Origin of the sequence: Tersicoccus solisilvae, from assembly GCF_014643255.1 — a bacterium.
GTDB lineage: Bacteria > Actinomycetota > Actinomycetes > Actinomycetales > Micrococcaceae > Tersicoccus > Tersicoccus solisilvae.
The window spans coordinates 1-56,264 of the sequence record NZ_BMJI01000008.1 but is presented as its reverse complement, the minus strand read 5'-3'; the positions used below and the strand labels follow the sequence as shown (position 1 = coordinate 56,264).

Annotated in this window: 52 protein-coding genes, 2 tRNA genes and 1 other RNA gene (1 of these 55 running past the window's edge); 19 read left to right on the top strand and 36 right to left on the bottom strand. The window is 73.0% G+C overall.

Annotated elements, in window-relative coordinates:
* Positions 1-1,432: the 3' portion of an alpha-amylase family glycosyl hydrolase gene (locus IEX22_RS08445; RefSeq protein WP_229659878.1), read on the top strand. It extends 1,064 nt beyond the left edge of the window; 1,432 of the gene's 2,496 nt are visible here — the last part of the coding sequence; its start codon lies beyond the left edge, outside the window; it ends in the stop codon at positions 1,430-1,432.
* A 22-nt stretch (positions 1,433-1,454) separates the two neighbouring features.
* On the opposite strand, the gene IEX22_RS08440 is transcribed toward IEX22_RS08445, so the two are convergent.
* From IEX22_RS08440 to purS, 10 genes are all read right to left on the bottom strand, one after another.
* A complete protein-coding gene (locus IEX22_RS08440; protein WP_188667899.1) occupies positions 1,455-2,123 on the bottom strand; it encodes an ABC transporter ATP-binding protein in 669 nt (222 codons plus the stop codon).
* Positions 2,063-3,571 (bottom strand): hypothetical protein, encoded by a 1,509-nt coding sequence (locus tag IEX22_RS08435; protein ID WP_188667898.1) that lies wholly within the window; start codon positions 3,569-3,571, stop codon positions 2,063-2,065. The genes IEX22_RS08440 and IEX22_RS08435 overlap by 61 nt, the downstream gene beginning before the upstream one ends.
* A gap of 44 nt (positions 3,572-3,615) precedes the next feature.
* The gene (locus tag IEX22_RS08430) at positions 3,616-3,999 is read right to left on the bottom strand and encodes a hypothetical protein (protein ID WP_188667897.1); all 384 of its coding nucleotides are present in this window, start codon (positions 3,997-3,999) and stop codon (positions 3,616-3,618) included.
* A 35-nt stretch (positions 4,000-4,034) separates the two neighbouring features.
* Complete coding sequence (locus IEX22_RS08425; RefSeq protein ID WP_188667896.1) at positions 4,035-4,592, bottom strand: hypothetical protein; 558 nt, start codon at positions 4,590-4,592, stop codon at positions 4,035-4,037.
* Positions 4,589-5,152 carry a hypothetical protein gene (locus tag IEX22_RS08420; protein ID WP_188667895.1) on the bottom strand — a complete coding sequence of 188 codons (564 nt, stop codon included), beginning with the start codon at positions 5,150-5,152 and terminating at the stop codon, positions 4,589-4,591. Before IEX22_RS08420 ends, IEX22_RS08425 begins: the two co-directional genes overlap by 4 nt.
* Before the next feature lie 28 nt (positions 5,153-5,180).
* Complete coding sequence (locus IEX22_RS08415) at positions 5,181-5,474, bottom strand: hypothetical protein (protein WP_188667894.1); 294 nt, start codon at positions 5,472-5,474, stop codon at positions 5,181-5,183.
* Positions 5,475-5,629: 155 nt separating this feature from the next.
* A complete protein-coding gene (locus tag IEX22_RS08410; protein ID WP_188667893.1) occupies positions 5,630-6,136 on the bottom strand; it encodes a mycothiol transferase in 507 nt (168 codons plus the stop codon).
* 288 nt (positions 6,137-6,424) lie between these two features.
* Positions 6,425-8,815, bottom strand: coding sequence for a phosphoribosylformylglycinamidine synthase subunit PurL (gene purL, locus IEX22_RS08405; RefSeq protein WP_188667892.1), 2,391 nt, complete (start codon positions 8,813-8,815; stop codon positions 6,425-6,427).
* A gap of 17 nt (positions 8,816-8,832) precedes the next feature.
* Positions 8,833-9,591 (bottom strand): phosphoribosylformylglycinamidine synthase subunit PurQ, encoded by a 759-nt coding sequence (gene purQ, locus IEX22_RS08400; RefSeq protein WP_188667891.1) that lies wholly within the window; start codon positions 9,589-9,591, stop codon positions 8,833-8,835.
* Complete coding sequence (gene purS / locus IEX22_RS08395) at positions 9,588-9,857, bottom strand: phosphoribosylformylglycinamidine synthase subunit PurS (RefSeq protein WP_188667890.1); 270 nt, start codon at positions 9,855-9,857, stop codon at positions 9,588-9,590. Before purS ends, purQ begins: the two co-directional genes overlap by 4 nt.
* 207 nt (positions 9,858-10,064) lie before the next feature.
* On the opposite strand from purS, the gene IEX22_RS08390 reads away from it, so the two are divergent.
* Together IEX22_RS08390 and IEX22_RS08385 are read left to right on the top strand one after the other, a co-directional pair.
* Positions 10,065-10,838 (top strand): CPBP family intramembrane glutamic endopeptidase, encoded by a 774-nt coding sequence (locus IEX22_RS08390; protein WP_188667889.1) that lies wholly within the window; start codon positions 10,065-10,067, stop codon positions 10,836-10,838.
* A 62-nt stretch (positions 10,839-10,900) separates the two neighbouring features.
* A complete protein-coding gene (locus tag IEX22_RS08385) occupies positions 10,901-11,473 on the top strand; it encodes a TetR/AcrR family transcriptional regulator (protein ID WP_188667888.1) in 573 nt (190 codons plus the stop codon).
* Positions 11,474-11,493: 20 nt separating this feature from the next.
* Here IEX22_RS08385 and IEX22_RS08380 read toward each other — a convergent pair whose 3' ends face one another.
* Entirely contained in the window at positions 11,494-13,113 is a 1,620-nt protein-coding gene (locus tag IEX22_RS08380) for an amidohydrolase (RefSeq protein WP_188667887.1), read from the bottom strand.
* An 81-nt stretch (positions 13,114-13,194) separates the two neighbouring features.
* On the opposite strand from IEX22_RS08380, the gene IEX22_RS08375 reads away from it, so the two are divergent.
* Entirely contained in the window at positions 13,195-13,413 is a 219-nt protein-coding gene (locus tag IEX22_RS08375) for a hypothetical protein (RefSeq protein WP_188667886.1), read from the top strand.
* A gap of 116 nt (positions 13,414-13,529) precedes the next feature.
* Here the strand turns inward: IEX22_RS08375 and IEX22_RS08370 are convergent, their stop codons facing one another.
* From IEX22_RS08370 to ffs, 5 genes are all read right to left on the bottom strand, one after another.
* Entirely contained in the window at positions 13,530-14,465 is a 936-nt protein-coding gene (locus tag IEX22_RS08370) for a 3-methyladenine DNA glycosylase (RefSeq protein ID WP_229659877.1), read from the bottom strand.
* A 28-nt stretch (positions 14,466-14,493) separates the two neighbouring features.
* A complete protein-coding gene (locus tag IEX22_RS08365; RefSeq protein ID WP_188667885.1) occupies positions 14,494-15,777 on the bottom strand; it encodes an aspartate kinase in 1,284 nt (427 codons plus the stop codon).
* Between the two features lie 144 nt (positions 15,778-15,921).
* A complete protein-coding gene (gene recR, locus IEX22_RS08360) occupies positions 15,922-16,515 on the bottom strand; it encodes a recombination mediator RecR (RefSeq protein WP_188667884.1) in 594 nt (197 codons plus the stop codon).
* A 96-nt stretch (positions 16,516-16,611) separates the two neighbouring features.
* Positions 16,612-19,761, bottom strand: a complete 3,150-nt coding sequence (locus IEX22_RS08355; protein WP_188667883.1) for a DNA polymerase III subunit gamma and tau — start codon at positions 19,759-19,761, stop codon at positions 16,612-16,614.
* 80 nt (positions 19,762-19,841) lie between these two features.
* An RNA gene (gene ffs / locus IEX22_RS08350) (signal recognition particle sRNA small type) lies at positions 19,842-19,938 on the bottom strand.
* 144 nt (positions 19,939-20,082) lie between these two features.
* Here ffs and IEX22_RS08345 point away from each other — a divergent pair.
* Positions 20,083-20,170 (top strand) — tRNA-Ser (locus IEX22_RS08345).
* A 65-nt stretch (positions 20,171-20,235) separates the two neighbouring features.
* On the opposite strand, the gene IEX22_RS08340 is transcribed toward IEX22_RS08345, so the two are convergent.
* Entirely contained in the window at positions 20,236-21,141 is a 906-nt protein-coding gene (locus IEX22_RS08340; protein WP_188667882.1) for a hypothetical protein, read from the bottom strand.
* A gap of 58 nt (positions 21,142-21,199) precedes the next feature.
* On the opposite strand from IEX22_RS08340, the gene IEX22_RS08335 reads away from it, so the two are divergent.
* Together IEX22_RS08335 and IEX22_RS08330 are read left to right on the top strand one after the other, a co-directional pair.
* Entirely contained in the window at positions 21,200-21,499 is a 300-nt protein-coding gene (locus tag IEX22_RS08335; protein WP_188667881.1) for a type II toxin-antitoxin system VapB family antitoxin, read from the top strand.
* 35 nt (positions 21,500-21,534) lie between these two features.
* Positions 21,535-22,173: a LytR C-terminal domain-containing protein gene (locus tag IEX22_RS08330; protein WP_188667880.1), complete on the top strand. Its 639-nt coding sequence runs from the start codon at positions 21,535-21,537 to the stop codon at positions 22,171-22,173.
* A gap of 105 nt (positions 22,174-22,278) precedes the next feature.
* On the opposite strand, the gene IEX22_RS08325 is transcribed toward IEX22_RS08330, so the two are convergent.
* Complete coding sequence (locus tag IEX22_RS08325; protein ID WP_229659876.1) at positions 22,279-26,268, bottom strand: S8 family peptidase; 3,990 nt, start codon at positions 26,266-26,268, stop codon at positions 22,279-22,281.
* Positions 26,269-26,603: 335 nt separating this feature from the next.
* Positions 26,604-27,428, bottom strand: coding sequence for a hydroxymethylpyrimidine/phosphomethylpyrimidine kinase (locus IEX22_RS08320; RefSeq protein ID WP_188667878.1), 825 nt, complete (start codon positions 27,426-27,428; stop codon positions 26,604-26,606).
* 211 nt (positions 27,429-27,639) lie between these two features.
* Here IEX22_RS08320 and IEX22_RS08315 point away from each other — a divergent pair, with 211 nt between their 5' ends.
* From IEX22_RS08315 to IEX22_RS08300, 4 genes are all read left to right on the top strand, one after another.
* Entirely contained in the window at positions 27,640-28,356 is a 717-nt protein-coding gene (locus IEX22_RS08315) for a queuosine precursor transporter (RefSeq protein ID WP_188667877.1), read from the top strand.
* Between the two features lie 75 nt (positions 28,357-28,431).
* Positions 28,432-29,025, top strand: coding sequence for a DUF4126 domain-containing protein (locus IEX22_RS08310; protein ID WP_188667876.1), 594 nt, complete (start codon positions 28,432-28,434; stop codon positions 29,023-29,025).
* Between the two features lie 46 nt (positions 29,026-29,071).
* A complete protein-coding gene (locus IEX22_RS08305; protein WP_188667875.1) occupies positions 29,072-29,761 on the top strand; it encodes an ABC transporter ATP-binding protein in 690 nt (229 codons plus the stop codon).
* Positions 29,758-31,344, top strand: coding sequence for a DUF6297 family protein (locus tag IEX22_RS08300; RefSeq protein ID WP_188667874.1), 1,587 nt, complete (start codon positions 29,758-29,760; stop codon positions 31,342-31,344). Before IEX22_RS08305 ends, IEX22_RS08300 begins: the two co-directional genes overlap by 4 nt.
* Positions 31,345-31,374: 30 nt before the next feature.
* Here the strand turns inward: IEX22_RS08300 and tgt are convergent, their stop codons facing one another.
* On the bottom strand, positions 31,375-32,721 hold the full coding sequence (tgt, locus tag IEX22_RS08295) for a tRNA guanosine(34) transglycosylase Tgt (RefSeq protein WP_188667873.1): 1,347 nt from the start codon (positions 32,719-32,721) through the stop codon (positions 31,375-31,377).
* Positions 32,722-32,939: 218 nt separating this feature from the next.
* Here tgt and IEX22_RS08290 point away from each other — a divergent pair, with 218 nt between their 5' ends.
* Positions 32,940-33,830, top strand: a complete 891-nt coding sequence (locus tag IEX22_RS08290; protein ID WP_188667872.1) for a putative endonuclease domain-containing protein — start codon at positions 32,940-32,942, stop codon at positions 33,828-33,830.
* A gap of 213 nt (positions 33,831-34,043) precedes the next feature.
* Positions 34,044-35,054, top strand: coding sequence for an FUSC family protein (locus tag IEX22_RS08285; RefSeq protein ID WP_188667871.1), 1,011 nt, complete (start codon positions 34,044-34,046; stop codon positions 35,052-35,054).
* A 12-nt stretch (positions 35,055-35,066) separates the two neighbouring features.
* Here the strand turns inward: IEX22_RS08285 and IEX22_RS08280 are convergent, their stop codons facing one another.
* Complete coding sequence (locus IEX22_RS08280; protein WP_188667870.1) at positions 35,067-35,609, bottom strand: NUDIX hydrolase family protein; 543 nt, start codon at positions 35,607-35,609, stop codon at positions 35,067-35,069.
* A 101-nt stretch (positions 35,610-35,710) separates the two neighbouring features.
* Between IEX22_RS08280 and IEX22_RS08275 the strand changes: the two genes are divergently transcribed.
* A complete protein-coding gene (locus tag IEX22_RS08275; protein WP_188667869.1) occupies positions 35,711-36,520 on the top strand; it encodes a phosphatase PAP2 family protein in 810 nt (269 codons plus the stop codon).
* Here IEX22_RS08275 and IEX22_RS08270 read toward each other — a convergent pair.
* Positions 36,509-37,696: a glycoside hydrolase family 76 protein gene (locus tag IEX22_RS08270; RefSeq protein ID WP_188667868.1), complete on the bottom strand. Its 1,188-nt coding sequence runs from the start codon at positions 37,694-37,696 to the stop codon at positions 36,509-36,511. The genes IEX22_RS08275 and IEX22_RS08270 overlap by 12 nt on opposite strands.
* A gap of 159 nt (positions 37,697-37,855) precedes the next feature.
* Between IEX22_RS08270 and IEX22_RS08265 the strand changes: the two genes are divergently transcribed.
* Both IEX22_RS08265 and IEX22_RS08260 read left to right on the top strand, forming a co-directional pair.
* On the top strand, positions 37,856-38,629 hold the full coding sequence (locus IEX22_RS08265; RefSeq protein WP_188667867.1) for a 3-hydroxyacyl-CoA dehydrogenase: 774 nt from the start codon (positions 37,856-37,858) through the stop codon (positions 38,627-38,629).
* Complete coding sequence (locus IEX22_RS08260) at positions 38,626-39,192, top strand: SRPBCC domain-containing protein (RefSeq protein WP_188667866.1); 567 nt, start codon at positions 38,626-38,628, stop codon at positions 39,190-39,192. The genes IEX22_RS08265 and IEX22_RS08260 overlap by 4 nt, the downstream gene beginning before the upstream one ends.
* A 6-nt stretch (positions 39,193-39,198) precedes the next feature.
* On the opposite strand, the gene IEX22_RS08255 is transcribed toward IEX22_RS08260, so the two are convergent.
* The 6 genes from IEX22_RS08255 to IEX22_RS08230 form a co-directional block, all read right to left on the bottom strand.
* Entirely contained in the window at positions 39,199-40,089 is an 891-nt protein-coding gene (locus IEX22_RS08255) for a TspO-related membrane protein (RefSeq protein ID WP_229659875.1), read from the bottom strand.
* A 46-nt stretch (positions 40,090-40,135) separates the two neighbouring features.
* Positions 40,136-40,729 carry a DedA family protein gene (locus IEX22_RS08250; RefSeq protein WP_188667865.1) on the bottom strand — a complete coding sequence of 198 codons (594 nt, stop codon included), beginning with the start codon at positions 40,727-40,729 and terminating at the stop codon, positions 40,136-40,138.
* 44 nt (positions 40,730-40,773) lie between these two features.
* Positions 40,774-41,691: a pseudouridine synthase gene (locus IEX22_RS08245; RefSeq protein WP_188667947.1), complete on the bottom strand. Its 918-nt coding sequence runs from the start codon at positions 41,689-41,691 to the stop codon at positions 40,774-40,776.
* A 50-nt stretch (positions 41,692-41,741) separates the two neighbouring features.
* Positions 41,742-42,566, bottom strand: a complete 825-nt coding sequence (locus tag IEX22_RS08240; protein WP_188667864.1) for a DNA-formamidopyrimidine glycosylase family protein — start codon at positions 42,564-42,566, stop codon at positions 41,742-41,744.
* The gene (locus IEX22_RS08235; protein WP_229659874.1) at positions 42,559-47,565 is read right to left on the bottom strand and encodes an Lhr family helicase; all 5,007 of its coding nucleotides are present in this window, start codon (positions 47,563-47,565) and stop codon (positions 42,559-42,561) included. The genes IEX22_RS08240 and IEX22_RS08235 overlap by 8 nt, the downstream gene beginning before the upstream one ends.
* A gap of 64 nt (positions 47,566-47,629) precedes the next feature.
* A complete protein-coding gene (locus IEX22_RS08230; protein ID WP_188667862.1) occupies positions 47,630-48,055 on the bottom strand; it encodes a DUF4232 domain-containing protein in 426 nt (141 codons plus the stop codon).
* On the opposite strand from IEX22_RS08230, the gene IEX22_RS08225 reads away from it, so the two are divergent.
* Positions 48,048-48,428 (top strand): hypothetical protein, encoded by a 381-nt coding sequence (locus IEX22_RS08225; protein ID WP_188667861.1) that lies wholly within the window; start codon positions 48,048-48,050, stop codon positions 48,426-48,428. The genes IEX22_RS08230 and IEX22_RS08225 overlap by 8 nt on opposite strands.
* 56 nt (positions 48,429-48,484) lie before the next feature.
* Here the strand turns inward: IEX22_RS08225 and IEX22_RS08220 are convergent, their stop codons facing one another.
* Positions 48,485-48,673: a hypothetical protein gene (locus IEX22_RS08220; RefSeq protein ID WP_188667860.1), complete on the bottom strand. Its 189-nt coding sequence runs from the start codon at positions 48,671-48,673 to the stop codon at positions 48,485-48,487.
* 224 nt (positions 48,674-48,897) lie between these two features.
* Between IEX22_RS08220 and IEX22_RS08215 the strand changes: the two genes are divergently transcribed.
* Positions 48,898-49,269 carry a hypothetical protein gene (locus tag IEX22_RS08215; protein WP_188667859.1) on the top strand — a complete coding sequence of 124 codons (372 nt, stop codon included), beginning with the start codon at positions 48,898-48,900 and terminating at the stop codon, positions 49,267-49,269.
* 617 nt (positions 49,270-49,886) lie between these two features.
* Here IEX22_RS08215 and IEX22_RS08210 read toward each other — a convergent pair.
* From IEX22_RS08210 to tadA, 7 genes are all read right to left on the bottom strand, one after another.
* Positions 49,887-51,056, bottom strand: coding sequence for a M48 family metalloprotease (locus IEX22_RS08210; RefSeq protein WP_188667858.1), 1,170 nt, complete (start codon positions 51,054-51,056; stop codon positions 49,887-49,889).
* Between the two features lie 345 nt (positions 51,057-51,401).
* Positions 51,402-51,896, bottom strand: a complete 495-nt coding sequence (locus IEX22_RS08205; protein WP_188667857.1) for a GNAT family N-acetyltransferase — start codon at positions 51,894-51,896, stop codon at positions 51,402-51,404.
* Between the two features lie 64 nt (positions 51,897-51,960).
* A complete protein-coding gene (locus IEX22_RS08200; RefSeq protein WP_188667856.1) occupies positions 51,961-52,812 on the bottom strand; it encodes an ADP-dependent NAD(P)H-hydrate dehydratase in 852 nt (283 codons plus the stop codon).
* A complete protein-coding gene (locus tag IEX22_RS08195) occupies positions 52,796-53,569 on the bottom strand; it encodes a histidine phosphatase family protein (RefSeq protein WP_229659873.1) in 774 nt (257 codons plus the stop codon). Before IEX22_RS08195 ends, IEX22_RS08200 begins: the two co-directional genes overlap by 17 nt.
* Complete coding sequence (locus IEX22_RS08190) at positions 53,566-54,597, bottom strand: aldo/keto reductase (RefSeq protein WP_188667855.1); 1,032 nt, start codon at positions 54,595-54,597, stop codon at positions 53,566-53,568. The genes IEX22_RS08195 and IEX22_RS08190 overlap by 4 nt, the downstream gene beginning before the upstream one ends.
* Before the next feature lie 220 nt (positions 54,598-54,817).
* Positions 54,818-54,904 (bottom strand) — tRNA-Ser (locus tag IEX22_RS08185).
* A 63-nt stretch (positions 54,905-54,967) separates the two neighbouring features.
* Positions 54,968-55,468: a tRNA adenosine(34) deaminase TadA gene (tadA, locus tag IEX22_RS08180; protein WP_229659872.1), complete on the bottom strand. Its 501-nt coding sequence runs from the start codon at positions 55,466-55,468 to the stop codon at positions 54,968-54,970.
* Positions 55,469-55,501: 33 nt separating this feature from the next.
* Here tadA and upp point away from each other — a divergent pair, with 33 nt between their 5' ends.
* On the top strand, positions 55,502-56,140 hold the full coding sequence (gene upp / locus IEX22_RS08175) for a uracil phosphoribosyltransferase (RefSeq protein WP_188667854.1): 639 nt from the start codon (positions 55,502-55,504) through the stop codon (positions 56,138-56,140).
* The last annotated feature ends 124 nt before the right edge of the window (positions 56,141-56,264 follow it).

Genomic DNA, 56,264 nt, shown 5'->3' with positions numbered 1-56,264 from the left:
CTTCACCAGCCGGTACACGACGACGAACCGGATGCAGTCGGTGCTCGACTTCCCGTTCCAGGACGCGGCCCGCAACTTCGCGTCGAAGGGCACGTCCGCGGCCGACCTGCAGGCGTTCTTCGCGGGCGACGACTGGTACACGGACGCCGACTCGAACGTCTACCAGCTGCCCACGTTCCTCGGGAACCACGACATGGGCCGGATCGGGTCCTTCCTGCAGGCGGACAACCCGAACGCCGGTGACGGCGTCTGGCTGGCGAAGGACCGGCTGGCGCACGAGCTGATGTACTTCTCGCGCGGCAACCCGGTGATCTACTACGGCGACGAGCAGGGCTTCACCGGATCGGGCGGCGACCAGTTCGCCCGGCAGACCATGTTCGCCTCGAAGGTCTCCGACTACCTGGACGACGACCTGATCGGCACCACGGCCACCCACGCGACCGACAACTTCGTGACGTCCCGGCCGCTGTACCGCAGCATCGCGGAACTGTCGGCGCTGACGAAGCGGTACCCGGCGCTGCGCAACGGTGCCCACCAGAACCGGTACGCGGACTCGGGCCCGGGCATCTACGCCTTCTCCCGGATCGACCGGGCGACCCAGCGCGAGTACGTCGTCGTCCTCAACAACAGCACCACGGCCAGGACGGCGCCGATCACCACGTTCGTCCCGCGCGGCATGTTCACCCGCGTCTACGGGACCGGGGCGAAGCACGCGCTCAGCGACCGGGCCGGGACCGTGCGGCTGAGCGCGTCCGCCCTCTCGGCCACCGTGTACGCGTCCAACGGGCGGATCCGGCCCTCGCACGCCGCCCCGACGTCGCGGATCAGCGCCGTCGAGACGGCCGGCGCGGACCACACCCGGGTGAACGTGCGGTCGGACGTCGCCGGCTCATCCTTCTACGAGGTGACGTTCCAGGCGCGCACCCCCGGCGGGGCGTGGCAGAACATCGGCACGGACGACACCGCGCCCTACCAGGTGTTCCACGACACGAGCGCCCTGACGCCGGGCACCACCGTCGAGTACCGGTCCCTCGTCCTGGACAACGCCAGGCACGTGTCGGCCAGCGCCCCGGCGACCGGGACGGTGCCCACGCCGGTGACGCCGACGCCGCCGGGCCCGGTGCCGACCCCGGAGCCGACGAACGTCGCCGTCGCGGGATCGCTGAACTCCGAGATGGGCTGCGCGGGGGACTGGGATCCCACCTGCGACCAAGCGCAGATGACGAAGGACCCGGCCACCGGGCTGTGGAAGCTGACCGTCACCCTGCCCGCCGGGGACTACGAGTACAAGGCGGCGCTGAACAAGAAGTGGGACGAGAACTACGGGGAGGGCGGGGCTCCGAACGGCGGCAACATCGCCCTGCACGTGGCGGCGCCGCGGTCGGTGACGTTCACGTACGACCACGCCACCCACGTCGTCAGCGTCACCTGACGCGCGGCGCCGGGCCGGTCCGTCAGGCCGGCCCGGCGGGCGCCTCGGCAGCGGTGCCGGCAGCGGTGCCGGCCGCGGTGCCGGTCTCGAGCAGATCGACCCGGCGGGCCTGCGGCCACGGCAGGTCCGCACCGTGGTGGGTGAGCAGCACGCACGCGCCGGCGTCGGCCCACGCCTGCACCTGCCCCGCGAGGACGGCCCGGGCCGCCGTGTCGAGGCCGTTGAACGGCTCGTCCAGCAGCCGGACGACGGCGGGCGCGGACGAGGTGAGCACGAGGTTGGCCTTCTGCCGGTTCCCGGTCGACAGATCGCCGACCGGGTAGTCCCACCACGGGTGCAGGCCGTACCGCTCGGCGGCCTCGACCCACGGCGCCGTGGGCCGGCCGGCCAACCCGGCCAGCAGGTCCACGTGTTCGCGCACCGTCAGCTCGGGGAACAGGGGCGGCTCCGCGGGGGTCCAGGTGCGCTCACGGTGCAGCCGGGGGTCCTCGGCCGGGCGACCCAGCACGGTGGCCGAGCCGGCCAGGGGGGCGATCACCCCGGCGATCACGGAGAGCAGCAGGGACTTGCCGCGGCCGTTGGGGGCGGTCAGCGTCGTGATGCCGGGCCCGGTGGTGAACCCGACGTCGGTCAGGACGGGATGCTGGGTGTAGCCGGCCGTGAGCCGGTCCACGGTGATGACGGTGTCCATGTCAGAACTCTCCTCAGATACAGGACGGCGGCCAGGGCCACGACGCCGGTGACGAGCAGGACGGCGGTCGCTGGCACGACGCCGCGGGCCAGCGCGGGCGCGCAGCCCGCCATGGTCAGCAGGGGGCCGCCCAGGACGCCCAGCAGACCCGGCTGCACCGTGCCGTCAGGCTCCCGGACCGGGGCGGGGTCGGCGAGGCCGCACAGCTGGGCGGCGGCGACGCCGAGGACGGGGGCGGCGACGGCGACGACCGCCAGTTCGCCGGACGCGGCCAGCACGGCGGCCGCCAGGGTCGCCGGCGCGGTGACGGCCACGACGACGAGGGCGTAGCCGCCGTGGAAGATCCGGACGACGTCGCCCTGGGCGGCGCCGCTGCGGACCAGCCACTGCATCGTGGGCAGGTGCCGGCGGGCGCCGACGATCGCGGCGATGGTGATGGTGACCGTGACGACGAGCAGGACGATCAGGCTCACCACGACCTGGTGGTCGACCACGGAGGCGACGGCGCCGTTCAGCCCGATCGCGAGCCCCAGGCCGGCCCAACCCGCCACCATCAGGGCGCGGAACAGGCCGCGGATGGCGTCGGCGCCCCCGTTCGCGGACCGGTCCAGGCACTGGGCCAGCAGCATCGTGCGGGTGGGCCGCAGGGGCGTCCGGGCAGCCGCGGGCTGGTGCTCGACCACGAGCCGGTGCCGTCGTCGCCCGCCGCGGTCGCGGACGAGGAGCGCGACGGCGAGCAGGGCGCATGCCGCCAGGGCGGAGCCGAACAGGGGTGCGAGTGCCGCGCCGATGGCGCTGCTGAGCTGGTTCAGCGTCGCGACGAGCGCCTCCGGGGTGCGCAGCCACGGGCGCACGGCGACGCCCAGGGCGACGCCGGCGATCGCGGCGACGGCGAGGACGCCCGGATGCGGCGCCCAGCCCCGCCTCGCCGCGGCCGGCGGGGACGACCGGAGCACGGCCAGGGCGGTGATCTCGGCGGTGAGGATCAGGGCGAGGGCGAGGACCGCGACGGCCGGCCCCGCGAGGACGCCGAGGACGCCGGCCGCGGCCGCGACGACCGGCAGTCGTCCGGGGACCGCGGCGATGCCGACCCGGACGAGCGCCACGGCGCCGACGGGCACGCCGAGTTGCCGGAGCACGCGGCGGTCGGCCGGCAGCCAGACCTCCCGCCGCCGGCCCGGCAGCATCGCGCCGAGGACGCGCCCCACACTGAGGCCGAGCACGCCGGCCACGGCGATCCCGAGCAGGGCGCCGCCCCGGTCGAGGTCCGCCGGGAGCACGGCGTCGAGGACGGTGGTGCCGCGCAGCCAGGGCACCCCCAGCGAGGCCACCGCGACCGCGACGACCGCCCCGCACCCGGCCGCGACGGCGGCGGCGACGAGCAGCGTCGCCCCGCCGATCGGCAGGCTGTGGCGGCGTGCCCAGAGCCGGGCGTCGGCGGTGGCCACGAAGCGCACCGCCCGACACCACGACGCCGGGCCGCCGGGATCGATCACGACGAGGACGGGGTCCGGCGGGCGAAGGCGACGCAGAGCGAGCCGATGGCCGCGATGGCGAGCACGATGCCGACGGCACCGCCGTCGGGCAGGCGGGAGATGATCACGCCGGCCACGAGGGAGGCGATGCCCGCGGTCACGGCGAGCGGCCCCCACACCCGGCGGGTGGCCAGGGCGATGCCGCCGGCCACCACGGTGAGGGCGACGCCGACCAGCGCGATCCAGCGCAGGGCGGGCAGCGCCCCGTCCCCCGAGCCCGGTCCGCCGGCGGTCAGCTCCAGGGCGCCGTGGATCACGGCGGCGAGCACCTGCACGGTGAGCAGGGCCGTGGCGCCGACGCGCAGGGCGGGGTGGGCCGGAGCGGGTGCGGTGGTGGACATGGGGGAGACCTCCTGGTCGGGGATCGGTGGAGCGGTCAGGCGAACAGCCCGACCGCGAGGACGAGGGCGGCGGACGGGATCCGCCAGGCGGTGGTGCCGCGCCCGCCGCGGCGGGTGAGCAGCAGGTAGGCGGCGGCGAGGGCGAGGCCGACGCCGATCTTGGCGGGCAGCGGCGTTCCGGCGCCCGCGCTGATCAGGTTGCCCGCCATCGCGACGACGAGGGCGCCGCTGACGGCGAGCAGGGCCGGTCCGTGACCGACGACGCCGGGCCGGTGCGCCGTCGCGGCGCGCCGGAAACCGCGGTCGAGGTGGACCGCGATCAACTGGCTGATGCCGACGCCGAACCAGACGATCAGCACCGTGGTGACGGTGGCCGCGGTCAGGGCCACCGCGGGCAGGTCGCGGGCCGCGGCGGTGCCGCCGGTCGCGATCGTCCGTTCGAGCAGCGGCAGGGACACCGCCGCGTAGGCGAGCGTCGCGAGCCACGGAACCAGGGCGACGACGGCGCGCACCAAGCGCCCGCGGGCCGGAAGGCGGGAGGAATCGCGGCCCGCGGGAACGGCGTGCAGCGACGGCAGGGCGGATGCACTCATGAGTAGGTCACTCCCCAGAGGATCTCGAGCACGGATGCGAGGACCAGCAGGCCGACGCCGACGGCGAGGGGGACGAGCAGGCGGCCCGTCGTCGTCAGGTAGGTCCGCAGGATGGTGGCGAGCACGCCCCCGCGGGGCGGGCGACGGAGGACGGCGGCGATGCTGCGGACGGCCGGGTACATGCCGCCGCTCGCGATCACGAGGAATCCCAGCAGCTCGACCGAGGCGAACGGCAGGTACTCCCACCACCAGGACGAGCCGCGCAGGTCGAGGGCGATCCGGGCGAGCACCCCGAAGTACAGGCAGATCACCCCAAGCAGCACGCCCGAGAACAGGCCGAACGTGACGATCCCGGCCAGCAGGCCCAGCGCCGCGCTGCCGTTGCGGAGGGCGATCTCCGTCAGGGCGTCCATCGGCCCGGCGTACCCGGTGCGCCCGGGCTCACCGGCCAGCGACGACAGGTCCGCGCCGGCGAGGTACCCGGCGGTGCACAGGGCGAGGCAGACGGCTCCGACGACGGCGATGAACCCGGTGAACGGGGCGCGCAGCGCTCCGCTCACCGGGTTCGTTCCGATCGAGAGCGCCATCTCAGGCAATGGCCGCCTTGCGGCCGGCGGTCTTCAGCGCCCACTTGACGGCGAAGAGGCCGATGCCGGCGAAGCCGCCGGAGAGCAGGATCGCGGCGATGGTGGCCGCGGTCGAGCCGGCGATGATCGCGTCGACGACCTTGGCGGCCAGGACGGCGTTGCCGCCGAGCGCCGCGGCCAGGACGCCGATGGCGGCCGTGCCGACGACGAGGCCGAGGACGGCGAGACCGGTGACGACGGCCGCGGCCTTCCGGTTCTGCGGCGTGGTCTTCCGGGATGCGGTGGTGCTGGTCATGGTTCCTCCTGCGTTGCCTGGTGCGGGTGAGACGACCGGTGCGCCGTGCTCGGTTTCGAGCCTAGGAACGGACCGGCGTCGACCGGCAGCCACGAAAGTGGTGCATCCGATGCGCCAGAAGGAGGAATCTCGTGCTCGGCCCGGGGGCGTGCGGGTCAGAGGTGGGGAGCCAGGCCGCGGACGTAGGCGGCCTGGCCGAGGTGCTGGTGGCAGTCGCCGATGACGCTGGCCAGGCGGACCCCGCGGGTGACGGGCGGGTCCCACCGCTCGTCGACCACCTCGTCGAGCGACTCCGCGGTGACGCTCTCGAGGTCGACGAGCGTCTGCCGGTGCACGTCGGCGTGGTAGCCGAGCAGCTGATCGGCGCTGGTCACCCGGACCTGGGCCACCTGCGCCGAGGAGTGCCCGTAGCCGGTGTCGCCCTCCGGCAGCCCGAGGGCGAACTCGGCGCTCCAGCGCTGCGGCCACACCTGCCGGTGACCGAACGCGTCGGCCAGGTGGTCGTCCTGCACCCGGGTCAGGTGCCAGACGAGCCAGGCGACGGAATTGGCGTCGTCGAACGGCCGGAGGTTCAGCTGTTCGGCGCTCAGTCCGTCGACGGTGCGCTCGACCGACTCGGCGATCGCGTCGAAGATCGTGCGGTAGACATCGCGTGCATCCATCCGTCGATCCTTCGGCACGGCCCGCTGGCTGGTCAAGCCGACTGGTCGATAGATGTCGGTTGTGCTCGAGTTCGGCGCCACAGACGGTCAGCTGGTGACCAGTCGACGGCAGGCTGTGGACGACGACGGCAGCGTGGTCGAGGTTCGGCGCACCATGAGGCATGCTTCCCATTCCTGATGCCATCGGCCGGAGAACCAGCTTCGCCGTGGAGCAGGGGCGCCTCGCGGGTCTGAACGATCGGCAGATGCGGCGGGCGATGTGGAGCTCCGCGGGTCGCGGTCTGCGGATCAGGCGAAGTGCGCCGGCAGGGTGGCCGACCAGGCCTCCCGCAGCCGCGCCAACGGCACCGTGAAGTGGCCCTGCACGTCCAGCGACGGGGCCGGGGCGTCCTCCGTGCCGGTGCCGACGGAGTCGACGACGCCGATCCGTATCGCCGGGTAGCCGCGCGCGGTGCACATGTCGGTGAACCGCACCTCCTCGGACCGCGGGACGGCGACGAGCGCCCGGCCCTGCGACTCCGAGAACAGGAGGGTGAACACGTCGACGCCGTCGCGCTCGGCCGCCTCGTCCAGCCCCACCCGGGCCCCGACGTCGTACCGGAGGCACGCCTCGGCCAGGGCCGCCGCGAGGCCGCCGGTGGACAGGTCGTGCGCCGCGTCGACCATGCCGTCGCGGGAGGCGTTGATGAGGATCTCGCCGAGCGTCTTCTCCGCGGCCAGGTCCACGACCGGGGGCCGCCCGCCCAGGTGCCCCTGCAGATCCGCCCAGGCGGAGCCGTCGAGCTCGTCGCGGGTGGAGCCGAGCAGGTAGATCGCCTGGCCGTCCTCGCGCCAGCCGGACGGGGTGCGCCGGGCGACGTCGTCGAACACGCCGAGCACGCCGACGACGGGAGTCGGGTGGATCGGCACGCCGCCGGTCTGGTTGTAGAGGGAGACGTTGCCGCCGGTCACGGGCACGCCGAGGTCCCGGCAGGCGTCGGAGAGCCCGCTGACGGCCTGGACGAACTGCCACATGACGGCCGGGTCCTCGGGCGAGCCGAAGTTCAGGCAGTCGGTCACGGCGAGCGGTCGCGCGCCGGTGGTGGCGACGTTCCGGTAGGACTCGGCCAGGGCCAGCCGCGCGCCCTCGTACGGGTCGAGGTAGGCGTAGCGGCCGTTGGCGTCGGTCGCGATGGCGACGCCGAGCCCGGTGCCCTCGTCGACGCGGACCACGCCGGCGTCGTCGGGCATCGCCAGGGCGGTGTTGCCCTGCACGTAGCGGTCGTACTGGTCGGTGACCCAGTCCGGGGAGCACAGGTTGGGGGAGGACATCAGCGCGACGACGGCGTCGCCCAGCGCCGCGCCGGCGGGCCGGTCCGTGTCCGCGGCAGAGCCGGTGAACCGGTCCGCCTGCGTCGCGTCCTGCCAGTCCGGCCGGGCCTGCGGCCGGTCGTAGACGGGGCCCTCGTGGGCGACGGTGCGCGGGTCGACGTCGACGATCACCTCGCCGTCCCACTCGATGACGAGGCGGCCGGTGTCGGTGACCTCGCCGAGCCAGGAGTACTCGACGGCCCAGCGGCCCATGATCGCCTCGAACGCGGCGACGTTCTCGGGCGCGACGACCGCCATCATGCGTTCCTGCGACTCGCTCATCAGGATCTCGCCGGGCGTCAAGGACGGGTCGCGCAGCAGCACGTCGGTCAGCTCGACGTGCATGCCGCCGTCGCCGTTGGACGCCAGCTCACTGGTCGCGCAGGAGATGCCGGCCGCCCCGAGGTCCTGGATGCCCTCGACGACGCCACCGGCGAACAGTTCCAGGCAGCACTCGATCAGCACCTTCTCGGCGAACGGGTCGCCGACCTGCACCGCGGGCCGCTTCGCCGGTTTACCGGAACCCTCGAAGGACTCCGACGCGAGCACGGAGGCGCCGCCGATGCCGTCGCCGCCGGTCCGGGCCCCGAAGAGGACGACCTTGTTGCCCTTGCCCGAGGCGTTGGCCAGCCGGATGTCCTCGTGCCGCAGCACGCCGACCGCCAGGGCGTTGACGAGCGGATTGCCCTGGTAGACCGGGTCGAACACGAGCTCGCCGCCGATGTTGGGCAGGCCGAGGGAGTTGCCGTACCCGCCGATGCCGGCGACGATGCCGTGCACCAGCCGGGCCGTGTCGGGGTGGTCGATGGCGCCGAACCGCAGCGGGTCCATCACGGCGACCGGGCGGGCGCCCATCGAGATGATGTCGCGGACGATGCCGCCGACGCCGGTGGCCGCGCCCTGGTAGGGCTCGACGAACGACGGGTGGTTGTGGGACTCGACCTTGAAGGTCACGGCCCAGCCGTCGCCGATGTCGACCACGCCGGCGTTCTCGCCGATGCCGACGAGCAGGTGCTCCTTCATGGCGTCGGTGACCTTGTCGCCGAACTGGCGCAGGTGGATCTTGGAGGACTTGTAGGAGCAGTGCTCGGACCACATCACCGAGTACATGGCCAGCTCGGCGGCGGTGGGCCGCCGGCCGAGGATCTGCCCGATCCGCGCGAACTCGTCCTGCTTCAGACCCAGCTCGGCCCAGGGCAGTTCGGTGTCCGGGGTGGTCGCGGCGTGCTCGACGGTGTCGAGGTTGAAGGCGCGCGACGCGTCCGGGGCTTCGGTCTCCGGCGTCGCGGCGATGTTCTCGGCGGTGTTCTCGGCGGTGTCTTCGGACATGGGGGAGCGGGGTCTCCTCAGGCGTGGACGAGCGTGGTGAGCACGGAGGTGAACAGGCCGAGACCGTCCAGCGACGGGCCGTACCCGTCCTCCACGGCGTGCTCCGGGTGGGGCATGAGGCCGACGACGTTGCCGGCGGCGTTGGTGATGCCGGCGATGTCGCGGCGCGAGCCGTTCGGGTTGACGTCGAGGTAGCGGAAGACGACGCGGCCCTCGCCCTCGAGCTCCTCGACCGTGGCGTCGTCGGCCACGTACTGGCCGTCCTGGTTCTTCAGGGGCACGACGATGCGCTGGCCGCGCTCGAACGCGCCGGTCCAGGCGGTGTCCGTGTTCTCGACGCGCAGGGCCTGGTCGCGGCAGATGAAGTGCAGGTGATCGTTCTTGATCATCGAGCCGGGCAGCAGGTGCGCCTCGGTGAGCATCTGGAAGCCGTTGCAGATGCCGAGCACCGGGAGGGGCCCACCGGCGGAGGAACCGGAGCCACTCGCGGCGTCGACGAGCCGCTCCATCAGCGGCGCGAACCGGGCGATGGCGCCGGCGCGCAGGTAGTCGCCGTAGGAGAAACCGCCGGGCAGGACGACGGCGTCGACGCCCTGCAGGTCCGCGTCCGCGTGGAACAGGGCGACCGGGGTGGCGCCGGCCAGGCGCACCGCGCGGGCGGCATCGCGGTCGTCGAGCGTGCCGGGGAACGTGACGACGCCGATGCGGGCATCGGTCAACTCGGGTCCGCCGGTGCCGTAATCCCCGATCAGGGGCAGGTCCGTCGGGGTGCTCATCGGGTGGCGTCCGCGGCCGCGTCGACCGCGTACACGGAGACGACGTCTTCGATCACCGGATTGGAGAGCAGGGTCTCGGCGGCCTCGCGGGCGGCGGCCAGGTGCGCGTCGGTCACCTCGCCGTCGACCGTCAGCTCGAACCGCTTCCCCTGGCGAACACCGCTGAAGGCCTCGATGCCGATCCGGGGCAGGGCGTTCACGATCGCCTTGCCCTGCGGGTCCAGGATCTCGGGCTTGGGCATGACTTCGACGACGATCCGCTGCATGCGGGCGACTCCTGCGGCTGAGGGAATTCAGGACAGCGCTCGTCGGAGGAATGCCGTCTCACGCCGGATCGGCGCTCCGCGAGCTTGCCGGTCCAGTCTATCGCCCACCCTCGGGCCGCCCGGACCGAGACGCTTGACACCCCCAGGAATACGCTCGTACTCTCGGCACTGACGGAATACGAGTGTATTCCACGCAGAGAGGACATGATGTCCCAGATGATCGAGCGGGCGGACGGCCGCCGCTCACCGGAGCACCGCCGCCCCCGCACCGTCATGGCGGGCCTCCTCGCCGTCGCCCTCGCCCTGGTCCCGGTGCTCTGCACGGCCGTCGCGTCCGCCGCGGCGCAGATCCTGGGCCTGGACGAGGCGTCCGCCGCCCTCGTGATCGGGGCCGGAGCGGCGGTCTCGGCCGCCATCGGCGTCGTGGTCCTGGCCGTCGCGCCGTTCGGTCTCACACCGGTCCGCTTCGGCGTCCCGCGTCGGGTGCGGGCCGTCTGGTGGTTCCTGCCGCTGCTGCTCACGGTGGTGATCGCGGTCGCGACGCAGGGGATCCACGTGCGCGCCGGCGTGCTCGCCGCGTACGCGGTGCTGGTCCTCATGGTCGCGGTGAACGAGGAGGTCTGGTTCCGGGGGATCATCCTCGCCGTCCTGCGTCCCTCCGGCGTGCGCGTGGCCGTGATCGGCAGCTCCCTCGTCTTCGGCGTGCTGCACCTGGCGAATCTCGCCGGCGGTGCGGGCGCGGCCGAATCGGTCCTCCAGGTGGTCTTCGCCGTCCTGTTCGGCGTCGTCGCCGCGGAGCTGACCCTGGTGACGGGGAGCCTGTGGCCCGCCGTCGTCTGGCACGCAGCCTGGGACTTCGCCAACTTCCTCGGGGGGAACGCCACCACCGCGACCGCGCTCACCGGGATCGCGCTCGCCTGCGCGGTGATGCTGGCCTACGCGGTGCTGCTGTGGCGCCGCGCGAGCCGAGCGCGACGGTGAGTCCGAGCGCGACGGTCGGCTCGAGCACAGCGGTCACCGGCCCGCGTGGCATCCTGATCGACGTGGATCTGACCCGACGCCAGAGTGAACTGGCGGACGCAGCACTGCGGATCATCGCCCGCGACGGGATGGCGGCCCTCTCGTTCCGCGCCGTCGCGGCGGAGGCGGCGTGCTCGCTCGGCTCGGTGCAGAAGGCCTTCGCGTCGAAGGACCTCATGCTCGCGGCGGGATTCGCGCGGCTCCGCCAGGAGGCGGCACCGCTGCCGCCGGGCGAACCGGGACGGCCGACGCTGCGCGCGTGGCTGGTGGCGCTGCTGCTCGGGATCCTCCCGCTGGATGCGCGACGGCGGGCCACGCAACGCCAGGGGGATGCCTTCGCCCAGCAGGCCCTGACCGATCCGGCCATCGCCGCGGCGATCGCCGACAGCGACGCCGAGGTGCGCGGCCTCCTCGCCTCGCTCGTCACCCGCGCCCGCGCTGAGGGCGAGGTCCCCGCGCACGTGGATCCCGTGACCACCGCCTGGGCGGTGCTCGCACTCGCGCAGGGGCTCGCTATGCAGCTGCTCTACCGGCCGGAACCCGAGGCCGACGTCCGCGTCCGGCTCGACGCGACCGTCGCCGCACTGCTGCGCTGACCCCCGGCGGCATGCCGGCCTCAGGCCTCGTACCGAATCCGCCCTCCGACCACCGTGGCCAGCACGGTGGCGTCGCGGATCGCCTCGGGGTGGGCGGTCAGCGGGTCGACGTCGAGCACGGTCAGGTCGGCGGTCATGCTGGGCGCCAGGGTGCCCTTGACCGCGCTCTCCCCCGAAGCGGCCGCGGCCCCCGTCGTGTAGGCCGCGAGGGCCTGCCGGGCGGTGAGCCGCTCGTCCGGTTGCCAGGAGCCGGGCGTCCCGTCCGTCCCCCAGCGGGTGACGGCGGCGGCGATGCCGTGCAGGGGGCGCGGCGGTTCGACCGGCGCGTCGGAGCCGAACGCGAGGATCGCGCCCGCGTCGAGCACCGACCGCCAGGCGTACGCGGCGATGTCGGGGTCCGGCACGAGGTGGCGCAGTCCCAGGTCCGCGACGTAGTGCTGCGGCTGCATCGAGGCGATGACGCCGAGCCGGGCCAGCCGGGGCAGGTCCTCCCGGCGGACGAACTGGGCGTGCTCGATGCGGTGCCGCAGCCCGTGGGCCCGGGTGGCGGCCGCGACGCGGTCGAGCGCATCGAGCACGTGGGTGTTGGCGAGGTCGCCGATCGCGTGCACGGCGGCGGCCAGGCCGTGCTCGACCAGCCGGGCCAGCAGGCCGTCCAGGGCCGCCGGGCCCGTGACCTCCACCCCGTGCGCGGCGGCCGCCTCGACGGCGACGCGCGGATCGTCGGTGGGGAACGGGTGGCTCATCAGGCAGGTGTGCGAGCCCAGGGCGCCGTCGGCGAAGATCTTCACGGGGCCGATCCGGATCCACGCGTCACCGTCACCGGTGCGCCGGCCGGTGGCGATGTGCTCGTCCAGCGCGGCCACCGGCAGCAGCTTGACCAGCCGCAGGTCCAGCTCCCCGCGCTCGCGCAGTCGTTGCGCGGAGGTGAGCACCGTCATCCCGTCGACGTCGTGCACGCCGGTCAGCCCCTGCGCCAGCAGGTGCCGCTGCACGCGCGCGAGCCGGGCGACCGGATCCCCGCCCGCCGGACCGTCCTGCAGCGCCCGCACGGGGAACACGGCGGACTCGCGCAGCACGCCGGTGGGTTCGCCGTCCGCGTCCCGGACGATCTCCCCGCCCTCCGGGTCAGGGGTGTGACGAGTGACGCCGAGGGCGGCCAGGGCCGCGCTGTTGGCCCAGATGGTGTGGGCGTCGGAGCTGACGACGGCGACGGGACGGCCACCGGTGACGGCATCGAGGCTGCGCCGGTGGGGCAGGTCGGTGCGCTCCCAGCGGTTGATGTTCCAGAATCCGCCGAACACCCAGTCGCCGGCCGGCAGGGTGGCCACGTGGTCGGCGATCCGGCGCACGCACGCCGCCTCCGAGGTGGCCGAGCGCAGGTCGACGCCGGCGAGCTCGTCCGCCAGGTGGGTCAGGTGCACGTGGGCGTCGGTCAGGCCGGGGACGACGACGGCGTCGCCCAGGTCCACCGTCCGGGTGCCGGCCGGGGCGTGCGCGGCCAGCGCCGTCGGATCCCCGGTGGCGACCACCCGCTCGTCGTCGACCAGGACGCCGCGCACGGGCGGGGCGTCGCCGGTGCCGTCGACCGGGCCGGTCAGGGTGTGGATGGTCGCCGCGGTGTAGAGGAGCGCGCTCATGGTGCCTTTCGCCGGTGGTCGCGTCGGTCTCGCCTCCATCCTGCCGGGAGTGCGGCACTCGTGCGCCATTAGGCTGAACGCATGGGTGAGGAATCGAAGTCAGCGCTGCCGTTCATCATGGCCGGGGCGGTCGTCGTCGGGCTGGGCGGGATCCTGTTCTCGCAGGCTCGCCGTCAGCGTGAGGAGGACCGTCGACGGCGGGTGCAGGACGCCCTGCGGGAGGCGCAGCAGCGGCACGGCGACCACCCGCTGCGCCGCCCGGATCCGGCGACGCCGTCGGCCACCGACCGTCCCGCCTGAGTCCAACCGGCTGAAGCGGCCCGGCTGGGGTCCGGCTCGCCGAGTGGCCGGACGGCGCAGCCATCCGGCCGCGATGACGACATCGTCCGCACACTCGGCGTGCGTCCGCCGTCGCCTCAGGCCGCGGTTACGCGATCGAGCACGGCGAGCAGCCGGCGGCGCAGGACGGCGCCCCGGTCGGCGAAGCCGCGCTGGGCGGCCACGTACTCCGCCTTGCCGGCGGGGGTCTCGATCCGGATCGGTGTCAGGTCGTGCCCGCTGAGGTCGTACGGGGAGGCGCGCATGTCGACCTCCCGCACGTCCGCCGCCAGATCGAGCGCGGCGAGGACCAGGTCGCTCGACACCAGTGGCAGCAGCGTGAACGCCCACTTGTAGAGATCCATCGTCGCGTGCAGGCAGCCGGGTTGCTCCAGGTCGGGCTGCGTCCGGCGCGTGGGCCGCAGTTCATTGCGGCCGGTCGCCTCGGGCGTGAAGAAGCGGAACGCGTCGATGTGCGAGCAACGGATCCGGTGGGCCTCGACGACGGCGTCGGTCTGCTCGCCGCTCAGCCGCAGCGGCAGCTCCTCGTGCCGCCGCTCGTCGGGGTCCTGCCGATACACCATGGCCCACTCGTGCAGGCCGAAGCACCCGAACTGGCCGGGCCGTGACGCCGTCGCGCCGAGCAGTCGGCGCACGAAGGCGACGGTCGCCGAGCGCCGGTCCAGGAAGCCCGCCACGTCGGCGGTCACCGCCGGTTCGTCGGCGGAGAGCCCCAGCGCGTCCCGCTCCGCGGCGTCGAGCGACCGGTGGTCCTTCCAGGCGGCGCGCTCCACCGCCGCGGCACCGGTCAGCACGGCGCCGGCGCCGGGGTGCCAGCGTTCCAGCTTGCCCGGGCTGAGCGCGTAGTACGTGAAGAGGAAGTCCGCCACCGGGTGCTTGATCCCGGCCGAGCGGCGGGCACGGTGCGGCTCCGTGTACCGTGCGGCGTGCTCACGGTGCCGCGCGGCGCGGTCGTCCGCCATGGCGTCGGGCACCAGGACGAGCCCGACGTGCTCGGGAGCTGCCGCCGTCATGAGCGCGCGATCGCGATGCCGACCCGCCTCAGCGGCCGGTGCCGCCGTACACGGTCGCTTCCGTCTCGCTGTCCAGGCCGAACGCCTGGTGCACGGCGCGGACGGCGTCGTCGAGCGAGTCGGCGCGGGTGGTGACGGAGATGCGGATCTCGGAGGTGGAGATCATCCCGATGTTGATGCCCGCCTGCGAGAGCGCGGAGAAGAACTGGCTGGAGACGCCGGGGTTGGAGCGCATGGCGGCGCCGATCAGCGACAGCTTGCCGATGGAGTCGTCATAGGAGAGCGACTCGAACCCGATCTCCTCCTGCGCCGCCTCGAGCGCCTCGACCGCCGTCGTGCCCTGGCTCATCCCGAGGGTGAAGGAGATGTCGGTGCGGCCGCGGGTGGTGGAGACGTTCTGGACGATCATGTCGATGTTGACGGCCGCGGCGGCGATCACCTCGAAGATGCGGGCGGCCTTGCCCGGCACGTCCGGGACGCCGACGACGGTCAGCTTGGCTTCGGACCGGTCGTGGGCGACGCCGGAGATGATGGGCTGTTCCAAGGTGATTCCTTCACTGATGTCGTGCGCCGTGGCGGGGTCGGGGATGACCCAGGTGCCCTCGTGGTGGCTGAACGAGGAGCGGACGTGCAGCGTGAGGCCGAAGCGGCGGGCGTACTCGACGGACCGCAGGTGCAGCACCTTCGCCCCGGACGCCGCCATCTCGAGCATCTCCTCGCTGCTGATCCGGGCGATCTTCTGCGCGTTGGGCACGATGCGGGGGTCGGCGGTGTAGATGCCGTCGACGTCGGTATAGATCTCGCACACGTCGGCGTGCAGCGCGGCGGCCAGCGCCACCGCGGTGGTGTCCGAGCCGCCGCGGCCCAGCGTGGTGATGTCGTTGGTGGTCCGGCTCATGCCCTGGAAGCCGGCGACGATCGCGATGTTGCCCTTGTCCACGGACGTGCGGATCCGGTGCGGGTCCACCTCGACGAGGCGGGCGCGGCCGTGCAGGCTGTCGGTGATCAGTCCCGCCTGGCTGCCGGTGAACGACTGCGCCTTCGCACCGAGGTCCGTGACGGCCATGGCCAGCAGGGCCATGGAGATCCGCTCGCCGGCGGTGAGCAGCATGTCCATCTCGCGGGCGGGCGGAGCGGTGGTGATCTGACCGGCCAGGTCCAGCAGCTCGTCCGTGGTGTCGCCCATCGCGGAGACCACGACGACGACGTCGTGCCCGGCGCGCTGGGTGTCCACGACCCGGCGCGCGACGCGCTTGACGCCCTCGGCGTCGCCGACGGACGAACCGCCGTACTTCTGGACGATCAGGCTCACGGGTGCTGCACTCCTGCCGGTTCACGGACGCGGGACGGGGCACGCGCGCAGGCGCGCGGACGCCACCGAAAGTGTAGTCCGCACCCCGAGCGGGGTTCATCTGTGTCCGGAGTGTGGCCGCCGGGGCGGCGTGCGAACGGATGGTCAGAGGTTGCGGCGGCCCTCGAAGGCCCGACCGAGGGTCACCTCGTCGGCGTACTCGAGGTCGCCGCCGACCGGCAGCCCGGAGGCGAGCCGGGTGATGCGGATGCCGAGGGTGCCGAGCATCCGGCCGAGGTAGGTGGCGGTGGCCTCGCCCTCGAGGTTGGGGTCGGTCGCGATGATGACCTCGGTGATGGCGTCGTCGGAGAGCCGGTTGAGCAGTTCGCGGATCCGCAACTGTTCGGGGCCCACGCCACCGATCGGGTTGATGGCGCCGCCGAGCACGTGGTAGCGGCCGCGGAAGGCACGGGTGCGCTCGATCGCCATCACGTCCTTGGACTCCTCGACGACGCAGAGGGCGCTGGGGTCGCGGCGGGGGTCACGACAGATCGAGCAGGTGTCCGACTCGGAGACGTTGCCGCAGATCGAGCAGAACTTGACGCGATCCTTGACGTCGGTGATGGCGGTGGCGAGGCGGCGCATGTCCGCGGTGTCCGCCTCGAGGATGTGGAAGGCGATGCGCTGGGCCGACTTGGGGCCGATGCCGGGAAGGCGACCGAGCTCGTCGATCAGTTCCTGGACGGCTCCTTCGTACACGGGGTCACCTTATCCTTCGGGGTCGGGGAATCGGCCGCATCGGCCGGGAGCGGGTCGGCACGGATCGACGACGGGGTCGGGTCCGTCGTCGACACGTCAGTCCCGCAACAGCTCGCGTTCGTCGATCAGCTGGGCGCCGAGGATCCGTTCCGCGGCGGCTCGACCGGCCCGGCCCGAGTCCTCGAGGACCTGGTCGTCCTCGCTGGGGATGTCCTCCATCGGCGTGGGCACGGCGGCCGGGGCGGACGGTGGCGCGTCACTGGCGGCGTGTGTCCCGGTCGCCGGCGCGCCCGGTCGCGCGGGTGCCTCGGACGGCGCGGGCGGCGCGGCGGACGGTCCGTCGGTCCCGCGGGCCGGGCGGACGGGCGGCTCCGAGGGTGCCGCTCCCGGGGCGGGCCGCGCGGGTCGGTCGCCCTCCGCGGCCTGGCCGTTCGTGGGTGCGGGTCGCGCCGTTCGCGACGACGACTCGGGGCGCTCGCGGGTGCGGTACTGCCGCTCGGGCGCGGGCGACGGTCCCCGTCCCGGGGCGCCGGGGCGGCGTCCGGGGTCCTCGTCGTCGGGGAACGGTGGTTCCTCCGGATCGGGCTCGTCCGGCAGCGGCGGCTCGTCGTCCCACGGCGCCGTGGCCGCGCCGTCGTGCGCGGATCCCCTCGACGCCGGGGATGAGGACGGCGAGGGAGCCGCGGAGACAGCGGTCGGGGCGGACGGCTCCGGTGCCCCGGCCGGGACCGCACGGGCGGGCTGCTCCGCGGCACGCGGCCGTGCCGGTTCCGCGGACGAGTCACGCCCCGGTGCTGCGGGTGGCGGTCCGGCGGGCGTGGTGGGTGCCGCCGTGGGCCCGGAGGGTGACCACACCCGTTCCCGGGGGTTCGCGGCCGCCGGAGCGGTGGCTGCCGAGGAGGTGGTGGTGGCGGGTCGATCGGCGGACGGCGCCGATTCGGGCCGGGGCGCGCGCCGGTTGGTCTGGTCGTCCGGGTTCGTCGGCCCGGTGGGCCGGGCGGCCGCCTCCTGCGGGGAAGGACGGGAGGAACCGGCCGGACGCGGGACGCGGCCGGCGGACTCAGTCGGTGCTTTTGGGCGGCCGCCCCCGGCCACGTTCTCGTCGGTCGCGGTGCCGCCGGACGGCGGTGCCGAGCCGGGGTGCACGGCGACGACACGCACCTGCAACCCCAGGACGGCACCGAGGGCCTCGCGCACGTGGTCCTCGTGCCGTCCGAACTGGTCCGCGATGCCCGGCGTCGGGAACTCGAGGTAGAGGGTGTTGTCCCGCAGTGCTCGGACGGTGCCGTTCTGGCTGACGAGGATCCAGGCCACCTTCTTGGCCCGTCCCAGGGCCTCGAGCACCTCGGGCCACGCGCGCCGCACCATGTCCACGTCCGACCCTGACGACTCGGCCGGCGCACCGCGCTGCGGAGACGATCCGGCATCGGTGGCCTCGTCGTCCGCCGCGGCGTTGCCGCCGGGACGCCGGGACGCCGGGGGCTCGGGCAGGTCGTCGGCCGCCACGGGAGCGGCCGCGACGGGGGACTCATCGTGGTCGGTGGGGACGTCCCGGTCGTCGACCGGCACCGCAGGGTCCGCGGACTCGCTGTCCTCGGCGGCGCTCTTGGTGGTCTCCGGGCTCTCGGCGGCCGCGTCGTCCTCGGCCGACGGCCGCGCGAGCCCCTGTTCGGCATTCTGCACCGGGGCGGCGGCCGCGGCGTCCGGGGTCGCCTCGTCGGCGGCGGCCGCGGCGTCCCGACGGTCCTCCGCGTGCGTGGGGGCAGCCGTCTCCGGGGCGGGCCGGGCGGGCGCCGGACGGGCCGGCGCGGGCCGCGCGGGAGCGGGTCGCGCGGCAGCGGGCTCGGCGGGACGGTCGTCCCGAGGCGCGTCGCCCCGAGCACCGTCGCCCCGAGCACCGTCACCCCGAGCACCGCCCTGACGCGAATCGGGTCGCGAATCCGCGTCCGTCGTGGCCGGGCGGGCACCGTCGGTCGCGGCGGCCGCCGGAGCGCCGGCCGCCGGGGTGAGGCCGACGTGGCCGGTCCCGCCCTCGACGGCTCCGGAGATGGCCGACGCGGGGCCGCGTCCGGCGTCCGGCGCCGCATAGTTCAGCCGCCGTTCGATCCGGTCCACCCGGGCGGCGACGCCGCGCTCCCCGACGTCGGCGCCGGGCAGCAGCAGCCGGGCACACAGCAGCTCGAGGTGCAGGCGGGGGGACGTGGCGCCCGTCATCTCGGTCAGCGCCGCGTTGGTGATGTCGGCGGCGCGGGAGAGTTCGGCGCGGCCCAGCTGGCGGGCCTGGTGCTGCATCCGGGCGATCGCGTCCTCGGGCACGGCGCGCAGCACGTGCCGGGCGGATTCCTCCATCGCGCCGACGATGATGAGGTCGCGGAACCGTTCGAGCAGGTCCTCGACGAAGCGGCGGGGGTCGTGCCCGGTCTGGATGACGCGGTCCACCGCGCCGAACACCGTGGACGCGTCCCCGGCGGAGAGGGAGTCGACGACGTCGTCGAGCAGCGAGGCGTGCGTGTAGCCCAACAGGTCGATGGCCATCTCGTAGCTCAGGCCCTCGTCGCCCGCGCCGGCCATCAGCTGGTCCAGCACGGAGAGGGTGTCGCGGACCGAGCCGCCGCCGGCACGGATCACCAGGGAGAGGACGCCGGGGGCCACGGGCACGTTCTCCTCGGCGCACAGCCGTTCGAGGTAGGCGAGCAGCGGCTCCGGGGGCACCAGGTGGAACGGGTAGTGGTGCGTGCGGGACCGGATGGTGCCGATCACCTTGTCCGGCTCCGTGGTCGCGAAGATGAAGAGGATGTGCTCCGGGGGCTCCTCGACGATCTTCAGCAGCGCGTTGAAACCCGCCGACGTGACCATGTGGGCCTCGTCGATGATGAAGACCTTGTAGCGGTCCCGGACGGGGGCGAACGTGGCGCGCTCCCGCAGGTCCCGCGCGTCGTCGACGCCGCCGTGGCTCGCCGCGTCGATCTCGATGACGTCGAGGCTGCCGGACCCGTCGCGGGCCAGCTCCCGGCAGCTGTCGCACACGCCGCACGGGGTGTCGGTGGGGCCCTGCGCGCAGTTGAGGCAGCGGGCGAGGATGCGCGCCGACGTCGTCTTGCCGCAGCCGCGCGGTCCGGAGAAGAGATAGGCGTGGTTGACCCTGTTCTTGCGCAGCGCCGTCATCAGCGGTTCGGTGACGTGTTCCTGCCCGATGACGTCGGCGAACGTCTCGGGACGGTAGCGGCGGTACAGGGCGGTGCTCACGGATGAAACCCTATCGACTGGCACTGACGGAACCGGCCGGCCGGTTCCGGCGCACGGAACGGGCCGAGCCGGAGGGGAAACGTAGAGACCCCTCGCACACCCGCCAGAGCCCGTTTACCCTTGCTACCTTCCGGTCCTGGGGGAGTTCAACAGGATGACGCCGCACGAGGGGCTGGGAACCAGTCTAACGGATCCGGGACGCCGCTCTTCGCATCGCCTTCCGGCGCGATGTCGACCTCCGGCGCCCCTGACCGGCCCCGATTGGCTCGGGACCGCCGCCATCGGGTATCGTGAGACGGTGCTCGTGCGCGGGCACAGCCAGGAGGATTCGCCTAGCGGCCTATGGCGCACGCCTGGAACGCGTGTTGGGTTAACGCCCTCGGGGGTTCAAATCCCCCATCCTCCGCCACCACGATGGCCCCGACCGGATCGGTCGGGGCCATCGTCGTCTCCCGGGTCGCGAGTGAGCCGCCGTCAGCGGGTGCCGCTGATCTCCTCCACCCGCTCCCGCAGGAACCGGGCGGTCGCCAGGTCCGGGTCGACGTCGTCCACCAGCACGACGGCGTACGGCGGGTCGTCCCGGCGCGGCACCGCCCGCACGTCGACGTGCACGACGTCGTGCCCGTGCTGGTGCAGCCAGTCGGCCATCGCGTAGTCGGACGGGGTGTCGCCCACCGTGTACCAGCGGTGCGGCCCCGGGCCGTCCGCGGCGAAGAGCTCCAGGGCCCGCTCCGCGCCGAGGGCCTTTCCGGACCGCTCGTGCTGGACGTCGGTCGAGATGATCGTCGGCTCGACCCGGATCGGCGTGGCGCCGTCGGCGTCCGGGTGGGACCGACGGTCGTACAGCTCGTGGATCCACCCGAGCCCCGCCCCGGTCAGGGCCGCGAGGAGCTCCGCCTCGAAGTCGCCCTGCACGCGAAGATAGGCGTCGTTGGACACGGCGGTGGCCTGCTCCAGGGAGACCATCGCCAGCTTCGTCTCGTCGAGGAACATGTGGGCACCGTAGCGGCCGGCCAGCAACGGCCGAACGAGTTCGGCCACCACCGTGGGCAGGCACACGGACTCGTCCACGTGCACCGCGCCGGCCGGTTCGGTGCAGCTGAACCAGGTGCCGCCCTTCTCGCCGACCGCGTGCAGCCGTGCCCGCGGGTCGAGCCCCGCCGCCCGCAGCGGCGGCACCACCTCCCGCCACAGGAAGTCGGCCGAGCGGCCGGTGTTGAAGGCGATCGGCACGCCCGTGTTCGCCAGCGCCACCAGATCGGTGACGATGCTGCCGACCGTGATGGTGCGGGTGACCGTGTTGGCGATGGGCCCGTCGACGTCGAGCAGGAGACCGAACGGTGCGGGGGTGGACGCGAAGGGCAGCGCAGCGGTGGGCATGGGACCAGTGTGGCAGCCGGCCGCCGGGGTGTCGGGGGCATTGCCTAGCATGGTCCCCATGATCTTCGCGGCGGTCGGTGAGGGCCGGCCCTATCCGGACCACGGGCTGTCCACACCGAAGGACTGGGCGGCCGTCCCGCCCCGGCAGGTGCGCCTCGACCAGCTGGTCACGACCCGGCGGACGCTGGACCTCGAGGCGCTGCTCGCGGAGGACAGCACCTTCTACGGCGACCTGTTCCCCCACGTGGTGAAGTGGCAGGGGCGGATGTACCTGGAGGACGGGCTGCACCGGGCGGTCCGTTCGGCGCTGCACCGGCGCGCGGTGATGCACGCCCGGGTGCTCGAGCTCGACGACTGATCCCGACCGACGGTCGGCGGAGAAAGGCGGACCCCGTGGCGCGACGACCGCGCGACCCCCTCGACCTGCACGGTCACCACATCGTCACCAACGAGGAGCTGGGGCAGGTTCTGCACGCCGACGAGGCCGACCGCGAACGGGCGCGGCACCGCCGCCGGCTCCTGCACGGTCTCGTGCTCATCGTCGCCCTCGTGGTGCTCGCGTCGTCGCTGATCCTGGTGCTCGCCATGCTGCAGGGGTACCGCCCGTTCCCCGAGGCCGCGCCGGCGTCGACCCCCTCCGCGACGCCCGCGCCGACGGTCAATGCCGCCGGCTGCCCGGTCGTGCCGGTGGTGCCCGCCGCGCCCGGCCGGGTCCGGGTCGGGGTGTTCAACACGACGACGACGCCGGGACTCGCGGCCGCCGTCGCCGCCCGGCTGCGGAGCCAGGGCATGGTGGTGAGCGGCATCGGCAACCGGACCGTCACCGACCGGGTGCCCGTCGTCGTCGTCGCCGGCAAGGCCGGGCGTCCCGCCGCGCTCGCCGTCCAGCGCCGCATCCCCGGCTCGGTCTACCGGGAGGACGGCCGCACCGGCACCGCCGTCGACCTGCTCCTGGGCACGGGCTTCCAGCGCGTGGCCGATGCCGGTGGGGTGAACGCGACCGCGGCCGGCCGGCTGCGGTGCGCCCCCTGAACCACCCCTGAACGGAACCGAGGGCCGGTGGCATGACGCCACCGGCCCTCGGTTCCTCGCTCGAATCCGGTCCGCAGTCCCTCCGGGGAGGGACCGCGGAGGGGACTACTCGCTCAGCCGGTACCCGGTCCAGCCGCCGCCCACCCGGTCGGGCGTCGCGAGCGACTGGTTGACCACCCGGTAGTTGCGCAGGTTCCCGTCCCGGTCGATGCCGAGCACGCTGAGCGAACCCGACCCGGTGAAGCCCTCACGCGCGACGATGGACGACATCGTGTCCCACGCCTTCCCGATGTCCTTGGCCGGAGCCGAGGCGAGCCCGGTGCTGGACGCCTTGTACACGAGCAGGTGACCCTGCGTGTTCCGGGCCAGCAGGTCGGTCGTGCCGTTGCGATCGAAGTCGGCCGGGGTCAGCTCGAAGCCCTTCCAGCCGCCACCGATCCGCACGCCCGAGGCCGCCAGCTTGCCGGTCGAGCCGGTGCCCCGGAACCGCAGGTCGCCGTTCGTCTCGATCGTGTAGAGGCCGGGACGGCCGTTGGCGCCGGCCGCCGCGACCACCGTCCACCCGGTCCACCCGGTCGCCACCGTGGCGCCGGCGTTGAACCCGCCGCCGCTCTTGCCGGTGTAGACCGCCACGACGCCGCTCTTCCAGTGGGAGACGATGTCGAGGACGCCGTCCTGGTTCCAGTCGATGACGGTGGTGGACACGACGGTCGACCAGTTCGACCCGGGCATGATGTCCTTCGGCGTGCCGAGCTTGCCGGTGCCCGTGGCCGGGTAGGCCAGCAGGCGGCCGGACCGGTCGACCGTCGTCACCGTGCTGCGGGACGGGATCGACGGCGTCGCCGCCGGTGGGGCGCTCGTCACCGTCACCGGCACGACCTGCGCCTTGCCGCCGTCGTCCGTGCCCTTGCCGGACAGGTCGCCGGTGGCGTTGTGCAGGTGCAGGAACAGCGCCTGGGTGCTGGCGCCCGCCGCCGTCCGCTGGGCCGGCAGTCCGGTGCCCGGCACATCCGCGAACAGGACGGAGCCGTCCGCGTTCCCGAACGCGACGTTCGGCTGCGTCAGGTTGTACGCGATCCAGCTCGTCGAGTCGATCGCGGCACTGCTGTAGCCGTTGAAGGTGGACACGCGGTACTGGACCGGTGCCGACTTCGTCAGGTCCAGCTTGAAGGCCGCCGCCCGCACCGGGAGGGAGAAGGCGTTGGTGTCGAACGTGTTGGTGTCGACCTCGCCGGTCTGCCCGTTGACGGCCTGCAGGTCCACCGGGTCGGCGGAGAGCTTGCCGTTGACGATCTCGTAGGTGCTCGCCACGGCCAGGTCGACGTCGGTCAGCCGGGTCAGCACGGTGAGGAAGTCGGCCTTGCCGTCCCGGTTCGTGTCGACCTCGACGTCGAACTCCGTGTTCGCGGCGAGCGCCGGAGCGTTGGCCCATGTCGAGATGCCGAAGTTGACCACGCCGTTCTCGGCGACGTCCCCCTTGGCGGCGGCGACCGCCGGCACGGAACTGTTCGCGCCCACGTACTGCAGATCGACGACGTCGCGCTGCGGCTGCGTCGAGGCCGGCAGCCTGGTGCTGCCCGCGCCGAGCTGGAAGCCGCCGACGACGGCGTTGAACCCGCTCTGGGTGGTGCCTCGACCGCTCAGCGGAACCAGCGTGCTGGTCGGGTCGGCGCCGAACGCGACGGTGCCGGCCGACATGGCGGAGACCGGCTTGACCGACGCGTACACCGGCACCCGCAGGCTCGGCTTGCCGGCGGCGGTCAGCGTCAGCCGGCCGGCGGCCTCCGCCATGAACTGCCGCGTGACGCCACCCTGGACGGCCTCGAGGGACGGATCCTTCGACTTCGCCAGCGCCTTCGGGTCGCTGATGGTCATGGTCACCGGCACGGTGGCCGAGCCGGCGGCCGGGACGGCGACGCTGGCCGGCACCGTGTAGGTCACGCCGGGCACCGTGCTGGAGGCCCGGTAGGCCGCCGCGTAGGTGATCGCCGTCGTGGTGTTGTTCCGCACGGTGACGTTCTTCGTCACGGTCACCGGCTGATCGGCCACCTCGAGGACGCCGAAGCTGACGCTGGTCAGCGTCGGATCAGCGGCCGCGAACGCGTACGCCGGGGAGTTCAACGCGTCGAGCGCGTCCACCCGGCCGGAGCCGACGCGGTTGGGCCCGTAGACGGCGCCGTCAGCGGTCACCACGTCGCGGTTGGCGGTGTTCATCACGAGCGCCTTGGTCTGCGTCGCCGTGAGGAACGGGTACTTGCCGCGCACGAGCGCCGCGATGCCGGCCACGTGCGGGGTCGCCATCGAGGTGCCCGTCTTGACGTTCGGCTTGTTCCCGCTGCCGACGGCGGCGGAGCCGATCAGGGTGCCCGCCGCGGCGACGTCGGGCTTGACGATGCCGTTCGAACCGTGCACTCCGCGCGAGGAGCTGGAGTTGAGCTGGTCCTTCTGCCCCGAGGGACCGTCGGCGGTGCCGATGTAGTCCGGGCTCAGCCGCACCTGCAGGGTGCCGGCCGTGGCCGCCGGGCGCAGCTTGTCGGAGGACGTCCGGTTCAGCTGGACACCCGGGATGGTCGCGTTGCCCGAGATGCCGGCGTCGAACACGTCGCGCGGCGAGTCGAGCACCACACCCTTGGCGCCGGCCGCCTGCGCGTTGTTGAACCGCGCGACCGATCCGCACGGGAAGGTGCCGGAGGCGTCCTCCCACTGCAGCCAGACCCACTTGCCGGCGAGGGAGTTGGCCGGGAACGGGTTGGACCCGTCGGCGTTGCTGCACCCGTAGGGGTTGGTGGTGCCGGCCGGGGGCGCGATGACGGTGCCGGTCAGCTGCGCCTGGGTGACGCCCGCGGCGTTGTAGTCGAAGTTGACCGAGTACTGGCCCTGCGCCGCACCGGCCACGCCGGACGGGGCGAGTACGTCGATCCGATCCAGCGTGACCTGGGAGCCGATGCTGTTCGCCACGGTGAGCGAGGAGCGGGCGTTGCCCGGCGAACCGCCGATGTCGTAGCTGTCGCCGGCGTTGCCGGAGGCCACCACGGAGAGGATGTTCTGGTCCGTCAGGTTGTCGACGATGGCGTTCTCGGGGTCGTCGGTCGGGGACCAGTCGCTGCCCAGCGACATGTTCACGATCTGGGCGCGGTCGCTGAAGTCGCCGTCACCGTTGGGATCGAGCACCCGGTCGAGGGCATCGCCGACGACGTCCGAGGAACCCTCGCAGCCGAAGACGCGCAGGCCGACGAGCTTGGCCTTCGGCGCGGAGCCGGGGCCGATGCGCATGGCGTTGACCGTGGCGGCGGTGAGGGCGCCGTAGTTGCCGGTCCCGCCGCCGAAGGTCGACCCGTCGCTGGCCACGCCGTACCCGGCGGCGGTCCCCGCCACGTGGGAACCGTGGCCGTTGCAGTCGAGCGGGTTCCCGTCCGGCTTCGGCACCGGCTGGTACGCGGGGTCGTCGGGGTCGGCGTTGTAGTCGTCGCCGACCAGGTCGTACCCGCCGGCGAACTTGCGCCCGTCGAACAGTCCGGCCGGGACCGTCGACGACCCCTTGGCCTGGGTGAACGCCGCGGCGGTGCCCGGACCGCCGAAATCGGTGTGGGTGTAGTCGATACCGGTGTCGATCACGGCGATGGTGGTGCCCTCGCCGGTCGCCTTCTGCTGCACCCACGAATCCAGGGCCCGGGTGTCGATGTCCGTGCCCTTGTTGTTCACCTTCTTGGTGACGATCGGGGTGATCTTCACGACGTTGGCCTGCTGGGCCAGCGCCCGCAGGGCGGCAGCGTCGCCGCGCAGGGCGACGCCGGGGATGGTGTTGGTGGTGGTGTAGAGCGTCTGTGCGCCTGCCGCACTCGCGGCGGCTCGGCCCGCCGCCTGGATCGAGGCGCGGATGGACCGCACCTCGGCGGCCTTCGCGAGCGGCTTCTGAGTGCCGCGCTTGACGGCGACGGGCTGGGTGCGGTCGAACGCGCCCTGTCCGGTGAACTGGACGAAGACCGAGATCTGCCCCGACGCGCTGGCGAGTCGGGGTGAGATCTTGGTGGCCTTCACGGGTTGGGACTTCAGCCCCGGCGCCGGGGTGGTCGGGTCGGACTTCTGGTCGGCCATGGCGGGTGTCGCGAAACTCGAGACGAGTGCGGCTCCGGTCAAGGTCGCCAACAGGGCCCGTCCCAGGCCCCGATTGCGCGCTCTTTTCATGGTTCTCCTCGACAAGGGCGGGCAGAACATCGCGCCGTGTGTCCGATCGGGACGCAGCGGCGCGACGGGAAAGCTTCTGCTCGCATGCGGTGATGACCCGGAAATGATCCGGTGACCGCCGTCGACCGACGGCGGATGAGTCCTACCCTCATGTCGAATCGGTCACATGTCAACGATGCGCGGCCGGATCTTGGCCATGCTGTGACCTGCCGCGATGCCGGCGACGGGGTGCTGAAGATCCTCTCTCAGCCTGCGGCGCCCTGCCACACGGCGTCGAACGGCGCGTTCGAGGAGATCCGGCCCTGGATGGACGCCGTCACCAGCGACTTGGCCGAGCGCGCCGCCGTCAGCGGGTCGGCGCCCTTGCCCAGTTCCGCGGCGACCGCGGCCGCGAGCGTGCAGCCCGCGCCGCTGACGGCCACCTCGCCGATCTTCGGGGCGGTCAGGATGTCGACGCGGCTGCCGTCGTCGAAGACGTCCTGGGCCGCCTCGCCCGCCAGTCGGACGCCACCCTTGGCCAGGACGACGGCCCCGCTCGCGTCGTGGATGCGGCGGGCGGCATCGGTGAGGTCCTCGATCGAGGCGATGTCCTCCCGTCCGGACAGCTGAACCGACTCGAAGTGGTTGGGCGTGACGAACGTGGCGCGGGGGAGGATGTGCTGCCTGAGGGCCTGGTCGGTGTCCAGGGCGGCACCGGGCTCCTGGCCCTTGCAGATCAGCACCGGATCCAGGACGACGGTGCGCGGCTGCGTCTCGGCCAGCCAGCCGGCGACGACCTCGATGGTCGCGGGCGTGCCGAGCATGCCGATCTTGACGGTGTCGATCGCATACGCCGACCCGATCGCCTCGAGCTGATCGGCGATCACCTGCGGATCCACGGGAACGAAGCGGTGGTTCCAGTCGTGCTTCGGGTCGAAGGAGACGATGCACGTCAGGGCGGCGATGCCGAACACCCCGGACTGCTGGAAGGTCTTCAGGTCGGTCTGGGCGCCGGCGCCGCCGGTCGCCTCGGAACCGGCGATGGTCAGGACGACGGGGGGAGCATCGGGGGTCGAGGGGAGCTGTGCCATGCCCCCATTCTTCACCTCGCCCCGGACCCGGGCAGCATCGGGAGCGACCCGGCGACGGCCACGCTCGGATCCCTGCGTGGCAGAATGGCTCTGCCCGTCACGCGGGCGCGCGTCGACCGGGTGGCAGGCGGTCCGGCGCACGAATCCCCGCATCCCGGTCCCCGCTCGGTCGTGGGCCGTCCGCCGTCGTCCTCCCGAGAGGTCCCCTGTCATGAGCGTCGCCGTCACGCCTCATCGCGCCGCGTTCGCCACCCGCAACCGCCGGTACGTCGACGTCATCGTCGCCCTGTTCTGCGTCGTGCTGATCCTGTCCAACATCGGCGCCTCCAAGGGCGTGCTGATCGGGCCGATCGTCGGCGACTTCACCATCGTCACCGACGGCGGGTTCTTCCTGTTCCCCCTGGCCTACATCCTCGGCGACGTGCTCAGCGAGGTGTACGGCTTCGCGACCGCCCGGCGGACCGTCATCACCGGGTTCGCCCTCTCCCTGCTCGCCTCCCTGGCGTTCGTCGTCATCATCGCCCTGCCCGGCTTCACGGACGACTACGGCACCGCCAAACAATCCGCCCTGGAGGGCGCACTGGGCCAGGTGCCGCAGATCGTGCTCGCGAGCATGGCCGGGTACGTCGTCGGCCAGCTGCTCAACTCGTGGGTGCTCGTCCGGCTCAAGGAGCGCACCGGGGAGTCCGCGCTGTGGGCCCGGCTGATCGGCTCCACCGGGGTCGGCGAGTTCGCGGACACGCTGATCTTCTGCTCGATCGCCGCCCCGGTGATCGGCATCGCCGACGCCGGCCAGTTCGTCAACTACGTGATCGCCGGGTACCTGTACAAGTGCGCCGTGGAGATCGTCGTCAGCCCGCTCACCATGGTGGTGATCCGCGCGATCAAGGCACGCGAGCCGGACTACGCGACGCCGGCCGCCGCCTGACGCTACCCTGAGCGCAGGCGGCTCCGGCCGTCGTCGGCACGCGGTCGTCCGTTCGGCCCGGGGAGGGAGCACGACGTGGAGATCCTGACCGGTGCCGGGCTGGCCGCGTCGTCGGGCCTGAACGCCTACATCCCGCTGCTCGTGCTCGGCCTGCTCGACCGGTTCACCGACCTGGTCCACCTGCCGCCGGGATTCGCGTGGCTGTCCAACGGCTGGGTGCTCGTCATCCTCGGGGTGCTGCTCGTGCTCGAGGTGGTCGCCGACAAGATTCCCGCCGTGGACACCGTCAACGACTGGATCCAGACCCTCGTGCGGCCGACCTCGGGCGGCATCGTCTTCGGCGCCGGATCCGCGTCCCAGACCGCCACCGTGACCGACCCGGCGTCCTTCTTCACGTCCCAGCAGTGGGTGCCCATCGTGGTGGGGGTGGTGACGGCGCTCGCGGTGCACATCGTCAAGGCGACCGCCCGCCCCGTGGCCAACGCGGCCTCCCTCGGGACGGCGGCGCCCGTGCTGAGCACCGCGGAGGACGCTTCGGCGATCGCCCTGTCCGTCGCCGCGGTGCTGCTCCCGGTGCTCGTGCTGGTGGTTCTGGTCGTCGCCGCGGTCGGGCTCGGGCTGCTGTACCGGGGGTTCCGGCGCCGGCGGCGGGCCCGGGCGGCGGCCTGAGCCGGCCGACCCGGCCGGCTGCGCTCTGGCGGGTAACGTGGCGCGCATGAGCGCCCCCGCGGTCCTGAGCGCCCGTGACCTGCGCTGCGGGTACGGAGCGACGCCGGTCTGCGGGCCGGTGACGACGTCGGTCGCGCCGGGCGAGGTGCTCGGCATCGTCGGTTTCAACGGGGCGGGCAAGTCCACGGTGGTGCGCACCATGATCGGGCGCCAACCGCCCCTCGACGGCGAGTGCCGCTTCCGCGATCTGCTCGTCGACGACCGTGCCGCCTCGTTCCGGGCGGCGGTGTCCTGCGTGTTCGACGAGGACGCGTTCTTCCCCTCGCTGACCGCTGCCGAGCACCTCGAGCTGGTGGCCCGGGGCCACGGGGTCCCCGAACCCGTCCAGGCCGTCCGCCGCGAGCTCGACGCCTTCGGGATCACGGCCGTCGCCGACGCGTTGCCCACGGAGCTGTCGTCCGGGCAACGGCGGCGGCTCCTCCTGGCCGCCGGCTTCATCCGCCCCGCCGAGCTGCTGGTGCTGGACGAGCCGGAGCAGCGGCTCGATCCGGTCATGCGCGAACTCATGGGGGACCGGATCCGCGCCCGGGCGGCCGGCGGGTGTGCCGTCGTCGTCGTGACCCATGCCCCCGATCTTCTGCTGGCGACGGCGAGCACATGTCTGGTGATCGCCGACGAGGTCCGCCGGGTCCCGGTCGCCGAGGGCGCGGCGCTCATCTCCGGCACCCGCGCGTGAACGCGGCGAAGCTGGACGCCCACGCGGTCACCGGATTCGATCCTGCCGCGTTCACCCGCCGTGCCGCGCGACGGCACCGTGACCGCTCGGTCGCCTCGGCCGTCCTCGACGGCTACACCGCCGTACTCTCCGTCGGTGTCGCGGGACTGTTCGGCTACGGCCTGCTGACGGCACTGAACCAGCAGCTCGGCGCGGTGACCGTCCTACGCCCGGTGACCGATGAGGCCGCGGCGGTGCTGCCTGCCGGGGCGTGCCTGCCCCTCCTGGGTCTGATCGTCACGGCTGCGGTGCTCGACGCCGCCCTGCGGCTCGGGCCCATCGGGCCGGACCGCGCCCAGCTGACCTGGTGGCTGTGGGCTCCCGTTCCCCGGGCGGGCATGCTGGCGCGCCTGGGTGCGAGCCGGGTGCTGGCTGCCGGGGCCGTGGGCGCACTGGGCCTGCTGCCGGTGCTCGCGATCCTCACCCTCGGTCCCGGGCTGATGCTCGGCTCGGTCAGCGGCGGACTGCTGGCCGCCATCGCCGCCGAGGTCGCCGTCGCCGCGCAGGCCGCCGGGCACGTCCGGCGGATGCGACGGGTGGCGGCGGGGCTGGGTGTGGTGACCGCGTCGGTCGCAGTCGCCCTGGTGCTCTGCGGGTGGCTCCTGCCCGCCGCCGTGCCGGTGATCGCGCATGTTCTCACCGTGGCGCCCACCGGGTGGTTCGTGATCGCGGCCGGGGGCGCGGCGTGGCCACCGGGGGCGCTCGCGGCCGTGGTCGTCGCGCTGTGGCTGGGGTTGCACCGTCGGCTCGGGACGATCGCCACGGGGGAGCTCGCCCGCGGTGGCGGGGCCATGCAGATGCTGCAGCTCTGGGCCGTCACCGGCGGTGCCGACGACCTGGTGCGCGCGGGACCCCGTGCCGTTGCCTCGACGGTGCGGGCGCACCGGTGGATCGGCCGCGTGCGCACGGCCGCCGGCGCGCTCCTCGCCGCGGACGCGATCAGCACGGTGCGGCAGCGCGGCTGGTGGGTCTACCCGGTGCTGCCCGCGCTGGCCTGGTCGCCGGTGTTCGTCGCCGGAGCTAACGGCGTGGTGCCGATCTCACTGGCGCTCGTCGTGGCGGCGCTGGCCGGGATGGACGTCGCGGCCCGGACGGTGCGGGCCTGCGCGGCGATGACCGAGCTCGACGGCCTCCTCCCGCTGTCTGCCGCGCGGATCCGGCAGCTTCACGCGGTGGTCCCCGCCCTCCTGCTCGCGGGCATGATGACGGTGTGGTGCGCAGGCCTGGTTCTGCTTGGCGCCGCGAATCCCGGTCTCATCGTCCTCGGGGCACTCGCCGGCGTCGGTCTCGGGGCCTGTGCCGTCCGTTCGGCGTACCGGCCGCCGGTGGACTTCTCCGCACCACCGATCCCCAGCCCGTTCGGTTATCTGCCGTCCTCCGCGCTCGCCACGATGTCACAGGGACCGGACCTCGCCGTCGTCGTGCTGGTCCCCGTCGTCGTCGCCCTGCTGATCGGGGCGGCCGCACCGTTGCTGCTCGGGGCGCAGGCCGTCGTCGTCCTCGTCGTCGTCCTCATCGCGACGACCCCGCCGATCACGTCCTGAACGTTCACGCCTGAGCGTTCGAGCCCGGTGTCAGCCCGCCGGCGTCGTCGAGCGGGTCCCGTAGTAGCGGCCCAGCACCTCGGCCTTGAGTTCGAGGAACGTGCCGTCCTCCAGCGCCCGGCGCGCGTCGTCGACCATCCGCACCACGAACCGCTCGTTGTGGATCGATGCGAGGGTGGCCGCGTTCATCTCCTTCGCCTTGAACAGGTGCCGCAGGTAGGCGACCGTGTAGTGCGCGCAGGTGTAGCAGTCGCAGGTCTCGTCGATGGGCGTGAACTGGCGCTTGTACTTCGCGCCGGCGAGGTTGATCCGGCCGTCCCGGGTGTAGACCGCCGAGGTGCGGGCGACGCGGGTGGGGGAGACGCAGTCGAAGGTGTCCGCGCCGTTCTCGATCGCGGTGAACACGTCGTCCGGCTCGGAGATGCCGAGCAGGTGGCGCGGCCGGTCCTCGGGCAGCTCCTGCGCGCACCAGCCGACGATCGTGCCGAGGTTCTCCTTCTCCAGCGCGCCGCCGATGCCGTAGCCGTCGAAGCCGTGGCCGGCGTCGTCCGTCATCCGTGCCAGGTCGGCGCAGGCCTTCCGGCGCAGGTCCTCGTACTGGGCGCCCTGGATGACGCCGAACAGCGCCTGGTAGGGCTTGCTCTTCCGATCCGCGGTGAGCCGGGCGTGCTCGTCGAGGCAGCGCTGGGCCCAGCGGCGGGTCCGTTCGAGGGACTCCTCCTGATAGCCCCGGGAGTTCATCAGGGTGGTCAGCTCGTCGAAGGCGAACATGATGTCCGCGCCGAGGCGGTGCTGGATGCCCATCGACACCTCGGGGGTGAACCGGTGCCGGTCGCCGTTCAGGTGCGAGCGGAACCAGACGCCGTCCTCATCGACGTTCGCGAGCCGCTCCTTGCCGGGAGCGACGGCGTCGTCGGCGCCCTGCTCGCCGGCCGGCAGGTCCATGGAGATGACCTTCTTGAAACCGCTGCCCAGGCTCATCACCTGGAAACCGCCGGAGTCGGTGAACGTGGGGCCGGGCCAGTTCATGAAGCGGCCGAGCCCGCCCGCCTCGTCGACGATGTCCGCACCGGGCTGCAGGTAGAGGTGGTAGGCGTTGGCGAGGACGGCCTGGCCGCCGAGGTCCGCGATCGCCTCCGGCAGCACCGCCTTGACCGCGGCCTGCGTGCCGACGGGGATGAAGGCGGGCGTGCGGATCTGCCCGTGCGGGGTGTCGATGATGCCCGCGCGCCCCGCCGCCGGCGACGACGTCGTCTCGTTCAGGCGGGCGGTGACGCGGAAGGAGAAGTCGCTGGGGGGCACCGGTCCATTCTGCCAGCGGCGGGAGGCGGCGGATTCCGGGTTCCGTGGTGACGCACGGCGAAAGCCGTTGATCATTGCGGTTGTGCTGTGCGGCGGCGTCGCAGGCAGCAATGCGGCGATGTTCGACCGAGGATCCCCGGCGCGTTGTCCACAGGTGTGGCGCGACGGGTGCGGGAAGGGCGGGGCCGGCGGGACGATCACGGGGTGGGAAGAGTGACGTGACGGCGCGGAGCCCGGTGCCCGGCGAGCTCGCCGGCCGGCCATTCACCGTCGGTGAAGCACGCCGAGCCGGCATGACGAGGGCGCGACTGCGCCATCGTTCGCTCGAGGCCGGTATCACGGGAGTCCGCATCCCGGACGCCCTCGGGGACGCCCTGGACGTGCGCTGCCGGGCCGCCACGACGGTCATGCCGGACGCCGTCATCAGCCACGCCACGTCCGCGGCCCTGTGGGGACTGCCGCTCCCCCTCGGGCTGCAGCGCCACGAGACCATCCACGTGACCCACGGGAGCGGGCGGCGGACCTCCTCGGCCCACCGCCGCGGCGTCACCGGCCACATCGCCGTGCTCCCGGCCGGTGACATCACCCGTGTCGGGGGCATCCGTGTCACGAACCCCGCACGAACGTTTCTCGACCTGGCAGGGACCCTTGCGCTGGACGACCTGATCGTTCTCGGCGACGCCATCGTCTGCTGCCACGACGACCCCTTCGACGGTCTGCCCGGTGTCCCGCTGACGCCCCTGAGCGAACTGCGTCGCCGGGTGCAGGTCGTCGGACGTCGGCGTGGTGTCGTCGCGGCCAGGGCGGCACTGGAGCTTGTCCGGGTCGGTGCCGATTCGCCTCCCGAGAGTCGACTGCGGTTGATGATCGTCCGGGCCGGTCTCCCGGAACCGGTGCCGAACGTGGTGATTCCGGTTCCTGCGGCCCGTCGCGTCATCCAGCCGGATCTCGCCTTCCGCGAGCACCGACTCAGCCTCCAGTACGACGGCGCTCACCACGCCGACCCGCGGCAGCACGCGCGTGACATCGAGCGTGCAGACCTGACGGCGGCCGCCGGGTGGATCGAGGTACGGATCGGTGCGGCGGACATGACCGCACTCGTCGTCGTGCCGGGCCTCGGCGTCGTGCCACGGGCGGTGGCCAAGGTGGCGGCCGCCCTCCGGGCGCGCGGCTGGTCGCGATGACCGGCACCACTCGGGGTCGAGAATCGAGGATTGGTCATTCCGGGCGTTCAGGAACAGCACTTTCTCGATGTTCGACCACATCGCCGCCGGGCCCGGTGTGAGATCGGAGTCGGCACCGGCGGCGACGGACGTGGCGGATCTCGCGTGTGAGGTGCGGAACGATGCGGGTGTTCGCGGGCGCCGAGAGGCCGCGGATGTGATGTGCTGGAAGCCGTGGCAGGTGTACGCGACTTCTTCCGGTTCGGTCCGGCACAGGCCGACCATCTCTCCGCCGCGCGGATCGCCGTCGGCATCGCGCCGCCGCTGCTGATCGTGATGGCGCTCGGCCGCGTCGATCTGGCCGTGTTCGCCGCCTTCGGCTCCTTCACCGGGATCTACGCCAAGCGGGAGACCCTGCGACGTCGTGTCATCCATCAGTCGCTCGCCGGGGCGATCATCCTCGTCTGCCTGACCCTGGGTTTGCTGTGCGCGCACGCGCAGGTCGGCGGGATGACCATCGTGCTGATCGGTTCCGTCGTCGCCGCCCTCGGGGCGGTCGTGGCCGCCTCCGTCGGGTTCAAGCCCAGCGGCTCGGTGTTCTTCGTTTTCGCGTTCACCTCGATCGCCGCCCTCCCCACGCCACCGTCCTTCCCGTCGGGAATCGGCGTCGCCGCCGCGACCGTCGCCTTCTGCGTGCTGCTGGGTTACCTCGCCCGCATCCTGCCCGGTATGGGCGGGGGCGCCCCGGTGCTCGGCGGGTCCTTCACGCGCGCGCAGCTGGCCTGGCACGGCGGCCAGTTCCTCGTCGTCGCGCTCGTCGCCGGGACCCTCGGCCAGCTCACGGGCGTCGGGCACAGCAACTGGGCGATGGTCGCCGGCATCGCGGCCATCGCGGCACCCGACGCTCCCGCCCGCGTCAGCCGTGCCGTCCACCGTGTGGTCGGCACCCTCGCCGGCGTCGCCGTGTCGGCCGTCATCCTCGGCCTGAACCCCGACCCGTGGCCGCTCGCCCTCGTCGTCATCGTGCTGCAGTTCCTCGGCGAGCTGTTCGTGATCCGGCACTACGCGACGGCGCTGATCTTCATCACCCCGCTCGCGCTGTGCATGATGCAGCTCGGCAACCCGCTGCCGGTCGAGCAGCTGGTGTTCAGCCGCGCGGTGGAGACCGTCATCGGGGCCGCCGTCGCGGTGGGGATCGTCATGCTGCTGGGACCCGCCGTCGAGCGCGTGACCCGCCGCCGCTGACGCGACGGCGGGTCAGCGTCCCCAGCCGACGTGCGCGAGCGCCTGCCGGACGAGGTTCCCGCGGCCGCCGACGAACTCGGCCTGCACCCCGTCGCTGAGGCACTCGTCCGGGGTCAGCCACGACAGCTGCAGGGCGTCCTGCCGCGGCGTGCACTCGCCGGTCACCGGCACGACGTAGGAGAGGGCGACGGCGTGCTGCCGGTCGTCCGTGTACGGCGACGGCGACGGCGACGGGAAGTACTCGGCCACCGTGAACGGCACGGGCGACGGCGGGATCTGCGGCAGCGCGAACGGCCCGAGGTCCTTCTCCAGGTGCCGCAGCAGCGCCGCCCGGATCGACTCGCGGTACAGCACGCGGCCGGAGACGAAGGTGCGGACCATCTCGCCCTCGTCGCTGGCCGTCAGCAGCAACCCCAGCTCGGTGACGTACCCGAGCGTGTCGACGCGGACGGGCAGGGCCTCCACGTACACCATGGGCAGCCGCTGGCGTGCCTCGTGGAGGTCCTCGGGCGAGAGCCATCCGGGGTAGGGATCGGGCGTGCGCACGTTGCTCATGTGCTCTGTTCTATCCGATCCGACCGCGGCCGTCTCACCGCCACGCAGCCGAACGTCCCGGTCCCGGAATCCGTCGAGGGCGATGGTCTACGCTGCCGCTCATGTCTTCCTCCGCGTCGTCCTCGAGTCCGCTCCGCCGGCGTCCGCTCTCCCTCGCCGACCGTTTCGCCGAGCCCGCGGTCCCGGGCGGACACCCCCGCCGGAATCGGCTGCTCGTCGCGGCGCTGCTCGTGGTGGCCGGCCTCGTGCTCTTCACCCGCGTCTGGGACTGGTGGACGGAGAAGGAGGACCTCTCCCGCTGGGACATCCCGCTGATGGCCTGGCTGCTCGAACGCCGCGACCCGGTGCTCACCGGCGTCCTCGAGGTCATCACCACCATCACGGCGCCGACCGGCATGATCATCATCAGCACCGCGACGGTCGTGCTCTGGCTGGCCCGCAGCCGGCACTGGTGGCGTCCGGGCCTGCTGGCCGGGGCGATGGCGGTGGCCGTGACGTGCATCGTCGCCATCAAGTCGATCGCGGGGCGCGGTCGACCGCCCGTCGCGGACATGCTGATGGGCGCCGACGCGTCCTACTCCTTCCCGTCCGGGCACACCCTCGGGACGGCGACCTTCACCTTCGTGCTCGTCTACCTGGTGTTCTTCCGCCCGGGCGAGGACGGCGGACGACGCGGGCCGGGTCGCTGGGTGGCGGCGGTCGGTGCACTGGCGCTGGTGATCGTCGTCGCCTTCAGCCGGCTCTACCTCGGCTACCACTGGCTGACCGACGTCACGGCGTCGGCGCTGCTGGCCGTCGCCATCCTCGGTGTGGTGGTCGGCATCGACACGTGGCGGCCGACGGCGCGGCGGGTGCCCGCGGTGACCGGGCCGGGGACGACGCCGCCGCCGGGGCGACGGTCAGGTTCCTGACACGCCGACGCTTCCCCTCCCGTCCGCCGGCGTCCCGCCCGCGCAGACGGCGGCGGCCTCGAACGCCATCCACGCCTGCAGCTGGGTCGAGAGCTCGACGGGGGCGCCGGGCGGGTAACTGGTCACCGCCTCGACGCCCGGATCCGCGGAGAAGATCAGCGCGCCGGCGTCCGGGCCGCCCGATCGTGGCGCCGGCGACTCGGCCGGCTCCACCCGTCGTCGCCCGGCCCACAGCGCCTCCGCGGTGTCCGTCACCAGCCGGCCGGCGGTGGCCCGCGCCGCCGGGTCCAGCCGGGCGTCGGTCGCGGCGGCGGCGAGGTAGCGGGTGAGGATGCCGGTGAACAGGCCGCCGTCGCCGTCCCCGTGCGTGACGAGCACGCGCGCGCCGGCCGGGGAGGCGCGGGTGAGCCCCGTGTCGACGGCGCGGACCAGCCGCGCCGCGGCGTCGAGGTCGGCCGGCTCGCCGAGCGCGAGCAAAGCGCCGAGCACCGGCCCCTGATTGTAGGTGTACCGGTCGCGGACGGTCTCGATGGTGGCGCCGCCGAGGCGCAGGCCGTCGAGGTAGAGCCCGGAGTCGGCGTCGAGCAGGTTCTCCCGCAGCCAGTCGGTCAGCGCACGGGTGCGCGCCGGCTCGCCCGCGCGGGCGAAGAACAGGGCGGCCGGGGCCGTGGCGGGCGTGTTCTTGAAGGTGCGCTGCGTGTTCCAGAACAGCCCGCCGCCCGCGTCGTCGGTGCTCGCGCCGATCAGCCGCGGGCCCAGCGCGGCGACGGCGTTCCGGCAGCCGCGGCCGCCCGCCCCCGTCACCGCGCGGCTGAGCGCATCGAGCCGGCCGGCGGCCAGCACGAGCCAGCCCATGTCGTCGTAGTAGTGATTCGGGTAGCGGAACAGGTTGCGCACCCGGATGCCACGCAGCAGCTGCTGACCGAGCCGCAGGGACACCACCGGCAGCCCGGCGCCGTGCTCGCGCCAGCCGGCGTCGACGAGGCAGTCGAGGTAGTGCGCCTGCCACCAGTAGTGCCAGGGCCCGCGCAGGTCCGAGGCGCGGGGGCGCGGCCACCGGATCGCTGCCAGGTGGGTGCCGGGCAGGTGCAGCAGGCGGTGGCCGAAGAGCGTGATCACCGAGCCGGCGGCGACGGCGGCCCGCACGGGCGCGGGGGAGTTCGTGGGCGCACTCATCCTCCCAGCCTACGGAGCCGGATGGCGCCGCACCGGCCCGGCGCTAGGCTGGCCCGGACGGGCGGGCCGACCGGCGCCGGCCGATCGCCACGAGCATGCCCCGGCCGCGCCATCCGCCGCGCCGGGGTCACCACGGTCACCGACATCGAAGGGGATGGCATGCAGATCGAGGGTTCCGTCGCACTGATCACGGGCGGCGCATCAGGACTGGGCGCGGCGACCGCGCGGACGCTGTACGACGCCGGCGCCGCCGTCGTCCTCGTCGACCTGCCGTCCTCCCGCGGCGCGGAGGCCGCCGCCGAGCTCGGGGAACGCGCCCGGTTCGTCCCCACCGACGTGGCCGACGAGACGCAGGTCGCCGCCGCGGTCGCCGCGGCCGGCGAGCTGGGGCCGCTGCGGATCGTCGTCAACTGCGCCGGCGTGGCCACGCCGGGCAAGGTGCTCGGCAAGGACGGGGTGCTGCCGCTGGAGCGGTTCAGCCGCGTCATCCAGGTCAACCTCATCGGCACGTTCAACGTGATCCGGCTCGCGGCCGACGCGATGAGCGCCGTCAAGCCGGTCGAGGGGGAGTTCGGCCCCGAGCGCGGCGTCATCGTCAACACGGCGTCGGTGGCGGCGTTCGACGGGCAGATCGGCCAGCCGGCGTACGCCGCGTCCAAGGGCGGGGTCGCCGCGATGACGCTGCCGCTGGCCCGCGAGTTCGCGCGCTCCCTCATCCGGGTGATGACCATCGCGCCGGGCATCTTCGAGACGCCGATGATGGCGGGGCTGCCGCAGGCCGCGCAGGACTCGCTCGGCGCCCAGGTGCCGCACCCGTCCCGGTTGGGCAAGCCCGCCGAGTACGCCGCGCTGGTGGAGCACATCGTGCGCAACCCGATGCTCAACGGCGAGACCATCCGCCTCGACGGCGCCATCCGGATGGCCCCGCGATGAGCGCGCCCGGGCGCGACGTCACGCGATTGCAGACGCTCGTCAACCGGCATCCTCTCGGGACCGCGGCGGAGCATCCCGACGGCACGGTGCGCCTGACGTTCGAGCGGGACTACCGGCACGACGTGCGCGCGGTGTGGCGGATGATCACCGACCCGGCGTACACCCCGCAGTGGTGGGCGCAGGCCAGGGGCGAGGCCCGGGAGGGCGCCGCCTTCGACCTGCGCTGGCTCAACGGCCAACCGGACCCGCTGCCCTGGTGGGAGGGCACGGTGCTGACCGCCCACGAGGACGCGGTCTTCGCCATCACCAACAGTGAGCACGGGCGGCTCGAGTTCGACCTCGCGGCCGCGAGCGACGGCGGATCCCGGGTGCGGCTGACGATCGCCACGACCCTCGCCTCCCTCGAGGTGGCGACCGTCCTGGCCGGCTGGCACGTGCACCTGGAACACCTGCACGACGCCCTCGACGGTCACCCCGTGCACTGGGACACCTGGTGGGACCAGTGGTACCCGTTGTGGGAGCGGCTGCACGCCCGCTACGAGAAGCGGCTGCTGGAGGGCTGAGCCGGGTCAGGCTGCCCGACGGCGCGGTGTGGCCCTCACCCGCGTGACGGCGGTCCAGCCGGCGACCAGCACGGCGGCCGCGATGGCGGTGACCGCGGTCGACGTCGACCGCAGCTCGCCGTCGAGCCGGGAGACCGCGATCCAGGCCAGGCCCCAGACCAGGGCGACCGCGGGCGCGACGCGACCCTCGCCCGCCAGGGCCACGGCGGCGCCGACGACGGCGACCACCGCCAGCACGAGGATCGCCCACCAGGCCGCGCCGGCACCGAGGTCGACGCCGGCGTCGGCCAGCGGTGCGGCCAGGGCGGCCGTGACGTTCGCGCACGTCGCGACGCTCACCCAGCCCAGGTACAGGCCGAACGTGCCGTCCACGAGCACGGCCTCCACCGGGCGAGGACGTGCCCCGGTGACGAGACGCCGGTACAGCACGACCAGCACCCCGAGCAGGGCCACGATCACCGGGACGGTCAGCGGCAACCACCCGGCCTGGGCGATGAGGATCCAGGCCGCGTTCAGCAGCATGGAGACGGCGGCCGGGTAGCCGGTGACCCGCTGCCGGGCGTCGGCGCGATGCCGGGGGAGGGCCTGCCAGATCGCGTAGAGCGCCAGCCCGAGGTAGATGACGCTCCAGATGCCGAACGCCGGCCGGGCGGGGGCGAGCAGCGTGGCGTCGGGTCCCAGCGCCCCGCTGGAGGCGTTCTGGATCGGCGTGCCGCCGAACGCGCCGGACCCGTACGCGGAACCGGCCAGTGCCAGCACCAGGCTGACGACGACGACGCTCTGCCGGAGCGTATCGGAGCGCCGTCCGGGCCCGTGCCGCCCGCCGTCGACGCCCGGCGGCCCGGCCGGAGCCGGGGCGGATCGATCCGGGCCGGGACGGTCAGCAGTGGAGCTCATGGAACGAGGGTATCGGCGGACCGGGGAGAGCGTACCGGGACGCCCGTCAGCGCCGGGCCCGGCGGGAGCGCCAGGCCAGGACCCCCGCGATCACCGTGCCGCTGATCAGGCCGATGCCGCTGCCGATCAGGGATCCGGCCCACACCGGCAGGTCCACCGCGGTGCCGGTGACGAAGCCGAGTCCCACGGTCCACACCGCCCACAGGGCGGAGCCGACGCCATCAAGCACCACCACGCGGCGGCCGGGGACCCGGCTGATGCCGGCGGCGGCCATCGACGCGGTCCTGCCTCCGGGCAGGAAGCGGACGGCGATCAGCGCGGCGTCGGTGGCGGACCGGCCGGCCCGGGCGATCGCGGCGTCGAGCTGCCGTCGCACCGCCCGGCCCCAGCGCCACCGCACGAGCAGTCCGGTGAGCTCGCGGCGGAACAGCAGGTACACGGCCAGGTCCCCGATCCAGCAGCCGAGGAACGCGGCGATCCACGTCAACAGCGGGTCGGCATCGCGGTGGGCGCTCATGGCGCCGGCGGTGATCGTGAGGATCTCCGCGGGCAGCGGCGGAATGAAGGCGTCGATGGCCACCGCGACGAGGATCGCCGGGTACAGCACCGGCAGGAACGACGCCAGCACACCCGGATCCACGCTCCGAGTGTAGAGCCGCAGGCCGGTGCCGGCACCGGCACCGGTCAGGGGGCCAGGCTGCGCCGGCTGGAGAAGGTGACCTCGCGGCCGGTGATCGGGTCCGTGAAGGCGACCGACCGGGCGAGCAGGCCCAGGGGCCGGGCGTGGTCGTCGGGCGCCTCGTCCTGCAGCACCGGGTAGTACCGGTCGCCGCGGATCCCCAGGCCCAACGACGCCATGTGCACGCGCAACTGGTGCGTCTTGCCGGTGCGCGGGCGCAGCCGGTACCGGCCTACCCGCTCCGCGGCCGGGTCGGACCGGTCCTCGAGCACCTCGGCGAGTTCGACGACGGTCTCCGCGTTCGGGGGACCCGGCACCTCGCGGGCCAGCAGGTAGGTAGGGGACTTCTCGATCCGGCTGCGCACCGTGACGGGCAGGTCCAGGTCGTCCCGGACCCCGGCGAGCGCCTCGTACTCCTTGCGCACCTGCCGACGCTCGAACAGCACCTGGTAGCGGCCGCGCGTGGCCGGATCCTTGGCGAAGAGGACGACGCCGGCGGTCATCCGGTCCAGCCGGTGCACCGGGGTGAGGTCGTCGATGCCGGTGCGCACCCGCAGGCGGACCAGCGCCGACTCGCTGACGTACCCGCCGCCCGGCGTGGTGGGCAGGAAGTGGGGCTTGTCCGCGACGAGCAGGTGGTCGTCCTCGTGCAGGACGTCGACGTCGAACGGGATCGGCGTCTCGGTGGGCAGGTCACGGTAGTACCAGATGAAGGTGTGGGCGCTCAGCGGGGTGGTCGCGGTCAGGCGGGTGCCGTCGGCGGCGGCCACCTCGCCGCCGTCGAACCGGGCCCGGATGCCGTCCGGATCGACGTGCCCCCACCGGTCCAGCAGGTAGTCCAGCGCCGTGGCCCAGGGGCCGTCGCCGGGCAACCGCACGCGGGTGGCGTTGACGCCGTTGCGCACGGGCAGCGGCGAGGACATCACGGCTCCAGTCTAGGGGCGGCGGTCCGGGGCGGCCGCCGGGGAAGGCATCAGTCGGCGGCCGGGACGACGGCGTCGCCCGGGTGTTCCGGGACGGGCTGGCAGCGCGGGCAGAACCAGTACTCCCGCACGTCGAGCTCGGTGTTGCCGGCCTCGGCGCGCACGATCGGCGTCCCGCACCGCCGGCAGGGCCGACCGGTCCGCCCGTACACCCAGTTCTCCTCGCCGCGCCGGGTGTTGCCGGTCGTCACGATCGCGACCGCGCTCTCCCGGTTCAGCTGCAGCAGCCGGTGGGCACGGTCGACCAGCCGGGCCAGGTCCGCCACGTCGGCGACGGCGGTGAGCGGGTGCACGCCGGTGAGGAAGCAGACCTCGCAGCGGTAGATGTTGCCGATGCCCGCGAGGTTGCGCTGGTCCAGCAGCGCCTGGCCGACGGCGCGACCGGGGTGCGCGCGCAGCCGGGTCAGGGCCTCGCCGGCGTCCCAGTCCGGGCCGAGCAGGTCGGGGCCGAGATGGCCGACGTGCTCCTCCTCCTGCGCGGTGGGGAACACCTCGAGCTTGCCGAGGGAGAAGCCGACCGCGGTGGCCGTGGCGGTCCCGAGCACCGCACGCGCCGAGTGGGCCGGCCGGCGCCATCGCCCCTGCGGCGGGTAAAGGTGCCAGGAGCCCTCCATCTTCAGGTGGGAGTGGATGGTCTGCTCGCCGATCCTCATCAACAGGTGCTTGCCGCGGGAGACGACGCCGTGCACGGTCTGCCCGGTCAGGTCGACGGTGGCGACGGACGGGACCCGCAGGTCGCAGCGGGTGAGCACCTGGCCCGCCAGGGCCCGGTCGAGGTTGCGGGCGCTGCGCCACACGGTGTCCCCCTCAGGCACGGATCCTCAGTCCTCGCGGCGTGGAGTAGAACCCGGCGTCGGCCAGCGCGGACCCGGTGGGCGTGTCCAGCACGGACCGGCCGTTGACCTTCTCGACGGCGAGCTTGTCGACGGCGCCCCGCCGCACGACGGCGACCAGGGCCCGGGCGGCCAGGGCCAGGGTGTCGGGATCCTCGTCGAAGACGAGCAGCGTCCTGCCGCCGCGTTCGACGTACAGCACGAGCGCGCCGTCGACGAGCGCGACGAGGGCCCCGGCCTTGCGCCCGGGCCGGTGTCCGGTGTCCTCGAGCGCCGGCCAGGCCAGGGCGGAGCCGTACGGGTTGGCCGGGTCCGTGGCGGCCAGGCACAGGGCCGCCGGGTCGCGCCGGGACACCTCCGTCTCCTCCGAGAAGGACCGCAGCCGGTCCACGGTGGCGGGCACGGAGAACTGCGCGGCCCCGAGCCCGTCGATGAAGTAGCCGCGGCGAGCCTGGCCCATCTCCTCGAGCCGGCTGAGCACCTTGTAGACGGTGCCGAAACCTCCCGGCGTGCCCTCGACCGCGACCGAGCCGCGGGTGAGGACCCCGTAGCGGTCCATCAACAGTTCGGCCATGGCGTGGGCCTGCACCGTGGGATCCAGTGAGGACTCGGGCAGCAGCGACCAGCGCCCGGCGGTGGTCGGCAGGGCCGACGGGCGGGACGTCTGGTTCCGGACCGCCGAGGACCGCAGATCCGGGCCCCGGCCCAGGGTCGACTCCCGGCCCACCGCGGCCAGCCCGTCGCGGCCCGGCCGGTGACCGGGCAGCCGGGACCGGCCGAACCGGCCCCCGCCGGTGCGGGCCCGGGCCGGCGCCCGCTTGGCGGTGTGCGCGGTGTGGCCACCGGCCAGCAGGGAGCGGACCGGGGCGTACGTGTCGTTGCCGACCACGCCGGCCCACACCAGGGCCCACAGGGCGGCGGCGACCTCGTCGTCGGTCGCGGGCCGCGCCGGGGACGCCGGCAACGACCCGTCGTCCGGCGCGGTCGCGGGGATGACGGCGCCCGCGGCACCGCGGACGGCGTCGGCCAGCTGCCGGAAGAACCACGCGCCGCCCCGGGAGAGGAAGTCGATGATGGCCTGCTGCAGCCCGGAGGGCACGAACAGGGGCTGTCGGGTGAGGGTGAGGTCCGCGGACTCGGCCAGGTGCAGACTGAGCCACCCGTCGTTGCCGGCCAGTTCGCCCGCGCCGCTGACCAGCACGTCGCCGGTGGCCATCAGCTCGTCGAGCATGGCCGGGGCGTAGTCGGCGACCCGGCTCGCCAGCACCAGCGGTTCCCACGCACTGGCGGGCACCGGCACCCCGGCGAGCTGGTCGACCACGGTGAGGACGCCGTCCAGGCCGCGCAGGCTGCCCCGCTCCGGGCCGATGTGCTGCCAGGCGGGCAGGAACCGCGCATACACCTCCGGGGTGACGGGCTCGATGTCGTGGCGCAGGGCGGCGAGCGAGCGCCGGCGGATGCGGCGCAGCACCTCGACGTCGCACCACTCGGTGACTCCGGCGGATCCGGCCGGCTGCAGGGAGGCGGGCCGGAACTCTCCCTCCGCGACGCGGCCCTCGGTGGCCAGGCGTTGCAGGGCGGTGGCGACGACCGCCACGCCGAGCCCCAACCGGTGCGCGGCCTCCGCGACCAGGAACGGCCCGTGGGTGCGCGCGTAGCGGCCGACCAGGTCGCCGAGCGGGTCCGGCACCGGTTCGATGAACGCGGTGGGCACGCCCATCGGCAGGGGCACCCCGGCGGCGTCCCGCAACCGGGCGGCGTCCTCGACCGCCGCATAGCGGGCGACGCCGGCGATGGACACGGCGAGCGCCCGGTTGGCCCGGACCAGCTCGTCGGCCCAGGCCGCGACCGTCGCGACCGACGCCGTGGGGGCGCCGGCGGGCTCCGCGCCGGCCGTGTCGGCCGGATCCGAGGTCGAGTTCTCCGGCGTCGGCTGCTCCGGCGCCGTGCCCCCCGGCACCGTGCTCGCCAGGGCGGCCACGTCGGAGGTGGCCCCACCCGGCGGTCCGGCCGGCCCCGCGTCGGGGTCCTCCGTGCGGGCGGCGATCTCCTCGGCGGTGAGCGGACCGAGCAGGCGCAACAGGTCGGCCACCCCCTCGGCGCCGCGGACCCGCCACCCCGGCGCGACGTGCTGCAACTGCGCCTCGGTCTGTTCGATCACGCCGGGGTCGAGCAGTTCGCGCAGCTCGGCGCGGCCGAGCAGCTCGTTGAGCAGGGTGGGGTCCAGGGACAGGGCGGCGGCGCGGCGTTCGGCCAGCGGGCTGTCGCCCTCGTACAGGAAACCGGCGATGTAGCCGAACAGCAGGGACCGGGCGAACGGGGACGGCTGCGTCGAGCTGACCTCGACCAGCCGCAGTTCGCGCCGAGCGACCTGCGCGCTGATGTCCTTCAGCGCCGGGACGTCGTACACGTCCTGCAGCACCTCGCGCACCGTCTCGAGGATGATCGGGAACGTCGGGTACTTGCGGGCCACGTCGAGCAGCTGGGCGGAGCGCTGCCGCTGCTGCCACAGAGGGGATCGCTTGCCCGGGTTGCGGCGGGGCAGCAGCAGGGCCCGCGCCGCGCACTCCCGGAACCGGGACGCGAACAGCGCCGAGCCGCCCACCTCGGCGGTGATCAGCCCGTCGAGCTCGTCCTCCTCGAACAGGAACAGCTCCGCGCCGGGCGGATCGTCCTCCATCATGGGCACGCGCAGCACGATGCCGTCGTCGCTGGCCATCGCGGCGCCGTCCAGGCCGTACCGCTCCTGCAGCCGGGCGCCGACGGCGAGGGCCCACGGCGCGTGCACGGGCATCCCGAACGGGGAGTGCAGGACGATCCGCCAGTCGCCGAGCTCGTCGTGGAAGCGTTCGACGACGAGGGTCCGGTCGTCGGGGACCTGGCCGGTCGCCTCCTTCTGCTCGCCGAGGTAGGCCAGGAGGTTGTCGCACGCCCAGTCGTCGAGTCCGCTCGCGGCCAGCCGCTCCCGGGCGACGGCGTCGTCGGCGGCGGAGAGCTCCCGCACGAACCCGCCCAGGGCCCGGCCGAGCTCGACGGGACGGCCGAGTGAGTCGCCCTTCCAGAACGGCACCTTGCCCGGCTGGCCCCAGGCGGGGGAGACGAGCACCCGGTCGTAGGTGATGTCCTCGATGCGCCAGCTGGTGGCCCCGAGCGCGAAGACGTCGCCGACCCGGGACTCGTACACCATCTCCTCGTCGAGCTCGCCCACGCGGCGCGGGTTCTTCCCGGTCTCCTCGCCGACGATGAACACGCCGAACAGGCCACGGTCCGGGATGGTGCCGCCGCTCGTGACGGCGAGCCGCTGGGCGCCGGGGCGGCCGGTGATGGTGCCCTCGGTGCGGTCCCACACGATCCGGGGCCGCAGCTCGGCGAACTCGTCCGAGGGATAGCGCCCGGCCAGCAGGTCGAGGGTCGCATCGAACGCGGACCGGGGCAGCGTCGCGAAGGGGGCACTGCGGCGGACGGTGTCGAACCACTCCTCGACGTCGATCGTGCCGAGCGCGGTGGCGGCCACGGTCTGCTGGGCGAGGATGTCCAGCGGGTTGGCGGGGATGGACAGGGACTCGATGGCCCCGGCGACCATCCGCTCCACGGTCACGGCGCTGTTGACGAGGTCGCCGCGGTGCTTGGGGAACAGCACGCCGCGGGAGATCTCGCCGACCTGGTGCCCGGCGCGGCCGACGCGCTGCAGGCCGCTGGCCACCGACGGCGGCGATTCGACCTGGATCACCAGGTCCACGGCGCCCATGTCGATGCCCAGTTCCAGCGAGCTGGTGGCGACGACGCAGCGCAGCCGGCCCGACTTGAGGTCGTCCTCGATCTCGGCGCGCTGGTCCTTGCTGACCGAGCCGTGGTGGGCGCGGGCGAGCACGGGAGGGGCGCCGGAGGTGGACCCGGCCTGGGCCATCAGCTGCGCGGGCGGCTTCGTGGCGGTGCGGGTACCCGCCGTCCCTCCCGGGACCGTCGGCGCCGCCCCGCCGTCCGTGCCGGTGGCCCACACGTCGCCCTCCTGCTCGAGCAGCTGCCGGTCCGCGTGGATCTCGTTCAGCCGGGCGGTGAGCCGTTCGGCCAGGCGCCGGGAATTGGCGAAGACGATGGTCGACCGGTTGGCCTCGATCAGGTCGACGACCTTCTCCTCGACGTGCGGCCAGATCGAGGCCTGCGGCGTCGTGCCGGCGGCGGAGCCCTCCAGCACGGGGGCGGGACCGAGCTCGGTCATGTCCTCGACCGGGACGGTGACGGTCAGGTCCCACGACTTGCCCGACGGGGGCGCGACGATCGTGACGGGCGCGTTGCCGCCGAGGAACCGCGCCACCGTCTCGCGCGGCTGGACCGTGGCGGAGAGGCCGATCCGCTGGGCCGGCCGGTCGAGCAGGGCGTCGAGGCGTTCCAGGGTGAGGGCGAGGTGGGCGCCGCGTTTGGTGCCGGCGACGGCGTGCACCTCGTCGACGATGATGGTGTGCACGTCCGTCAGGGTGTCCCGGGCCCGTGAGGTGAGCATCAGGTACAGCGACTCGGGCGTGGTGATGAGGATGTCCGGCGGGTGGGACAGCAGCTGCCGGCGGTCCGCCGGGGTCGTGTCGCCGCTGCGGACCCCGACGGTGATGTCCGGTGGCGTCTCCCCCCGCCCGCGGGCGGTCTGGGTGATGCCGATCAACGGCGCCCGCAGGTTCCGCTCGACGTCGACGCCGAGCGCCTTCAGGGGAGAGATGTAGAGCACGCGGGTGCCGCGCCTGCCGTCGTCGGCGTCCGCCGGGGCGGCACCCCGGGGGCCGAGCCCGCCGTCGCGGCCGCCGAGGAAGGAGTCGAGCGCCCACAGGAAGGCGGCCAGGGTCTTGCCGGAGCCGGTGGGGGCGACGACGAGGGCGTGCTGGCCTCCTGAGATGGCCTCCCACGCGCCGCACTGGGCGGCGGTGGGCGCCGTGAAGGCGCCCCGGAACCAGGTGCTGGTCGCGGGGCTGAACCGGTCGAGGACGTCCACGGCTCCATCATCCACCCCGCCACCGACAGAACCGGGCGGCGGGGTGGACCCGGGGGTCGGGTGGTCAGCCCACCGGCTGGAAGGCGCCGACGTGGAGCAGGATGATCTTCGGGTTCCCGCACGCGTTGGCGGCGGTGTACGGGACGAAGAGGGCGTCCGTGGCGCTGGGCGGGTACACGCGGAAGCCGTCGGCCGGCGTCAGGTTGCAGACCTGACCGTAGTTCTCCGCCCGCGTGATCTGCAGGCGCGCCTGGGCGCTGCGACCCGGCTGCAGGGTGATCGCCACGGGGGCCTGCGTCTCGTCCCGCTGGGCGGGGACGCCGATCTGCTGGCCGGTGCCGCCGCCGACGAAGGAGACGCCCGGGTAGCCGGAGAGCCGGCACGCCGCACCGGACGTGTTGCGGACCGTCAGACCGGTGTAGACGCTGCCCGCCGCACCGCCACCGGGCAGCGGGGCGACCGTGCCGGACAGGCGCGAGGCCGTGCACACCGGGGCGCTCCCGGCGGGCGGGGTGGACGGGGTCGTCGTCGGGCGCGGGCTCGCCGGTGTGCTCGGTGGTGTGCTCGGGGACGCGGTCGCGCTCGGCGTCGGGGCCGGCGAGGATGATGCCGGGCCGGACCCGGACGCGCCGGGGGTGGGCGCCGCGGTGGTGGTGGACGGAGTCGCCGAGGCCGACGACGCGGCGGTCGACGGGCCGGCGGAGGCGGAGCTGCCGGAGGCGGTGGTGTCGCCGGTCGGGCTGGGGGAGCACGCGCTCAGAGTCAGGGCGACCGCGGTGATCCCCAGCACCACCGCGGACGTCGACCTCATCGATGTCATGGGTCCAGTGTTCTGTTCCGTGCTACCCGGGTCAACGACCTGACCGTGTCGTCCTGCGACGCAGGCGCAGGTCGGAGGCCACTCGGCGCCCCTTCACGCTCAGTCGTTGAGTCGGCCCATCAACCAGTCGGGCAGGAACCGGATGCCCGGATCGAGGACCAGTTCCCGAAAGCCCAGACCGAGGAAGAAGGACTTGCGGGCCTCCTGCTCCGCGAGGGTGTCGCTCGCGTCGGGTCGGACGACGACGCTGCACCCGGCGGCCGTCGACTCGCCGATGAAGTGCCGCACGAGGGCACCGCCGCCTGGGGCCACTGGTCCAACGCCGAACGCGTGCACTCAGTGGCCCACCGACCCACCGGCATCTGAGGGCAACCACCGTCACACCGCCACCGCCACCGCCACCGTCGATCCTGGACGGTTTGCGGCGTCTTGTGAAGCCAAGTAGCCACGACACCGCCGATACGCGGCACGGAGTTGTGGACGTCCCTCCTTCCGGGCGGCAGTCTTGGACCATGCCCAATCGCACCCAGCCGTACGAGGTCTCCAACAGCGTCGCTTGGAACAAGGACGCGGCCAAGAGTTCACTGGTGGAGCTCGAACCCAATGAGAACGATCCGGCCGCCATTGTCGTCACGGGGCCATGTCCGCGATGCCATCACGACAGCGCACATGTCGAGCCACTGCTCCTCTTCAGCAACCTGGGCGAACGAGCGAGGTCCTCCGGCAGCGATCTCTTACTGCAGGCGCTTGGGCGGGTGGCAGCGAAGAACAGCGAAAGAGACGTCGAAGTCATCTGCGCCTGCGGCGTCGCACACCCAAGCACCCCCGATGCCCGGCGCGGCTGCGGTGCATCTTGGGTGCTTCACGTTTCCTGGGGATCGTGATGCCTGTTCAGGTGCGGCCAGGACCCGAGAGCGATGCACTCACCAGATCTCGCGCAGAGGCCGCCCAAGAACTACAAGCCAGTGAACTGGAGCAGATCCGGCAGCACGCGGCCAACTGGCGGAATGGACTGTCGGCGCTTCTCGGGCTCATAACCACCGTCTCCATCGTCAAGGGGCGGGACACCATCGTTGGCCTGTCACAAGGTGCCCAGGTTCTCGTCGGTGTGCTGCTCGCGTTGGCACTGGGGGCTGCATCGGTCGGCACCCTACTCAGTCTGCGCGCTGCCTACGGCTTCCCGAAGCAGCGTCCCGTGGGCCAATCACCGGGCGATCTTCGGGAGCGTCGGCGGGAGCGGGCAAAGTCCGCCAGTCGGGACCTGAGGTGGGCCGTCACACTAACGTTTCTAACCCTCTTGTTGCTTGCGGCGGGGGTAGGGGTCACCTGGTATGGGCCCCGCGGGGTTCCCGCCTACCTAGAGATTACGGACCAGGAACAGCATCGGACCTGCGGCGAGCTGGTCGAGGGAGGGGCCACTTCGGTCACCCTGGAGGCCTCGGGGACAAGGAGCAAGGTTCCGCTGCAGGATGTGGTGGCAATGGAGGTAGTGGGGCGCTGCTCATCCTGAGTTCCGAACGCTCCATCGCGGCGCGGCGGTCGCACCCCGCTCCATGGCGCTCATGAGAAGTGGACGCGTCGCCGACCAGAGCTGCTCCATGGCGAACTGCAGGCTCTCGGCGAGTTCGACGGCACTGCGCGCGTGCTCAGGATCTAGTATCCGGTCTAGGAACCGTCGGGTCACCTCGCGGCGCTGACTCGACGGGGGGTGTGATCCGAGGGTCGTCGCGTTCTCGTCGCCAGAACGTAGCAGCGACGTCGCCTTGTCCATCACGTCCATCGCGCTGAAAAATGTATCCACGCCAATGAAACACATAGCCGGTTCAATGCGTCGTTCACGGTGTATCGACTGCAGCGTCAGCGCGGTACCGTAGATGTCGGCTTCGTGCTCCTGCATCCAGTTGTAGTTAATTTCGTCCACCTCGTCCGCGGCGAGCATGCCCGCGCTGCGCGCGGCTTCGCCGAGGTGCATGCCGATTACGTGCCCGTACTCATGACCCAGCACAAAGCATTCCATTGACTCTCTGATGGTGTCGGACAGAGCAAAGTATTCACTCTCCACATAATACTGCCGGGCATTGCTGGGGCGGCCTGAAATCGAATAGGCTAGGACGACGTCTGCAAAGCGCTCGACCACGTCCTTCTTGGCTCTAATGCGGTCAGCCACTTCATCTTTATCAACTGAGTACAAGAGTCCCCCCTCGGGTGTTCGCCTAACTGGGAGAGCTCGAGCCAACGCCTTGCTGAAAAGGAGTGCGAAGATGAACAATTGGTCCTCAAAGAGGACAAGGTGATCTGCTGAGTTCGGCACGGCGATGGTCATCGCGTTGACCTGACCAGTGGGCAACGAGCCGAAGGCTGGGGATTCGCGCATAGGCAGGCCCATTGTCTGCACAGAAGTCTCGATCCAGTTCGACAGGGAGTGAAGAATGCCGTACCAGCCAGGGTGCTCGAAGCGGGTCCGTGGGGCCGGACCCTCCTCCATGTCACGCACCAGCTCCTCGGCATCCTTCTCAATCTCTTCTGCAGGCGCGGTCGGTCGCCGAGCGCGCAGAAAAAGGCGAGCCTGCTCGAGCAAGAAGTCCCCCGGGAATACCTGCGGCGCTTCGCCAAGCTGAGAATAGATGTGTTCTTGCAATTGCTCAAGAAACTGATACGGGTCCTGCGTCATTGTCGACCTTCCCCATAGCCGTGAATCTCTACTTCATCCTCGGCGCCTAGCCGCGGGTACGGATATCCTGCCAGCTTGCGCCTAGGGGGCGCTAGCTAGCTTAGGCGCGAACGTCAGACCGATCGGATACTGGACGCAAGTTCGGGAGTATTCACTCCGGACCACGTGGCACTCGACGGCGCCCGCCTGCGTGCCGTTGTCGCGTGGAGTGATGTTGAGCCCCTACGGTGTTACCACCGCGACTGAAGAACGTTGGCGTCCCACCTGAACAGTGTTCTGCCGGTACTGCCCGGGTCAACGACCGCCGCGTGTCGTTATCGGATGTTCATGCACGTCGGAGGGCCCTCAGCCGAGGTCGTTGGGGCGGCCCATCAACCAGTCGGGCAGGAACCGGATGCCCGGGTCCAGGCGCAGCGGCGTGAAGCCGAGGTCGATGAAGAACGCCTGCCGGGCGGCCTGCTCCTCCGCGGAGTCGGTCTGGTCCGGCCGGACGACGACCATGCTGCAGCCGGCCGCGACGGACGCGCCGATGAAGTGCCGGACGAGGGCGCGGCCGATGCCGGTGCGGCGGTGGGCGGGATGGACGAACAGTTCGGCGAGCCAGGAGCCGTCGGTGCCGGCGAGATGATGGAAGTCGACGAGGGCGTTCCAGTCGCGGAACCGGTGGTGGCCCGTGAGGAAGCCGACGAGCCGCCCGTCCACCTCCGCGACCGTCGCCGGGAGGTTCGGGGTCTGCGGTCCGAAGGACGCCGTCTTGCCCGGTTTCCAGCCGGTGAGCAGCTCGCTCAGTTCCGGGACGTGCCGGGACTCGGGGTGAAAGATGTGCGGCCCGTCGGCCATCGCAGTCCTCCGTGTCGATGATGCCCGCGTCGGTCCCCCGCACGCGCACGCCCGGGGGATCGGCTCACGTCTCGGCCAGCTGGTGCCAGAGCCCGTCGGCCAGCTCCCGGGCCAGGAACCCGATCGGCCCCACCTGCCGGGCGATGCGCTCCCCGGCCGAGTTGTGCAGCCAGGTGGCCCACAGGCCGGCGGTCTGCGGCGAGGCGCCCCGGGCGAGCAGGCCGCCGGCCGCCCCGACGAGCACGTCGCCGCTGCCGGACGTGCCGAGCCCCGGCCCACCGGCACGGACCTCGTACAGTCCGTCGGGACCGGCGACGACGCCTCCGCAGCTGACGACGGCGTCGAACCGGCGGGCCGTGTCGCGGGCACCCGTGGCCTCGTCGCGCGGTTCCCTGCCGAGCAGCAGCCCGACCTCGGTCTGATTGGGGGTGAGCAGCAGCCGGCCGGCCACGGGCTCGGCCAGCTCCGGGTGGTGGGCCAGCGCGCCGAGCGCGAAGGCGTCGAGGGCGACGGCGGTGTCCGGCGCCAGCCGGGGCAGCAGGCCCCGCAGCAGGACGGTGGTCTGCTCGATGTCCGTCAGGCCGGGCCCGATCACGACGGCGTCGGCGTCCTCGGCCAGCAGCGTGTCCGCGCAGTCGCCGAGGACGGACCCGTCCGCGTCCTCCGGCAGCCCCACCACCCCGGCCTCGGGGAAGGACACGGCGACCGCGGGGGAGACGGACTCGGCGATCGCCAGGGTCAGCCGCCCGGCGCCGACCCGCAGGGCGGCGAGGCCGGTGAGGGCGGCCGCGCCCGGGGTGCGGCGGGAGCCACCGATCACGAGCACGGACCCGCGTTGCCGCTTGCCTCCGCTCGCCTCGGGGAGGGGGTGCCGGCGCAGGGTCCGCGGCGTCACGCGGTCAGGGCGTCGTGTCATCGGTCTCTCCACTGTGTCGCGTGACGGCGGCATCGTGCCGGGTGAGGTGGGCGACGTCGTTGACGGTGACGGCCCGCCAGCCCGGTTCGGTGCCGGAGGCGCCGTCGATCCGTTCGAGCACGGTGACCGCGGCGTTCGGCATCGGGTTGACCCGGGCATCCTCGAGCAGGTCCTGCTCCTCCACGCGCTCGCACACGTAGCGGATCAGGGACACGACGGCGTCGTGGCAGACGATGAGCACGTCGTCGTCGTGTCCTTCGCCGGCGGAGCTCTCGATGTCGGCCAGCAGGGAGCGCACCCGCAGGGCCACGTCGGCCCAGGACTCGCCGCCGGGCGGCCGGTAGTAGAACTTGCCCAGGTACTGGCGGCGCTCGGCCTCGCTCGGGTGGAGGGCGCGGACGCCCCGGCCGGTCAGCGCGTCCAGGATGCCGAGTTCGCGGTCGCGCAGCCGCTCGTCGACCCGCGGGGTCAGGTCGAGCCCGCCGGTGCGCAGGGCGATCTCGGTGGTCTGCCGCGCCCGTACGTAGGGGGACACCCACACGGACACCGGCCGCAGCCGGGCCCCCGCGTCGGCGAGGTGGTGGCCGAGCGCCTCGGCCTGCTCCCGTCCGGTCGCCGACAGTTCGACGTCGGCGTCGCGGGCGGGCACCGCGATGCGCTCGGCGCCGGCGGCGTCGGCCTCGGCGGCGGCCCGGTTCGCCTCGCTCTCCCCGTGCCGGGCGAGGATCAGCCGGCGCACCCGGCCGTAGCCACTCACCGTCCGCCCTCGATCTTCCGGGACCGCTGCGCGCTGCCGGCCGGGCCGTAGGGGTAGTCGGGCCAGCCGGGATCGCTCGCGTCGGTGAGGGTGGCCAGCTCGTCGGCGGTCAACGTCAGGTCAGCCGCCGCGAGATTGTCCGTGAGCTGGTCCAGGGATCGGGCGCCGAGGATCACGGAGGTGACCGCGGGCTGCGCGGCGACCCAGGCCAGGGCGACCTGGGCGGGGCTGACCCCGTGGTCCTTCGCGATCGCGGTGACGGCATCGACCACGCGCCAGGTGGCCTCCTGCGCGTTGCGTTCGGCGTAGGCCTCCATGCCACGCTTCGGGTTCTCGCCCAGGCGGGTTCTGCCGGTGGGCTCCGCGTCGCGCTGGTACTTGCCGGTCAGCCAGCCACCGGCCAGCGGCGACCAGGGCAGCAGGCCGATGCCGGCGTCGAGCGCGGCCGGCACGACCTCGGCCTCGATGCCCCGGACCAGCAGGTTGTACTGCGGCTGCAGGGTCACGGGCGGGTGCCAGCCGTGGGCGCGGGCCTCGTGCACGGCCTTGGTCAGCTGCCAGCCGGTGTAGTTCGAGAACCCGTAGTACCCGATGTGCCCGGCGGTGACGGCGTCGTCGAGGAACTGCAGGGTCTCGTCGAGCGGGGTGATGGGGTCCCAGGCGTGCATCTGGTACAGGTCGATGTGGTCGACCTGGAGCCGGCGCAGGGAGTCCTCGAGCGCCCGGCGGAGGTGCCGGCGGGAGGTGCCGAGATCGTTCGGGCCCTCGCCCATGGGGAACCGGCCCTTGGTGGCGAGCACGACGCGGTCCCGGCGGGAGGCGTCGCTGCTGAACCAGCCGCCGATGATCTCCTCGGAGGTGCCCCCCGTGTAGACGTCGGCGGTGTCGAGGAGGGTGCCGCCGGCGTCCACGTAGGCGTCGAGCAGCTGGTGGGAGGTCTCGACGTCGGCCTCCGCGCCGAACGTCATGGTGCCCAGGGCGTAGGCGGAGACGACGGCGCCGCTGCGCCCGAGGGTGCGGTAGTCCATGGGGTGTCCTCTCGGTGGTCCGATCGATGACAGCCGGACCCGGGCTTCTTCAGGCCCCGACACTGCTCTCACGCTATACCGTGTCGCGCCGGTCACACCGGGGAACTCGGCAGCGCACGCTCCCGCGGGCCTCTCGCGGCCGCGTCGCCCACTGTCCCGGACGCACGAAGGGCCCCGACCTGGCGGTCGGGGCCCTTCAGGATGCCTACGCATCAATCGGCGGTGACGGTGGGATTTGAACCCACGTTGGCTTTGACACCAAACAACATTTCGAGTGTTGCACCTTCGGCCGCTCGGACACGTCACCAACCCGGATACTGTACCGGCTCGCCGGCGCGGGAGACGAATCGGTGCGCGCTCGCGGCGCCGGCTACCGGTGCCCGGCGAAGAAGTCCCGCAGCAGGGCGGCGCACTCGTCCTCGCGGACCCGGGGGTAGACCTCCACCCAGTGGTTCAGCCGGGGCTCCCGCAGCACCTCGAACACGGACCCGGCGGCACCGGCCTTCGTGTCCCAGGCCCCGAACACGACGCGGGGGATGCGGGCGAGCACGGTCGCCCCGGCACACATGGCGCACGGCTCCAGGGTGATGACGAGGGTGCAGTCGTCCAGCCGCCAGCGGCCGAGCCGGACCGCCGCCGCCCGGATCGCCAGCACCTCGGCGTGCGCGGTCGGGTCGGCGTCGGCCTCCCGACGGTTGTGCCCGGCTCCCAGCACCGTGCCGTCCGGGCCGACGACGACGGCGCCGATCGGGACGTCGTCGTGCACCAGGGCCGCGGTCGCCTCCGCCAGGGCCAGCCCCATCCAGGCGCGGTGACGTCCGGGCAGGTCGGACGGCGGGCCGGGGGCGGGCCGCGGCTCGGGGATGGGCATGGTGTCATTGTGCCCGCTGGTAGTTTGGGCACCATGCGCGTCAGCCACGTCGACCACCCCCTCGTCGCCCACAAGCTCTCCGTGCTTCGCGACGAGGGCACCAACTCGCCGGTGTTCCGGCAGCTGACCGAGGAACTGGTGACGCTGCTGGCGTACGAGGCCACGCGCAACGTCCGGGTGCACGACGTCGAGGTCGTCACCCCCGTCGCCACCACCACGGGCACCGGTCTGGACAAGCCGACTCCGCTCGTCGTGCCGATCCTGCGGGCCGGTCTGGGCATGCTCGAGGGCATGACCCGGCTGGTCCCCACCGCCGAGGTCGGCTTCCTCGGCATGGCCCGCAACGAGCAGACCCTCGAGGCGGTCACGTACGCCGAGCGGCTGCCCGACGACCTGACCGGCCGGCAGGTGTTCGTCCTCGACCCGATGCTCGCCACCGGCGGCACCCTGCGCGAGGCGATCAACTTCCTCTTCGCCCGGGGCGCCGAGGACGTCACCTGCATCTGCCTGCTGGCCGCGCCCGAGGGACTGGCCGCGCTCGAGGAGACGCTCGGCGACAACGACCGGGTCACGATCGTGCTCGCCTCGATCGACGAGCGACTCGACGAGAACGGCTACATCGTGCCGGGCCTCGGCGACGCCGGCGACCGGCTCTACGGCGTCGTCGACTGACCCTCGTCCTCCTCTTTTCTGCGCCAGGTCGTCAATAGCGGGCTGGGGCCTTGCGGCCCGCGTGGAGCGGGAGAAACATGTGGGTTGGGTCGCCTGTCGACGTCGGACATCCATGGTGCCAGGG

What these genes read in the sequence shown, in the direction of transcription:
- purS (WP_188667890.1), bottom strand. Translation starts at nt 9,857, where the DNA reads ATGCAGCGGATCGTCGTCGAAGTCATGCCCAAGCCCGAGATCCTGGAC.
- IEX22_RS08370 (WP_229659877.1), bottom strand. Translation starts at nt 14,465, where the DNA reads ATGACGGCGGCAGCTCCCGAGCACGTCGGGCTCGTCCTGGTGCCCGAC.
- IEX22_RS08275 (WP_188667869.1), top strand. Translation starts at nt 35,711, where the DNA reads ATGTCTTCCTCCGCGTCGTCCTCGAGTCCGCTCCGCCGGCGTCCGCTC.
- IEX22_RS08375 (WP_188667886.1), top strand. Translation starts at nt 13,195, where the DNA reads ATGGGTGAGGAATCGAAGTCAGCGCTGCCGTTCATCATGGCCGGGGCG.
- IEX22_RS08390 (WP_188667889.1), top strand. Translation starts at nt 10,065, where the DNA reads ATGTCCCAGATGATCGAGCGGGCGGACGGCCGCCGCTCACCGGAGCAC.
- purQ (WP_188667891.1), bottom strand. Translation starts at nt 9,591, where the DNA reads ATGAGCACCCCGACGGACCTGCCCCTGATCGGGGATTACGGCACCGGC.
- IEX22_RS08305 (WP_188667875.1), top strand. Translation starts at nt 29,072, where the DNA reads ATGAGCGCCCCCGCGGTCCTGAGCGCCCGTGACCTGCGCTGCGGGTAC.
- IEX22_RS08270 (WP_188667868.1), bottom strand. Translation starts at nt 37,696, where the DNA reads ATGAGTGCGCCCACGAACTCCCCCGCGCCCGTGCGGGCCGCCGTCGCC.
- IEX22_RS08325 (WP_229659876.1), bottom strand. Translation starts at nt 26,268, where the DNA reads ATGGCCGACCAGAAGTCCGACCCGACCACCCCGGCGCCGGGGCTGAAG.
- IEX22_RS08200 (WP_188667856.1), bottom strand. Translation starts at nt 52,812, where the DNA reads ATGACACGACGCCCTGACCGCGTGACGCCGCGGACCCTGCGCCGGCAC.
- IEX22_RS08255 (WP_229659875.1), bottom strand. Translation starts at nt 40,089, where the DNA reads ATGAGCTCCACTGCTGACCGTCCCGGCCCGGATCGATCCGCCCCGGCT.
- IEX22_RS08320 (WP_188667878.1), bottom strand. Translation starts at nt 27,428, where the DNA reads ATGGCACAGCTCCCCTCGACCCCCGATGCTCCCCCCGTCGTCCTGACC.
- IEX22_RS08335 (WP_188667881.1), top strand. Translation starts at nt 21,200, where the DNA reads ATGATCTTCGCGGCGGTCGGTGAGGGCCGGCCCTATCCGGACCACGGG.
- IEX22_RS08425 (WP_188667896.1), bottom strand. Translation starts at nt 4,592, where the DNA reads ATGAGTGCATCCGCCCTGCCGTCGCTGCACGCCGTTCCCGCGGGCCGC.
- IEX22_RS08205 (WP_188667857.1), bottom strand. Translation starts at nt 51,896, where the DNA reads ATGGCCGACGGGCCGCACATCTTTCACCCCGAGTCCCGGCACGTCCCG.
- IEX22_RS08265 (WP_188667867.1), top strand. Translation starts at nt 37,856, where the DNA reads ATGCAGATCGAGGGTTCCGTCGCACTGATCACGGGCGGCGCATCAGGA.
- IEX22_RS08245 (WP_188667947.1), bottom strand. Translation starts at nt 41,691, where the DNA reads ATGTCCTCGCCGCTGCCCGTGCGCAACGGCGTCAACGCCACCCGCGTG.
- tadA (WP_229659872.1), bottom strand. Translation starts at nt 55,468, where the DNA reads ATGCCCATCCCCGAGCCGCGGCCCGCCCCCGGCCCGCCGTCCGACCTG.
- upp (WP_188667854.1), top strand. Translation starts at nt 55,502, where the DNA reads ATGCGCGTCAGCCACGTCGACCACCCCCTCGTCGCCCACAAGCTCTCC.
- IEX22_RS08215 (WP_188667859.1), top strand. Translation starts at nt 48,898, where the DNA reads ATGCCCAATCGCACCCAGCCGTACGAGGTCTCCAACAGCGTCGCTTGG.
- tgt (WP_188667873.1), bottom strand. Translation starts at nt 32,721, where the DNA reads ATGATCAACGGCTTTCGCCGTGCGTCACCACGGAACCCGGAATCCGCC.
- IEX22_RS08210 (WP_188667858.1), bottom strand. Translation starts at nt 51,056, where the DNA reads ATGACGCAGGACCCGTATCAGTTTCTTGAGCAATTGCAAGAACACATC.
- IEX22_RS08190 (WP_188667855.1), bottom strand. Translation starts at nt 54,597, where the DNA reads ATGGACTACCGCACCCTCGGGCGCAGCGGCGCCGTCGTCTCCGCCTAC.
- IEX22_RS08290 (WP_188667872.1), top strand. Translation starts at nt 32,940, where the DNA reads ATGACGAGGGCGCGACTGCGCCATCGTTCGCTCGAGGCCGGTATCACG.
- IEX22_RS08340 (WP_188667882.1), bottom strand. Translation starts at nt 21,141, where the DNA reads ATGCCCACCGCTGCGCTGCCCTTCGCGTCCACCCCCGCACCGTTCGGT.
- IEX22_RS08280 (WP_188667870.1), bottom strand. Translation starts at nt 35,609, where the DNA reads ATGAGCAACGTGCGCACGCCCGATCCCTACCCCGGATGGCTCTCGCCC.
- IEX22_RS08415 (WP_188667894.1), bottom strand. Translation starts at nt 5,474, where the DNA reads ATGACCAGCACCACCGCATCCCGGAAGACCACGCCGCAGAACCGGAAG.
- IEX22_RS08315 (WP_188667877.1), top strand. Translation starts at nt 27,640, where the DNA reads ATGAGCGTCGCCGTCACGCCTCATCGCGCCGCGTTCGCCACCCGCAAC.
- IEX22_RS08440 (WP_188667899.1), bottom strand. Translation starts at nt 2,123, where the DNA reads ATGGACACCGTCATCACCGTGGACCGGCTCACGGCCGGCTACACCCAG.
- IEX22_RS08260 (WP_188667866.1), top strand. Translation starts at nt 38,626, where the DNA reads ATGAGCGCGCCCGGGCGCGACGTCACGCGATTGCAGACGCTCGTCAAC.
- IEX22_RS08410 (WP_188667893.1), bottom strand. Translation starts at nt 6,136, where the DNA reads ATGGATGCACGCGATGTCTACCGCACGATCTTCGACGCGATCGCCGAG.
- purL (WP_188667892.1), bottom strand. Translation starts at nt 8,815, where the DNA reads ATGTCCGAAGACACCGCCGAGAACACCGCCGAGAACATCGCCGCGACG.
- IEX22_RS08430 (WP_188667897.1), bottom strand. Translation starts at nt 3,999, where the DNA reads ATGTCCACCACCGCACCCGCTCCGGCCCACCCCGCCCTGCGCGTCGGC.
- IEX22_RS08380 (WP_188667887.1), bottom strand. Translation starts at nt 13,113, where the DNA reads ATGAGCGCGCTCCTCTACACCGCGGCGACCATCCACACCCTGACCGGC.